The organism is Salmonella bongori NCTC 12419, from assembly GCF_000252995.1.
Classification (GTDB): domain Bacteria; phylum Pseudomonadota; class Gammaproteobacteria; order Enterobacterales; family Enterobacteriaceae; genus Salmonella; species Salmonella bongori.
On the sequence record NC_015761.1, the window covers coordinates 3,286,722 to 3,340,593 of the forward strand.

Annotated in this window: 69 protein-coding genes, 2 tRNA genes, 4 rRNA genes and 1 pseudogene (1 of these 76 running past the window's edge); 16 read left to right on the forward strand and 60 right to left on the reverse strand. The window is 50.5% G+C overall.

Annotated features, from left to right (window positions below; translation table 11 throughout):
- The first annotated feature begins 26 nt into the window (after positions 1-26).
- The 5 genes from dusB (at position 27) to SBG_RS15575 (ending at position 4,769) form a co-directional block, all read left to right on the forward strand.
- Positions 27-992: a tRNA dihydrouridine synthase DusB gene (gene dusB, locus SBG_RS15555; protein WP_001219659.1), complete on the forward strand. Its 966-nt coding sequence runs from the start codon at positions 27-29 to the stop codon at positions 990-992.
- A gap of 25 nt (positions 993-1,017) precedes the next feature.
- Positions 1,018-1,314, forward strand: coding sequence for a DNA-binding transcriptional regulator Fis (gene fis / locus SBG_RS15560; RefSeq protein WP_000462905.1), 297 nt, complete (start codon positions 1,018-1,020; stop codon positions 1,312-1,314).
- Between the two features lie 85 nt (positions 1,315-1,399).
- A complete protein-coding gene (gene yhdJ / locus SBG_RS15565; RefSeq protein ID WP_000642606.1) occupies positions 1,400-2,284 on the forward strand; it encodes an adenine-specific DNA-methyltransferase in 885 nt (294 codons plus the stop codon).
- A gap of 82 nt (positions 2,285-2,366) precedes the next feature.
- Complete coding sequence (locus tag SBG_RS15570) at positions 2,367-2,531, forward strand: DUF2556 family protein (protein ID WP_000620012.1); 165 nt, start codon at positions 2,367-2,369, stop codon at positions 2,529-2,531.
- A gap of 147 nt (positions 2,532-2,678) precedes the next feature.
- Entirely contained in the window at positions 2,679-4,769 is a 2,091-nt protein-coding gene (locus tag SBG_RS15575) for a putative bifunctional diguanylate cyclase/phosphodiesterase (RefSeq protein WP_001145347.1), read from the forward strand.
- A 2-nt stretch (positions 4,770-4,771) separates the two neighbouring features.
- Here the strand turns inward: SBG_RS15575 and envR are convergent, their stop codons facing one another.
- Positions 4,772-5,434 carry an acrEF/envCD operon transcriptional regulator gene (envR, locus tag SBG_RS15580; protein ID WP_001085731.1) on the reverse strand — a complete coding sequence of 221 codons (663 nt, stop codon included), beginning with the start codon at positions 5,432-5,434 and terminating at the stop codon, positions 4,772-4,774.
- A gap of 404 nt (positions 5,435-5,838) precedes the next feature.
- Between envR and SBG_RS15585 the strand changes: the two genes are divergently transcribed.
- The 3 genes from SBG_RS15585 to SBG_RS15595 all read left to right on the forward strand — a co-directional run bounded on the left by SBG_RS15585 (position 5,839) and on the right by SBG_RS15595 (position 10,602).
- Entirely contained in the window at positions 5,839-6,996 is a 1,158-nt protein-coding gene (locus tag SBG_RS15585) for an efflux RND transporter periplasmic adaptor subunit (RefSeq protein WP_000160387.1), read from the forward strand.
- An 11-nt stretch (positions 6,997-7,007) separates the two neighbouring features.
- Complete coding sequence (locus tag SBG_RS15590; RefSeq protein ID WP_001273294.1) at positions 7,008-10,121, forward strand: efflux RND transporter permease subunit; 3,114 nt, start codon at positions 7,008-7,010, stop codon at positions 10,119-10,121.
- A 259-nt stretch (positions 10,122-10,380) separates the two neighbouring features.
- Positions 10,381-10,602, forward strand: coding sequence for a putative periplasmic lipoprotein (locus SBG_RS15595; protein ID WP_000825633.1), 222 nt, complete (start codon positions 10,381-10,383; stop codon positions 10,600-10,602).
- A 592-nt stretch (positions 10,603-11,194) separates the two neighbouring features.
- On the opposite strand, the gene rrf (SBG_RS15600) is transcribed toward SBG_RS15595, so the two are convergent.
- The 7 genes from rrf (SBG_RS15600) to SBG_RS15630 form a co-directional block, all read right to left on the reverse strand.
- Positions 11,195-11,310: ribosomal RNA gene (gene rrf / locus SBG_RS15600) — 5S ribosomal RNA — on the reverse strand.
- Between the two features lie 38 nt (positions 11,311-11,348).
- Positions 11,349-11,424: transfer RNA gene (locus SBG_RS15605), tRNA-Thr, on the reverse strand.
- 14 nt (positions 11,425-11,438) lie between these two features.
- Positions 11,439-11,554 (reverse strand): 5S ribosomal RNA (gene rrf, locus SBG_RS15610).
- Positions 11,555-11,756: 202 nt separating this feature from the next.
- Positions 11,757-14,661 (reverse strand): 23S ribosomal RNA (locus SBG_RS15615).
- 182 nt (positions 14,662-14,843) lie between these two features.
- A tRNA-Glu gene (locus SBG_RS15620) sits at positions 14,844-14,919 on the reverse strand.
- A 170-nt stretch (positions 14,920-15,089) separates the two neighbouring features.
- Positions 15,090-16,631, reverse strand: a 16S ribosomal RNA gene (locus tag SBG_RS15625).
- The 16S, 23S and 5S rRNA genes sit together here with 2 tRNA genes alongside, the layout of an rRNA operon.
- Before the next feature lie 207 nt (positions 16,632-16,838).
- The gene (locus SBG_RS15630) at positions 16,839-17,078 is read right to left on the reverse strand and encodes a hypothetical protein (RefSeq protein ID WP_000855184.1); all 240 of its coding nucleotides are present in this window, start codon (positions 17,076-17,078) and stop codon (positions 16,839-16,841) included.
- A 26-nt stretch (positions 17,079-17,104) separates the two neighbouring features.
- On the opposite strand from SBG_RS15630, the gene SBG_RS15635 reads away from it, so the two are divergent.
- The gene (locus tag SBG_RS15635; protein ID WP_001285625.1) at positions 17,105-17,659 is read left to right on the forward strand and encodes a gamma carbonic anhydrase family protein; all 555 of its coding nucleotides are present in this window, start codon (positions 17,105-17,107) and stop codon (positions 17,657-17,659) included.
- Here SBG_RS15635 and SBG_RS15640 read toward each other — a convergent pair.
- From SBG_RS15640 to dprA, 6 genes are read right to left on the reverse strand one after another with little or no spacing between them, the layout of a single operon-like run.
- Complete coding sequence (locus tag SBG_RS15640; protein ID WP_001070588.1) at positions 17,635-17,892, reverse strand: DUF1488 family protein; 258 nt, start codon at positions 17,890-17,892, stop codon at positions 17,635-17,637. The genes SBG_RS15635 and SBG_RS15640 overlap by 25 nt on opposite strands.
- Complete coding sequence (gene aroE / locus SBG_RS15645) at positions 17,889-18,707, reverse strand: shikimate dehydrogenase (RefSeq protein ID WP_000451257.1); 819 nt, start codon at positions 18,705-18,707, stop codon at positions 17,889-17,891. The genes SBG_RS15640 and aroE overlap by 4 nt, the downstream gene beginning before the upstream one ends.
- 4 nt (positions 18,708-18,711) lie before the next feature.
- The gene (gene tsaC, locus SBG_RS15650; protein ID WP_001063611.1) at positions 18,712-19,284 is read right to left on the reverse strand and encodes an L-threonylcarbamoyladenylate synthase type 1 TsaC; all 573 of its coding nucleotides are present in this window, start codon (positions 19,282-19,284) and stop codon (positions 18,712-18,714) included.
- On the reverse strand, positions 19,277-19,831 hold the full coding sequence (locus SBG_RS15655; protein ID WP_001129706.1) for a DNA topoisomerase family protein: 555 nt from the start codon (positions 19,829-19,831) through the stop codon (positions 19,277-19,279). The genes tsaC and SBG_RS15655 overlap by 8 nt, the downstream gene beginning before the upstream one ends.
- 26 nt (positions 19,832-19,857) lie before the next feature.
- Complete coding sequence (smg, locus tag SBG_RS15660; protein ID WP_000460661.1) at positions 19,858-20,331, reverse strand: DUF494 family protein Smg; 474 nt, start codon at positions 20,329-20,331, stop codon at positions 19,858-19,860.
- Positions 20,303-21,427: a DNA-protecting protein DprA gene (gene dprA / locus SBG_RS15665; protein WP_000198663.1), complete on the reverse strand. Its 1,125-nt coding sequence runs from the start codon at positions 21,425-21,427 to the stop codon at positions 20,303-20,305. Before dprA ends, smg begins: the two co-directional genes overlap by 29 nt.
- Positions 21,428-21,558: 131 nt before the next feature.
- Between dprA and def the strand changes: the two genes are divergently transcribed.
- From def to mscL, 5 genes are all read left to right on the forward strand, one after another.
- Entirely contained in the window at positions 21,559-22,068 is a 510-nt protein-coding gene (def, locus tag SBG_RS15670) for a peptide deformylase (RefSeq protein ID WP_000114989.1), read from the forward strand.
- Between the two features lie 15 nt (positions 22,069-22,083).
- Positions 22,084-23,031, forward strand: a complete 948-nt coding sequence (gene fmt, locus SBG_RS15675) for a methionyl-tRNA formyltransferase (RefSeq protein WP_001285162.1) — start codon at positions 22,084-22,086, stop codon at positions 23,029-23,031.
- A 51-nt stretch (positions 23,032-23,082) separates the two neighbouring features.
- Positions 23,083-24,372, forward strand: a complete 1,290-nt coding sequence (gene rsmB, locus SBG_RS15680; protein WP_000744437.1) for a 16S rRNA (cytosine(967)-C(5))-methyltransferase RsmB — start codon at positions 23,083-23,085, stop codon at positions 24,370-24,372.
- Between the two features lie 21 nt (positions 24,373-24,393).
- Positions 24,394-25,770, forward strand: coding sequence for a Trk system potassium transporter TrkA (gene trkA / locus SBG_RS15685; RefSeq protein WP_000691374.1), 1,377 nt, complete (start codon positions 24,394-24,396; stop codon positions 25,768-25,770).
- A 142-nt stretch (positions 25,771-25,912) separates the two neighbouring features.
- The gene (mscL, locus tag SBG_RS15690) at positions 25,913-26,326 is read left to right on the forward strand and encodes a large-conductance mechanosensitive channel protein MscL (RefSeq protein WP_000008118.1); all 414 of its coding nucleotides are present in this window, start codon (positions 25,913-25,915) and stop codon (positions 26,324-26,326) included.
- A 4-nt stretch (positions 26,327-26,330) separates the two neighbouring features.
- Here mscL and SBG_RS15695 read toward each other — a convergent pair.
- The 31 genes and pseudogenes from SBG_RS15695 to rpsJ all read right to left on the reverse strand — a co-directional run.
- Positions 26,331-26,531 (reverse strand): annotated as a pseudogene (locus SBG_RS15695) (alternative ribosome-rescue factor A); the annotation flags it as partial.
- Between the two features lie 57 nt (positions 26,532-26,588).
- Positions 26,589-27,014: a Zn(2+)-responsive transcriptional regulator gene (gene zntR / locus SBG_RS15700; protein ID WP_000285596.1), complete on the reverse strand. Its 426-nt coding sequence runs from the start codon at positions 27,012-27,014 to the stop codon at positions 26,589-26,591.
- Positions 27,015-27,024: 10 nt separating this feature from the next.
- Positions 27,025-27,393 (reverse strand): DnaJ family domain-containing protein, encoded by a 369-nt coding sequence (locus SBG_RS15705; protein WP_000266507.1) that lies wholly within the window; start codon positions 27,391-27,393, stop codon positions 27,025-27,027.
- 108 nt (positions 27,394-27,501) lie between these two features.
- Positions 27,502-27,888 (reverse strand): 50S ribosomal protein L17, encoded by a 387-nt coding sequence (gene rplQ, locus SBG_RS15710; protein WP_001216372.1) that lies wholly within the window; start codon positions 27,886-27,888, stop codon positions 27,502-27,504.
- Between the two features lie 40 nt (positions 27,889-27,928).
- Complete coding sequence (locus SBG_RS15715; protein ID WP_001162094.1) at positions 27,929-28,918, reverse strand: DNA-directed RNA polymerase subunit alpha; 990 nt, start codon at positions 28,916-28,918, stop codon at positions 27,929-27,931.
- Positions 28,919-28,943: 25 nt separating this feature from the next.
- Complete coding sequence (gene rpsD / locus SBG_RS15720) at positions 28,944-29,564, reverse strand: 30S ribosomal protein S4 (RefSeq protein ID WP_000135226.1); 621 nt, start codon at positions 29,562-29,564, stop codon at positions 28,944-28,946.
- Positions 29,565-29,597: 33 nt separating this feature from the next.
- Positions 29,598-29,987, reverse strand: coding sequence for a 30S ribosomal protein S11 (rpsK, locus tag SBG_RS15725; protein ID WP_001029758.1), 390 nt, complete (start codon positions 29,985-29,987; stop codon positions 29,598-29,600).
- Positions 29,988-30,003: 16 nt separating this feature from the next.
- Positions 30,004-30,360 (reverse strand): 30S ribosomal protein S13, encoded by a 357-nt coding sequence (gene rpsM / locus SBG_RS15730; RefSeq protein ID WP_000090780.1) that lies wholly within the window; start codon positions 30,358-30,360, stop codon positions 30,004-30,006.
- 146 nt (positions 30,361-30,506) lie between these two features.
- Positions 30,507-30,623 (reverse strand): 50S ribosomal protein L36, encoded by a 117-nt coding sequence (rpmJ, locus tag SBG_RS15735; protein WP_000868187.1) that lies wholly within the window; start codon positions 30,621-30,623, stop codon positions 30,507-30,509.
- A 31-nt stretch (positions 30,624-30,654) separates the two neighbouring features.
- On the reverse strand, positions 30,655-31,986 hold the full coding sequence (gene secY, locus SBG_RS15740) for a preprotein translocase subunit SecY (RefSeq protein WP_001118864.1): 1,332 nt from the start codon (positions 31,984-31,986) through the stop codon (positions 30,655-30,657).
- Positions 31,987-31,993: 7 nt separating this feature from the next.
- Positions 31,994-32,428: a 50S ribosomal protein L15 gene (gene rplO / locus SBG_RS15745; protein WP_001238917.1), complete on the reverse strand. Its 435-nt coding sequence runs from the start codon at positions 32,426-32,428 to the stop codon at positions 31,994-31,996.
- Positions 32,429-32,431: 3 nt separating this feature from the next.
- Positions 32,432-32,611 (reverse strand): 50S ribosomal protein L30, encoded by a 180-nt coding sequence (rpmD, locus tag SBG_RS15750; protein WP_001140434.1) that lies wholly within the window; start codon positions 32,609-32,611, stop codon positions 32,432-32,434.
- 3 nt (positions 32,612-32,614) lie between these two features.
- The gene (rpsE, locus tag SBG_RS15755; protein WP_000940121.1) at positions 32,615-33,118 is read right to left on the reverse strand and encodes a 30S ribosomal protein S5; all 504 of its coding nucleotides are present in this window, start codon (positions 33,116-33,118) and stop codon (positions 32,615-32,617) included.
- Positions 33,119-33,132: 14 nt separating this feature from the next.
- On the reverse strand, positions 33,133-33,486 hold the full coding sequence (gene rplR, locus SBG_RS15760; RefSeq protein WP_000358956.1) for a 50S ribosomal protein L18: 354 nt from the start codon (positions 33,484-33,486) through the stop codon (positions 33,133-33,135).
- A gap of 9 nt (positions 33,487-33,495) precedes the next feature.
- On the reverse strand, positions 33,496-34,029 hold the full coding sequence (rplF, locus tag SBG_RS15765; RefSeq protein ID WP_000091937.1) for a 50S ribosomal protein L6: 534 nt from the start codon (positions 34,027-34,029) through the stop codon (positions 33,496-33,498).
- A 12-nt stretch (positions 34,030-34,041) separates the two neighbouring features.
- Entirely contained in the window at positions 34,042-34,434 is a 393-nt protein-coding gene (gene rpsH / locus SBG_RS15770; RefSeq protein ID WP_000062611.1) for a 30S ribosomal protein S8, read from the reverse strand.
- Between the two features lie 33 nt (positions 34,435-34,467).
- Positions 34,468-34,773, reverse strand: a complete 306-nt coding sequence (rpsN, locus tag SBG_RS15775) for a 30S ribosomal protein S14 (RefSeq protein ID WP_001118932.1) — start codon at positions 34,771-34,773, stop codon at positions 34,468-34,470.
- A 14-nt stretch (positions 34,774-34,787) separates the two neighbouring features.
- Positions 34,788-35,327: a 50S ribosomal protein L5 gene (gene rplE, locus SBG_RS15780; protein WP_001096202.1), complete on the reverse strand. Its 540-nt coding sequence runs from the start codon at positions 35,325-35,327 to the stop codon at positions 34,788-34,790.
- Positions 35,328-35,341: 14 nt separating this feature from the next.
- On the reverse strand, positions 35,342-35,656 hold the full coding sequence (gene rplX / locus SBG_RS15785) for a 50S ribosomal protein L24 (protein WP_000729185.1): 315 nt from the start codon (positions 35,654-35,656) through the stop codon (positions 35,342-35,344).
- Between the two features lie 10 nt (positions 35,657-35,666).
- Positions 35,667-36,038, reverse strand: coding sequence for a 50S ribosomal protein L14 (gene rplN / locus SBG_RS15790; RefSeq protein WP_000613954.1), 372 nt, complete (start codon positions 36,036-36,038; stop codon positions 35,667-35,669).
- Positions 36,039-36,201: 163 nt separating this feature from the next.
- Positions 36,202-36,456 carry a 30S ribosomal protein S17 gene (gene rpsQ, locus SBG_RS15795; RefSeq protein ID WP_000130101.1) on the reverse strand — a complete coding sequence of 85 codons (255 nt, stop codon included), beginning with the start codon at positions 36,454-36,456 and terminating at the stop codon, positions 36,202-36,204.
- Positions 36,456-36,647: a 50S ribosomal protein L29 gene (gene rpmC, locus SBG_RS15800; RefSeq protein WP_000644742.1), complete on the reverse strand. Its 192-nt coding sequence runs from the start codon at positions 36,645-36,647 to the stop codon at positions 36,456-36,458. Before rpmC ends, rpsQ begins: the two co-directional genes overlap by 1 nt.
- On the reverse strand, positions 36,647-37,057 hold the full coding sequence (gene rplP / locus SBG_RS15805) for a 50S ribosomal protein L16 (protein ID WP_000941208.1): 411 nt from the start codon (positions 37,055-37,057) through the stop codon (positions 36,647-36,649). Before rplP ends, rpmC begins: the two co-directional genes overlap by 1 nt.
- 12 nt (positions 37,058-37,069) lie before the next feature.
- Positions 37,070-37,771, reverse strand: a complete 702-nt coding sequence (rpsC, locus tag SBG_RS15810; RefSeq protein ID WP_000529945.1) for a 30S ribosomal protein S3 — start codon at positions 37,769-37,771, stop codon at positions 37,070-37,072.
- Positions 37,772-37,788: 17 nt separating this feature from the next.
- A complete protein-coding gene (gene rplV, locus SBG_RS15815) occupies positions 37,789-38,121 on the reverse strand; it encodes a 50S ribosomal protein L22 (protein ID WP_000447529.1) in 333 nt (110 codons plus the stop codon).
- A 14-nt stretch (positions 38,122-38,135) separates the two neighbouring features.
- Entirely contained in the window at positions 38,136-38,414 is a 279-nt protein-coding gene (gene rpsS / locus SBG_RS15820; protein ID WP_001138115.1) for a 30S ribosomal protein S19, read from the reverse strand.
- A 16-nt stretch (positions 38,415-38,430) separates the two neighbouring features.
- Positions 38,431-39,252: a 50S ribosomal protein L2 gene (gene rplB, locus SBG_RS15825; RefSeq protein WP_000301859.1), complete on the reverse strand. Its 822-nt coding sequence runs from the start codon at positions 39,250-39,252 to the stop codon at positions 38,431-38,433.
- 17 nt (positions 39,253-39,269) lie between these two features.
- Positions 39,270-39,572 (reverse strand): 50S ribosomal protein L23, encoded by a 303-nt coding sequence (gene rplW, locus SBG_RS15830; protein ID WP_000617546.1) that lies wholly within the window; start codon positions 39,570-39,572, stop codon positions 39,270-39,272.
- Entirely contained in the window at positions 39,569-40,174 is a 606-nt protein-coding gene (gene rplD, locus SBG_RS15835; protein WP_000424395.1) for a 50S ribosomal protein L4, read from the reverse strand. Before rplD ends, rplW begins: the two co-directional genes overlap by 4 nt.
- Positions 40,175-40,184: 10 nt before the next feature.
- Positions 40,185-40,814: a 50S ribosomal protein L3 gene (gene rplC / locus SBG_RS15840; RefSeq protein WP_000579837.1), complete on the reverse strand. Its 630-nt coding sequence runs from the start codon at positions 40,812-40,814 to the stop codon at positions 40,185-40,187.
- A 32-nt stretch (positions 40,815-40,846) separates the two neighbouring features.
- Positions 40,847-41,158, reverse strand: coding sequence for a 30S ribosomal protein S10 (rpsJ, locus tag SBG_RS15845; protein WP_001181005.1), 312 nt, complete (start codon positions 41,156-41,158; stop codon positions 40,847-40,849).
- Between the two features lie 379 nt (positions 41,159-41,537).
- Between rpsJ and SBG_RS15850 the strand changes: the two genes are divergently transcribed.
- On the forward strand, positions 41,538-42,005 hold the full coding sequence (locus tag SBG_RS15850) for a prepilin peptidase (protein WP_000495853.1): 468 nt from the start codon (positions 41,538-41,540) through the stop codon (positions 42,003-42,005).
- Here SBG_RS15850 and bfr read toward each other — a convergent pair.
- The 11 genes from bfr to fkpA form a co-directional block, all read right to left on the reverse strand.
- Entirely contained in the window at positions 42,002-42,478 is a 477-nt protein-coding gene (gene bfr, locus SBG_RS15855; RefSeq protein WP_000675529.1) for a bacterioferritin, read from the reverse strand. The two genes, SBG_RS15850 and bfr, sit on opposite strands and share 4 nt — an antisense overlap.
- A 72-nt stretch (positions 42,479-42,550) precedes the next feature.
- A complete protein-coding gene (gene bfd, locus SBG_RS15860; protein WP_000289080.1) occupies positions 42,551-42,745 on the reverse strand; it encodes a bacterioferritin-associated ferredoxin in 195 nt (64 codons plus the stop codon).
- Between the two features lie 183 nt (positions 42,746-42,928).
- On the reverse strand, positions 42,929-44,113 hold the full coding sequence (gene tuf / locus SBG_RS15865; protein WP_000031748.1) for an elongation factor Tu: 1,185 nt from the start codon (positions 44,111-44,113) through the stop codon (positions 42,929-42,931).
- Between the two features lie 71 nt (positions 44,114-44,184).
- On the reverse strand, positions 44,185-46,293 hold the full coding sequence (gene fusA / locus SBG_RS15870; RefSeq protein ID WP_000124707.1) for an elongation factor G: 2,109 nt from the start codon (positions 46,291-46,293) through the stop codon (positions 44,185-44,187).
- A gap of 97 nt (positions 46,294-46,390) precedes the next feature.
- Positions 46,391-46,861 (reverse strand): 30S ribosomal protein S7, encoded by a 471-nt coding sequence (rpsG, locus tag SBG_RS15875; protein WP_001138042.1) that lies wholly within the window; start codon positions 46,859-46,861, stop codon positions 46,391-46,393.
- Between the two features lie 95 nt (positions 46,862-46,956).
- Positions 46,957-47,331, reverse strand: a complete 375-nt coding sequence (rpsL, locus tag SBG_RS15880) for a 30S ribosomal protein S12 (protein ID WP_000246815.1) — start codon at positions 47,329-47,331, stop codon at positions 46,957-46,959.
- A gap of 125 nt (positions 47,332-47,456) precedes the next feature.
- Positions 47,457-47,744: a sulfurtransferase complex subunit TusB gene (tusB, locus tag SBG_RS15885; protein WP_000903365.1), complete on the reverse strand. Its 288-nt coding sequence runs from the start codon at positions 47,742-47,744 to the stop codon at positions 47,457-47,459.
- 7 nt (positions 47,745-47,751) lie between these two features.
- Complete coding sequence (gene tusC, locus SBG_RS15890) at positions 47,752-48,108, reverse strand: sulfurtransferase complex subunit TusC (RefSeq protein WP_000820705.1); 357 nt, start codon at positions 48,106-48,108, stop codon at positions 47,752-47,754.
- Positions 48,108-48,494: a sulfurtransferase complex subunit TusD gene (tusD, locus tag SBG_RS15895; RefSeq protein ID WP_001268008.1), complete on the reverse strand. Its 387-nt coding sequence runs from the start codon at positions 48,492-48,494 to the stop codon at positions 48,108-48,110. The genes tusC and tusD overlap by 1 nt, the downstream gene beginning before the upstream one ends.
- The gene (locus SBG_RS15900; protein WP_000091462.1) at positions 48,494-49,216 is read right to left on the reverse strand and encodes a helix-turn-helix transcriptional regulator; all 723 of its coding nucleotides are present in this window, start codon (positions 49,214-49,216) and stop codon (positions 48,494-48,496) included. The genes tusD and SBG_RS15900 overlap by 1 nt, the downstream gene beginning before the upstream one ends.
- Before the next feature lie 278 nt (positions 49,217-49,494).
- Positions 49,495-50,313, reverse strand: a complete 819-nt coding sequence (gene fkpA, locus SBG_RS15905) for an FKBP-type peptidyl-prolyl cis-trans isomerase (RefSeq protein ID WP_000838231.1) — start codon at positions 50,311-50,313, stop codon at positions 49,495-49,497.
- A 218-nt stretch (positions 50,314-50,531) separates the two neighbouring features.
- On the opposite strand from fkpA, the gene SBG_RS15910 reads away from it, so the two are divergent.
- Entirely contained in the window at positions 50,532-50,750 is a 219-nt protein-coding gene (locus tag SBG_RS15910; RefSeq protein WP_001152699.1) for a protein SlyX, read from the forward strand.
- Positions 50,751-50,938: 188 nt separating this feature from the next.
- Here the strand turns inward: SBG_RS15910 and slyD are convergent, their stop codons facing one another.
- From slyD to kefG, 4 genes are all read right to left on the reverse strand, one after another.
- Positions 50,939-51,532: a peptidylprolyl isomerase gene (slyD, locus tag SBG_RS15915; RefSeq protein WP_000861340.1), complete on the reverse strand. Its 594-nt coding sequence runs from the start codon at positions 51,530-51,532 to the stop codon at positions 50,939-50,941.
- 94 nt (positions 51,533-51,626) lie between these two features.
- Positions 51,627-51,827, reverse strand: a complete 201-nt coding sequence (locus SBG_RS15920; RefSeq protein ID WP_001007738.1) for a YheV family putative zinc ribbon protein — start codon at positions 51,825-51,827, stop codon at positions 51,627-51,629.
- A gap of 9 nt (positions 51,828-51,836) precedes the next feature.
- Positions 51,837-53,642: a glutathione-regulated potassium-efflux system protein KefB gene (gene kefB / locus SBG_RS15925; protein ID WP_000445920.1), complete on the reverse strand. Its 1,806-nt coding sequence runs from the start codon at positions 53,640-53,642 to the stop codon at positions 51,837-51,839.
- On the reverse strand, positions 53,642-53,872 hold the 3' end of the coding sequence (gene kefG, locus SBG_RS15930; RefSeq protein ID WP_015703037.1) for a glutathione-regulated potassium-efflux system ancillary protein KefG. Its footprint extends 321 nt past the window's final position; 231 of the gene's 552 nt are visible here — the last part of the coding sequence; the start codon falls outside the window, past its right edge; its stop codon occupies positions 53,642-53,644. Before kefG ends, kefB begins: the two co-directional genes overlap by 1 nt.

Sequence of the window (53,872 nt, forward strand, 5' to 3'; positions counted from 1 at the left end):
GTCACAGTATGGTCATTTCTTAACTCATGCGCATCGGACAATATCAGCTCAGAAATCGCCTGATCGCAGCGCCTATGGCTGGCATCACTGACAGACCTTTTCGGACGCTGTGCTACGAGATGGGAGCAGGATTGACGGTATCGGAGATGATGTCTTCTAACCCGCAGGTTTGGGAAAGCGACAAATCTCGTTTACGAATGGTGCACATTGATGAGCCAGGCGTTCGCACGGTGCAAATTGCCGGCGGTTCCCCGGTTGAGATGGCTGATGCTGCACGTATTAACGTGGAAAGCGGCGCCCAAATTATTGATATCAATATGGGGTGCCCGGCGAAAAAAGTGAATCGTAAGCTCGCAGGTTCAGCCCTCTTGCAGTACCCGGATTTAGTAAAGTCTATACTAACCGAGGTCGTAAACGCAGTGGACGTTCCCGTGACTCTCAAGATTCGCACCGGCTGGGCGCCGGAACACCGTAACTGCGTAGAAATTGCCCAACTGGCTGAAGATTGTGGTATTCAGGCTCTGACCATTCATGGCCGCACGCGCGCCTGTTTGTTCAACGGAGACGCTGAATACGACAGTATTCGGGCAGTTAAGCAGAAAGTTTCCATTCCGATTATCGCGAATGGCGACATTACTAACCCGCATAAAGCCAGAGCTGTTCTCGACTATACAGGGGCGGATGCCCTGATGATAGGCCGCGCAGCTCAGGGAAGACCCTGGATCTTTCGGGAAATCCAGCATTATCTGGACACTGGGGAGCTGCTCCCGCCGCTGCCGCTGGTAGAGGTGAAGCGCTTGCTTTGCGCGCATGTTCGGGAACTGCATGACTTTTATGGTCAGGCAAAAGGGTACCGAATTGCACGTAAACACGTCTCCTGGTATCTCCAGGAGCACGCTCCAAATGACCAGTTTCGGCGCACATTCAACGCTATTGAGGACGCCAGCGAACAGCTGGAGGCGTTGGAGGCATACTTCGAAAATTTTGCGTAAACAGAAATAAAGAGCTGACAGAACTATGTTCGAACAACGCGTAAATTCTGACGTACTGACCGTTTCTACCGTTAACTCTCAGGATCAGGTAACCCAAAAACCCCTGCGTGACTCGGTTAAACAGGCACTGAAGAACTATTTTGCTCAACTGAACGGTCAGGATGTTAATGACCTGTATGAGCTGGTACTGGCTGAAGTAGAACAGCCCCTGTTGGACATGGTGATGCAATACACCCGTGGTAACCAGACCCGTGCTGCCCTGATGATGGGCATCAACCGTGGTACGCTGCGTAAAAAATTAAAAAAATACGGCATGAACTAATTTCGATTAGCTAACTGCTTGTTTAAAAAGGCGCTACTCGGCATGGGGAAGCGCCTTTTTTATACGCACCACATGGAATTTGGTCATGAAAGCGGAATGTGAACCTCAGTACTTTGGCGATGAATCGAAGAAGATCATTCACGGTGACGCGCTAACAGAACTTAAAAAGCTGCCTTCTGAAAGCATTGACTTAATTTTTGCCGATCCGCCATACAATATCGGAAAAGATTTCGACGGTATGGTGGAAAAGTGGGACGAGGCGTCTTTTCTGGCCTGGCTGTATGAATGTATTGATGAGTGCCACCGCGTGCTGAAAAAACACGGCACTATGTACATCATGAACAGCACGGAAAATATGCCGTATATCGACCTCAAATGCCGCACGCTTTTTACCATCAAAAGCCGTATCGTCTGGGCCTATGATAGTTCAGGCGTCCAGGCGAAAAAATACTTTGGTTCCATGTATGAACCGATCCTGATGATGGTAAAAGATCCGAAAACATATACCTTTAACCGCGAAGAGATTCTGGTCGAGACCACTACAGGCGCCAAGCGCGCGTTAATTGATTATCGAAAGAATCCGCCTCAACCGTACAATCAGAAAAAAGTGCCGGGCAACGTATGGTCATTTCCACGCGTACGCTACCTGATGGATGAATATGAAAATCATCCTACACAAAAACCCAGCGCGCTGTTAAAACGGATCATTCTGGCCTCTTCGAACCCGGGTGATACGGTGCTGGATCCCTTTGCGGGTAGTTTTACCACGGGCGCTGTCGCAACGGCGTCAGGACGTAAATTTATGGGGATCGAAATCAACAGTGAGTACGTAAAGATCGGCCTCAGAAGATTGAGTGTCGCTTCGCATTATTCAGAAAACGAGCTTGCAAAAGTCAAAAAGAGAAAAACCAAAAACCTGTCAAAAAAGCAGCGAAATGCCCTGATAACCGGGCTATTTTCAGTGAAGTAAAAGCATTGTAAGTCCGCTTTTCAGTGCCCAAATTTCGTGTATATTCCCAGCACGCATGGGCATGGATACACAGGATTTAACGATGATTCGCAAGTATTGGTGGCTGGTTGTTTTTGCCGTATTCGTTTTTCTTTTCGATGCGCTTTTGATGCAGTGGATCGAGTTAATGGCGACGGAACAGGATAAATGTAGAAATATGGATTCTGTTAATCCCCTCAAATTGATCAATTGTACCGATCTTGAGTAGCTAACCGGACGATGTAATCGAGATTGCGCACTGCTACCCTTCTTTTCCCCCTCAAAAATCAGGATATTAAAAGACTTTGAGGATAAAAGAATGGGTGATACTGTCGTCCGTTTCTTTTCCCGCATAATTTGAATGAGCTAACGACACATGCCGGTTAGTGAGTACAACCACATCCTTGTGGCGGTTTCATTTGCTGTCGCTATTTTTGCGTCCTATACCGCATTAAATATGGCCGGACGCGTTGCCGGAAGCGCCAGATCAAGCGCCAGGGTATGGCTAGCAGGCGGCGGTTTTGCCATGGGCGTCGGTATTTGGGCTATGCATTTTGTCGGGATGCTGGCGATGGATCATGCCATGTATATGCGCTTCGATCCTTTCCTCACTGGCCTCTCTATGCTTATCGCGATCGGCTCTTCCCTTTTTGCGTTATGGCTGGTCAGCGCTGAACAATTACGCCTGCGCCGTTTACTGCCGGGCGCGCTGGTGATGGGACTGGGCATCAGTGCAATGCATTATACCGGAATGGCGGCACTGCAATTTGCTTCAATCATCGTCTGGGATAGCGTATGGGTTGCCCTTTCTATCCTCATAGCGCTACTGGCATCCTGCGCCGCGCTGTGGCTCACGTTCCATCTGCGCCATGAGGGGACCGATGTCGCACTGAGGCGGGCGGGCGCCGCGGTATTAATGGGCATAGCGATTGCCGGGATGCATTACGCTGGCATGAAGGCTGCACAATTCCCCCAAAGCTGGCCAATAGAGCATCGTGGCGTCGATGGCAACTGGCTGGCTATGCTTGTCAGCGTGGTAGCGCTGACTATCCTGGGTATTACTTTGCTGGTTTCTTTATTCGACGCCCGACTTCAGGCCCGTACTGCACTGCTCGCCTCTTCGCTGGCGCAGGCGAATCAGGAACTGGCACAGTTGGCGCTGCACGATACGCTAACCCGACTACCAAACCGGGTACTTCTTGAGGATCGGCTGGAACAAGCTATCAGTAAGGCGAATCGGGAAGGTACGCCCTTCGCGCTACTGTTTATGGATCTGGATGGTTTTAAAACCGTTAATGACGCTTATGGCCATGACATCGGCGATAAACTGCTGGTCGCCGTAACGCATCGTCTGAACCAACTGTTGAGCGGCCAATTTACCCTGGCGCGAATTGGCGGCGACGAATTTGTATTGCTTACAGAAGTCAGCGCACCTGATGAAGCGGCTTCCCTCGCCAGCGCGCTGGTACATTCGATCGATGCCCCCTTTACCATAGACCCGTATGAACTGACCGTGACCCTCAGCGTTGGAATAGCGCTCTATCCGCTGGACGGAAAAAACGAACGGGAGCTGATGTTCAATGCTGATGCCGCGATGTACCACACGAAACATACGGGGCGTAACGGATACCATTTCTTTCAGCCATCAATGAATATGCTGGCGCAAACCCAGCTTCAGCTGATGAACGATCTGTGGCTGGCGCTGGAAAGACGGGAACTCAGACTAGTGTATCAGCCTAAAGTTCAGGCCCTGGACGGTACCATTGTGGGCTTTGAGGCATTATTGCGCTGGCATCATCCAAAACAAGGCGTACTGAATCCTGACCAGTTTCTTTCGCTGGCGGAAAAAACGGGGTTGATCGTCTCTATCGGCAACTGGGTGATAGACGAAGCGTGCCGCCAGCTCCATGAGTGGCATTTACAGGGCCATACCTCATGGTCGGTCGCGGTAAACTTGTCCGCTTTACAATTTGAGCAGCCGGGACTTATAGACACGATTACACAAAGCCTGGCCCGACACTGTATCCGGCCCCATTTACTGACATTGGAGATCACTGAAACAACGGCGATGAATAAACCGGAGCAAAGTGTCGCTATACTCACCAGGTTAACAGAAATGGGAGTTAAAGCCTCTATTGATGACTTTGGTACTGGCTACTCCAGTCTGCTCTATCTGAAACGTCTTCCGGCGTGCGAGCTAAAAATTGATCGTGCGTTCGTGCATGAGCTTAGCGATGCGGGCGACGGCGCCACCATTGTCGCGGCTATTGTCGCGCTGGCAAAAGCGTTAAATCTGCACATTGTGGCTGAAGGCGTCGAAAATGAAACGCAGCAACAATTTCTGACACAGTTGGGATGTCATACGCTTCAGGGGTTCCTGCCAGGTAAACCGCGCACGGCAGAAGAAATCTCCCGCGATCCCACCAATTCATTTATCAGGCCAATACATCATGACACCCAGAAATAACATCAGGCTTCTTCTGCCTGATGTTCATTCGGCATTAATTGTGTCACACAGCCATCCGGACTTAGCATTTTTAATACATTATCGACTAATGCTGGCGCCTGCTGATAAAGATCATAACTTGTGGGATTCATTAACCAGTTCTTTACTATTCCACTAAAACTACCGTGCAGAATAATTAATATAACGTCTAAATCGAGATTGCCAGAGATCACCTTTTTATCCATGCACCGCTGTAACACCTCACGTAGCGATTGATGATGAAAGCCGATCTTCTCACGAATGGTCTGCTCTGATATCATCCCATTATGAAACTCACATTTATGATATAAAATCTGCATTAATGCCTGTTGGCGAGGAACTGCCGCAATATATTGCAAAGCAGCAATAAATTTCTCACGTAAATCCTGTAAAGGATTATCGTTCCCGCATCCCGTAAGCCTGTCCTGAATAAGTTCGCGTAAAGAAGGTTGCTGTAGCCACACTTCGTTAAATAGCTGAATCTTATTGTCAAAATGCCAGTAAATAGCTCCCCGTGTGACATTGGCGGCATCGGCGATATCGTTCAGCGTGGTGTTGGCAACGCCGTGCAAAGCAAACTGCACAATCGCGGTTTCAATCAAATGTTGTCGCGTTTTAAGCGCATCCGCCTTCGTTTTCTTCGCCATAATTAAGCTATCCGGGACTATAAAAATACGGGTAAAATGCTCAGCGTAAAAATAATTTTACCATGTCTTTTTAGCCAGACGAGAAACAGATATTTTTATTTAGCACAATATCGCCAAAATAATAAGCAAAACAAATAAGATGACAAAAATACATTCATAAAATATATATATTTCTGGTTGTGTTATTTAAATTCATAAGTTGAATAATTCTGAAATTATGAAACAGTAGAGGATGACTCTTTTTTTTTTGCTTTTATGTGCCGTGAACCCTATCCCAAAATAAGTATTGCTTACATCGCAAGCTAATAATTTGTAGGATACCCCACTGCTATTCTATTTTTCGCGCGTTAACGCCTTACCATTATCCGGTAAATAACGAGCTTTCGGTTTTTTAAGGAACAGTAATGACGAAACATGCCAGGTTTTCACTCCTGCCCTCATTCATCATATTCTCTGCTGCGCTGCTGGCCGGTTGTAACGACCAGGGAGATACCCAAGCTCATCCCGGCGAGCCGCAAGTTACCGTACACGTGGTCGAAACAGCCCCCTTAGCCGTAACGACCGAACTTCCCGGACGTACGTCTGCATTTCGCATTGCGGAAGTTCGCCCCCAGGTGAGCGGGATCGTGCTTAAAAGAAACTTCACCGAAGGTAGCGACGTAGAAGCCGGGCAGTCGCTTTATCAAATCGATCCTGCGACTTATCAGGCCGATTATGACAGCGCCAAAGGCGAACTCGCTAAAAGCGAAGCGGCTGCGGCTATCGCACACCTGACAGTGAAACGCTATGTTCCGCTGGTTGGCACAAAATATATCAGCCAGCAGGAATATGATCAGGCGATTGCTGATGCCCGCCAGGCCGATGCTGCCGTTGTAGCGGCGAAAGCCGCTGTAGAAAGCGCACGCATTAACCTTGCATATACCAAAGTCACCTCGCCCATCAGCGGACGTATAGGAAAATCTAACGTGACCGAAGGTGCCCTGGTGACTAACGGTCAATCAACTGAACTGGCGACTGTACAGCAACTCGACCCGATTTACGTCGATGTCACCCAGTCAAGCAATGACTTTATACGGCTCAAGCAATCCGTCGAGCAGGGGAGCCTGCATAAAGACAGCGCCAGTAGCGCTGTTGAACTGGTAATGGAAAATGGCCAGGTCTATCCGCTTAAAGGCACGCTGCAGTTCTCCGACGTTACCGTAGATGAAAGTACTGGCTCTATCACGCTCAGAGCGGTTTTCCCTAACCCACAACATACCCTGCTTCCCGGTATGTTTGTTCGTGCCCGCATTGATGAAGGTGTCCAGCCCAATGCCATCCTTGTGCCTCAGCAGGGCGTGACCCGCACACCACGCGGCGACGCTATGGTGATGGTCGTTAACGATAAGAGCCAGGTAGAAGCTCGCAACGTCGTAGCAACACAGGCCATCGGTGATAAATGGCTTATCAGCGAAGGGTTAAAACCGGGCGATAAAGTCATCGTCAGTGGCTTACAAAAAGCACGACCGGGCGTACAGGTAAAAGCCACTACCGATGCTTCTGCAGCGAAAACGGCGCAATAAGGTAAGCGGACATGGCAAACTTTTTTATTAGACGTCCTATTTTCGCCTGGGTCCTGGCTATCATTCTGATGATGGCGGGTGCTCTGGCGATAATGCAACTCCCCGTTGCGCAGTACCCCACGATCGCGCCACCAGCGGTTTCTATTTCTGCGACCTATCCAGGCGCGGATGCACAAACGGTCCAGGATACGGTCACTCAGGTTATCGAACAAAATATGAACGGTATCGATAACCTGATGTATATGTCCTCTACCAGTGACTCTGCCGGTAGCGTAACCATCACCCTGACCTTCCAGTCCGGAACCGATCCGGATATAGCACAGGTTCAGGTGCAAAATAAATTGCAGCTTGCGACGCCTTTACTGCCGCAAGAGGTCCAGCAACAGGGGATTAGCGTTGAAAAATCCAGCAGCAGCTTCTTGATGGTTGCCGGGTTTGTCTCAGATAATCCAACAACTACTCAGGATGATATCTCTGACTATGTCGCCTCTAACGTTAAGGATTCAATCAGCCGTCTGAATGGTGTGGGCGACGTTCAGCTATTTGGCGCGCAATACGCCATGCGTATCTGGCTGGATGCGAATCTGCTAAATAAATACCAACTCACACCGGTTGATGTCATCAATCAGTTAAAAGTACAGAACGATCAAATCGCCGCTGGTCAACTGGGCGGCACACCTGCCCTACCGGGCCAGCAACTTAATGCCTCCATCATTGCACAAACGCGTCTGAAAGATCCGCAAGAGTTTGGCAAGGTCACGCTACGCGTCAATACTGACGGCTCTGTCGTCCATCTCAAGGATGTAGCACGTATTGAGCTTGGCGGTGAAAACTATAACGTTGTGGCACGTATTAATGGTAAACCAGCCTCCGGTCTCGGTATTAAACTGGCGACCGGCGCCAACGCGCTGGATACCGCGACCGCAATTAAAGCAAAACTGGCGGAACTTCAACCTTATTTCCCTGCGGGAATGAAGGTTGTTTATCCTTATGACACGACTCCATTCGTAAAAATTTCTATTCACGAAGTGGTAAAAACGCTGTTTGAGGCGATTATTCTGGTGTTCCTGGTAATGTATCTGTTTTTACAGAACATCCGGGCCACCCTGATCCCTACAATCGCCGTTCCCGTCGTGTTGTTAGGTACGTTTGCGATACTTTCCGCCTTTGGCTATTCCATTAATACCCTGACGATGTTCGGCATGGTGCTGGCGATAGGCCTGTTGGTTGACGATGCGATAGTGGTCGTAGAAAACGTTGAACGCGTGATGGTGGAGGATAATCTTCCGCCCCGGGAGGCGACGGAGAAATCCATGTCGCAGATTCAGGGAGCGTTGGTCGGTATCGCTATGGTACTGTCTGCGGTATTCATCCCGATGGCCTTTTTTGGCGGCTCTACCGGGGCGATTTACCGTCAGTTCTCTATTACTATTGTTTCAGCAATGGCGCTGTCTGTTCTGGTTGCGCTGATTCTGACACCAGCACTGTGCGCTACACTCCTTAAACCCGTCTCTGCTGAACATCACGAGAAAAAAAGTGGCTTCTTTGGCTGGTTCAATGCCAAATTTGACCACAGCGTTAACCACTATACTCACAGCGTTAGCGGCATCGTACGCAATACAGGCCGCTATCTCATTATCTACCTTCTCATTGTCGTGGGAATGGCGGTGTTGTTTTTACGCCTCCCTACTTCCTTCCTGCCGGAAGAAGATCAGGGGGTATTCCTGACCATGATTCAACTCCCTTCTGGCGCTACGCAAGAGCGTACGCAGAAAGTGCTGGATCAAGTCACACACTATTACCTGAATAATGAAAAAGCGAACGTCGAAAGTGTCTTTACTGTAAACGGCTTTAGCTTTAGCGGTCAGGGACAAAACTCGGGGATGGCATTTGTCAGTCTTAAACCGTGGGAAGAGCGTAGCGGTGAAAAAAATAGCGCCGAAGCTGTTATCGCGCGAGCGACACGTGCCTTTAGCCAGATTCGCGACGGACTGGTATTCCCCTTCAACATGCCAGCAATCGTTGAGTTAGGTACGGCGACAGGTTTCGACTTTGAACTGATCGATCAGGGGGGGCTGGGTCACGATGCGTTAACAAAAGCGCGTAACCAGCTCCTGGGTATGGTAGCACAGCATCCTGACCTGCTAGTGCGTGTTCGCCCGAACGGGCTGGAAGACACACCACAGTTTAAGTTGGATGTCGATCAGGAAAAAGCGCAAGCGCTCGGTGTCTCTCTGTCTGATATCAACGAAACCATCTCTGCCGCGTTGGGCGGCTATTATGTCAACGACTTTATCGATCGTGGCAGGGTGAAAAAAGTATACGTTCAGGCTGACGCCCAGTTCCGTATGCTACCAGAAGATATCAATAATCTTTATGTCCGTAGCGCCAATGGTGAGATGGTTCCCTTCTCTACCTTTAGCTCAGCACGATGGATATACGGTTCTCCACGCCTGGAACGTTATAACGGAATGCCATCAATGGAACTGCTCGGTGAAGCAGCGCCAGGACGAAGCACTGGTGAAGCTATGACGTTAATGGAAAATCTGGCCTCCCGGCTACCAAGCGGTATTGGCTATGACTGGACGGGGATGTCGTATCAGGAACGGTTGTCAGGTAACCAGGCACCAGCACTGTATGCTATCTCACTTATCGTCGTGTTCCTCTGCCTTGCCGCACTGTATGAAAGTTGGTCAATTCCGTTCTCGGTAATGCTTGTCGTACCGCTCGGTGTGGTTGGTGCTCTACTTGCAGCATCATTACGCGGCCTGAATAATGACGTTTATTTTCAGGTTGGCTTGTTAACCACTATTGGTCTTTCCGCTAAAAATGCGATCCTGATCGTCGAGTTCGCCAAAGATCTTATGGAAAAAGAAGGCCGCGGATTGATCGAGGCGACGCTGGAGGCATCACGTATGCGTTTACGTCCTATTCTGATGACATCACTGGCCTTTATTCTCGGCGTAATGCCGCTGGTTATCAGCAGGGGCGCAGGTAGCGGGGCACAAAACGCTGTAGGCACAGGGGTTATGGGAGGAATGCTAACCGCAACATTATTAGCTATTTTCTTTGTTCCTGTATTTTTTGTTGTAGTAAAACGCCGATTTAACCGCCATCATGACTAACAAGTAAACCCAGTAAATAGAGGCGTCTTCGGACGCCTTTTTTAAAGGCACGTCTTCAGTACCAGATAACCATCCATTATTCTCCTCTCACCACCTATATCTGTATTCTTCATAATTTTTACAATCCACATGAATTGAGATTATTCCTCATGTCGGTGATTTTTTATGTGGTGGTAAAATACCTTTCGTTTTCGCAGCGCTGAGAACCCGCATTTAACGTTGCGGTGCTTCGCGAAACGCTTATTGATGAGGTAACACCATGAAAAGACTAATTCCAGTTGCATTGCTTGCTACCCTGCTGGCAGGCTGTGCACATGACTCTCCCTGCGTACCGGTTTATGACGATCAGGGACGACTGGTTCATACCAATACATGTATGAAAGGTACAACACAGGATAACTGGGAAACAGCAGGCGCTATTGCTGGCGGCGCTGCGGCGGTGGCAGGGCTGACAATGGGTATCATTGCACTTTCTAAGTGATACATGCAGGCGCGGCAATGCCGCGCTATAACCCTACAAATCGGATGTCTTATAATAACACCGTTAATTTTATTCTCTTTTATATCCAGCTAATAATACGTCCTGCTACCCTCCTGTCATTTTATAATCCGCAGAATTTTCTTTTGCTATATCTATCCCATCTTATAAAGAATAATAATTACTGTGCAAATGCGAATATGTCGTTCAGGCAAAGGCGAACTACACCAGGCGATTTGAAAAAATCGTGGAATATAAAAGACTATAAACGCGCAAGTGATAACCAGAGCACAATGCTTATCCGTCTTTAAACAAGGTGTTTTTTGCACTGGGCCCACAGGCCTGATGACGCTGCGCTTATCAGGCCTGCACATTTCCGGTCACCACAGATCCCCATTCTGACGAACGTTTTTTCACTTGTCTGATGTCAGGCAGTTTATTGACGCACGTCCTGCCCGCCACAACATGGCCATTGCTGCACAACATTCAAATCCTGTTCCCGCCTGAGTTGTCCTCTTCAGGAGAACCTTCATTGACAGACCAGAGGCAAAACAAAAGGCCCTGTCGGAAGACAGGGCCTTTTGTTTTGTTTGATGTCTGGCAGTTCCCTACTCTCGCATGGGGAGACCCCACACTACCATCGGCGCTACGGCGTTTCACTTCTGAGTTCGGCATGGGGTCAGGTGGGACCACCGCGCTACGGCCGCCAGACAAATTCTTTTTAAATGCCAAACTTTAACCATATTAACTGGTGCTGATACCCAGAGTCGAACTGGGGACCTCACCCTTACCAAGGGTGCGCTCTACCAACTGAGCCATATCAGCACACTAAATTTGATGCCTGGCAGTTCCCTACTCTCGCATGGGGAGACCCCACACTACCATCGGCGCTACGGCGTTTCACTTCTGAGTTCGGCATGGGGTCAGGTGGGACCACCGCGCTAGTGCCGCCAGGCAAATTCTTGTGCTCGGTACGCAATACTTTATCGCATCAGCGGCGTTGGCTGCACTCGTAAAGTCAGTCACATACTTCAGTATGCTCCTTCCTTTCCTTCGCTTGCCGCCTTGCTGCTGCGCAAATTATTGCGTACTACAATCCGGAATCTGAGCTGAAAATTGTTCGTCTTCTCAATCCGCCAAAACATCTTCGGCGTTGTAAGGTTAAGCCTCACGGTTCATTAGTACCGGTTAGCTCAACGCATCGCTGCGCTTACACACCCGGCCTATCAACGTCGTCGTCTTCAACGTTCCTTCAGGAGACTTAAAGTCTCAGGGAAGATTCATCTCGGGGCAAGTTTCGTGCTTAGATGCTTTCAGCACTTATCTCTTCCGCATTTAGCTACCGGGCAGTGCCATTGGCATGACAACCCGAACACCAGTGATGCGTCCACTCCGGTCCTCTCGTACTAGGAGCAGCCCCCCTCAATCTTCCAGCGCCCACGGCAGATAGGGACCGAACTGTCTCACGACGTTCTAAACCCAGCTCGCGTACCACTTTAAATGGCGAACAGCCATACCCTTGGGACCTACTTCAGCCCCAGGATGTGATGAGCCGACATCGAGGTGCCAAACACCGCCGTCGATATGAACTCTTGGGCGGTATCAGCCTGTTATCCCCGGAGTACCTTTTATCCGTTGAGCGATGGCCCTTCCATTCAGAACCACCGGATCACTATGACCTGCTTTCGCACCTGCTCGCGCCGTCACGCTCGCAGTCAAGCTGGCTTATGCCATTGCACTAACCTCCTGATGTCCGACCAGGATTAGCCAACCTTCGTGCTCCTCCGTTACTCTTTGGGAGGAGACCGCCCCAGTCAAACTACCCACCAGACACTGTCTGCAACCCCGGTCAGGGGCCCACGTTAGAACACCAGCCATTAAAGGGTGGTATTTCAAGGACGGCTCCACGCAGACTGGCGTCCACGCTTCAAAGCCTCCCACCTATCCTGCACATCAAGGACCAGTGTTCAGTGTCAAGCTATAGTAAAGGTTCACGGGGTCTTTCCGTCTTGCCGCGGGTACACTGCATCTTCACAGCGAGTTCAATTTCACTGAGTCTCGGGTGGAGACAGCCTGGCCATCATTACGCCATTCGTGCAGGTCGGAACTTACCCGACAAGGAATTTCGCTACCTTAGGACCGTTATAGTTACGGCCGCCGTTTACCGGGGCTTCGATCAGGAGCTTCGCTTGCGCTGACCCCATCAATTAACCTTCCGGCACCGGGCAGGCGTCACACCGTATACGTCCACTTTCGTGTTTGCACAGTGCTGTGTTTTTAATAAACAGTTGCAGCCAGCTGGTATCTTCGACTGACTTCAGCTCCACGGGTAAACCGCTTCACCTACATGTCAGCGTGCCTTCTCCCGAAGTTACGGCACCATTTTGCCTAGTTCCTTCACCCGAGTTCTCTCAAGCGCCTTGGTATTCTCTACCTGACCACCTGTGTCGGTTTGGGGTACGATTTGATGTTACCTGACGCTTAGAGGCTTTTCCTGGAAGCAGGGCATTTGTTGCTTCAGCACCGTGGTGCCTCGTCGTCACGCCTCAGCCTTGATTTTCCGGATTTGCCTGGAAAACCAGCCTACACGCTTAAACCGGGACAACCGTCGCCCGGCCAACATAGCCTTCTCCGTCCCCCCTTCGCAGTAACACCAAGTACGGGAATATTAACCCGTTTCCCATCGACTACGCCTTTCGGCCTCGCCTTAGGGGTCGACTCACCCTGCCCCGATTAACGTTGGACAGGAACCCTTGGTCTTCCGGCGAGCGGGCTTTTCACCCGCTTTATCGTTACTTATGTCAGCATTCGCACTTCTGATACCTCCAGCAACCCTCACAGGCCACCTTCAACGGCTTACAGAACGCTCCCCTACCCAACAACACTTGCGTGCCGCTGCCGCAGCTTCGGTGCATGGTTTAGCCCCGTTACATCTTCCGCGCAGGCCGACTCGACCAGTGAGCTATTACGCTTTCTTTAAATGATGGCTGCTTCTAAGCCAACATCCTGGCTGTCTGGGCCTTCCCACATCGTTTCCCACTTAACCATGACTTTGGGACCTTAGCTGGCGGTCTGGGTTGTTTCCCTCTTCACGACGGACGTTAGCACCCGCCGTGTGTCTCCCGTGATAACATTCTCCGGTATTCGCAGTTTGCATCGGGTTGGTAAGCCGGGATGGCCCCCTAGCCGAAACAGTGCTCTACCCCCGGAGATGAGTTCACGAGGCGCTACCTAAATAGCTTTCGGGGAGAACCAGCTATCTCCCGGTTTGATTGGCCTTTCACCCCCAGCCACAGGTCATCCGCTAATTTTTCAACATTAGTCGGTTCGGTCCTCCAGTTAGTGTTACCCAACCTTCAACCTGCCCATGGCTAGATCACCGGGTTTCGGGTCTATACCCTGCAACTTAACGCCCAATTAAGACTCGGTTTCCCTCCGGCTCCCCTATTCGGTTAACCTTGCTACAGAATATAAGTCGCTGACCCATTATACAAAAGGTACGCAGTCACACAGGTAAACCTGTGCTCCCACTGCTTGTACGTACACGGTTTCAGGTTCTTTTTCACTCCCCTCGCCGGGGTTCTTTTCGCCTTTCCCTCACGGTACTGGTTCACTATCGGTCAGTCAGGAGTATTTAGCCTTGGAGGATGGTCCCCCCATATTCAGACAGGATACCACGTGTCCCGCCCTACTCATCGAGCTCACACCAGGTGCATTTTCGTGTACGGGGCTCTCACCCTGTATCGCGTGCCTTTCCAGACACTTCCACTAACACACCTGCTGATTCAGGCTCTGGGCTCCTCCCCGTTCGCTCGCCGCTACTGGGGGAATCTCGGTTGATTTCTTTTCCTCGGGGTACTTAGATGTTTCAGTTCCCCCGGTTCGCCTCATTAACCTATGGATTCAGTTAATGATAGTGTGACGAGTCACACTGGGTTTCCCCATTCGGACATCGCCGGGTCAAGGGTTCATATCACCTCGCCGGCGCTTTTCGCAGATTAGCACGTCCTTCATCGCCTCTGACTGCCAGGGCATCCACCGTGTACGCTTGGTCGCTTAACCTCACAACCCGAAGATGTTTCTCTTCGTGTTGCGATAATTGAGAGACTCACGAACAACTTTCGTTGTTCTGTGTTTCAATTTTCAGCTTGATCCAGATTTTTAAAGAGCAAATATCTCAAACGTGACTCGTAAGTCAGTTTTGAGATATTAAGGCCGGTGACTTTCACTCACAAACCAGCAAGTGGCGTCCCCTAGGGGATTCGAACCCCTGTTACCGCCGTGAAAGGGCGGTGTCCTGGGCCTCTAGACGAAGGGGACACGAAAATTGCTTATCACGCGCTGCGTGATATTTTCGTGTAGGGTGAGCTTTCATTAATAGAAAGCGAACGGCCTTATTTCTTCAGCCTCACTCCCAACGCGTAAACGCCTTGCTTTTTACTTTTCATCAGACAATCTGTGTGAGCACTGCAAAGACCGTTTCTTTCAGGTAAGGAGGTGATCCAACCGCAGGTTCCCCTACGGTTACCTTGTTACGACTTCACCCCAGTCATGAATCACAAAGTGGTAAGCGCCCTCCCGGAGGTTAAGCTACCTACTTCTTTTGCAACCCACTCCCATGGTGTGACGGGCGGTGTGTACAAGGCCCGGGAACGTATTCACCGTGGCATTCTGATCCACGATTACTAGCGATTCCGACTTCATGGAGTCGAGTTGCAGACTCCAATCCGGACTACGACGCACTTTATGAGGTCCGCTTGCTCTCGCGAGGTCGCTTCTCTTTGTATGCGCCATTGTAGCACGTGTGTAGCCCTGGTCGTAAGGGCCATGATGACTTGACGTCATCCCCACCTTCCTCCAGTTTATCACTGGCAGTCTCCTTTGAGTTCCCGACCTAATCGCTGGCAACAAAGGATAAGGGTTGCGCTCGTTGCGGGACTTAACCCAACATTTCACAACACGAGCTGACGACAGCCATGCAGCACCTGTCTCACAGTTCCCGAAGGCACCCTCGTATCTCTACAAGGTTCTGTGGATGTCAAGACCAGGTAAGGTTCTTCGCGTTGCATCGAATTAAACCACATGCTCCACCGCTTGTGCGGGCCCCCGTCAATTCATTTGAGTTTTAACCTTGCGGCCGTACTCCCCAGGCGGTCGACTTAACGCGTTAGCTCCGGAAGCCACGCCTCAAGGGCACAACCTCCAAGTCGACATCGTTTACGGCGTGGACTACCAGGGTATCTAATCCTGTTTGCTCCCCACGCTTTCGCACCTGAGCGTCAGTCTTCGTCCAGGGGGCCGCCTTCGCCACCGGTATTCCTCCAGATCTCTACGCATTTCACCGCTACACCTGGAATTCTACCCCCCTCTACGAGACTCAAGCCTGCCAGTTTCGGATGCAGTTCCCAGGTTGAGCCCGGGGATTTCACATCCGACTTGACAGACCGCCTGCGTGCGCTTTACGCCCAGTAATTCCGATTAACGCTTGCACCCTCCGTATTACCGCGGCTGCTGGCACGGAGTTAGCCGGTGCTTCTTCTGCGGGTAACGTCAATCAACAAGGTTATTAACCTTGTCGCCTTCCTCCCCGCTGAAAGTACTTTACAACCCGAAGGCCTTCTTCATACACGCGGCATGGCTGCATCAGGCTTGCGCCCATTGTGCAATATTCCCCACTGCTGCCTCCCGTAGGAGTCTGGACCGTGTCTCAGTTCCAGTGTGGCTGGTCATCCTCTCAGACCAGCTAGGGATCGTCGCCTTGGTGGGCCGTTACCCCACCAACAAGCTAATCCCATCTGGGCACATCTGATGGCAAGAGGCCCGAAGGTCCCCCTCTTTGGTCTTGCGACGTTATGCGGTATTAGCCACCGTTTCCAGTAGTTATCCCCCTCCACCAGGCAGTTTCCCAGACATTACTCACCCGTCCGCCACTCGTCAGCAAAGCAGCAAGCTGCTTCCTGTTACCGTTCGACTTGCATGTGTTAGGCCTGCCGCCAGCGTTCAATCTGAGCCATGATCAAACTCTTCAATTTAAAAGTTTGATGCTCGTGAATTAAACTTCGTAATGAATTACGTGTTCACTCTTGAGACTTGGTATTCATTTTTCGTCCGAGGACGTCAAGAATCCGTATCTTCGAGTGCCCACACAGATTGTCTGATAAATTGTTAAAGAGCAGTTGCGACGCGGCTTTCAGCTCACCGTCGCGAGGTGGCGTATATTACGCTTTCCTCTTTCAGAGTCAACCCTGAATTTCAGGATTTTTCTCTTCAACCGGCCGGCTGTTTGTGTGAAGTGATTCACATCCGCCGTGTCGATGGAGGCGCATTATAGGGATCCCATTTTTTTGCACAAGCGTTTTTTGGATCTTTTTTTCTGTTTGTTGATTTTTCACCCCTTTCGCTCCATTCCTGCGCAAACTGACGCTTTTTTGATAGCTTTCCCTCTTGCACAACGCCGACAAAGCAACCAAAGTCTTCATGACTGTTCATTTATAATGAGGTAGACATGTCTGACACATTACGTCCTTATAAAGATCTTTTTCCTGACATCGGCCAGCGCGTGATGATCGATGCCAGCAGCGTGGTTATTGGCGATGTCCGTCTGGCAGATGATGTTGGGATCTGGCCTCTTGTTGTTATTCGTGGTGATGTAAATTACGTCGCGATAGGCGCTCGTACAAATATTCAGGATGGTAGTGTTCTTCACGTAACTCATAAGTCCGCATCGAATCCACAAGGCAATCCATTAATCGTCGGAGAAGATGTTACCGTGGGTCATAAAGTCATGTTGCATGGCTGTACTATCGGTAACCGTGTACTGGTAGGTATGGGTTCCATTGTGCTGGATGATGCAGTAATAGAAGATGAGGTAATGATCGGCGCGGGGAGTCTGGTGCCACAGCACAAACGGCTGGAAAGCGGATATTTATACCTTGGGAGCCCCGTAAAACAGATCCGTCCCCTGAGCGAGACTGAGAGAGCAGGTCTGCGTTACTCTGCCAATAACTATGTAAAATGGAAGGATGAATATCTTTCTCAGGATAACCAGACCCAACCGTGATCGTCCTCTTGCTGGGCCAGGATTAACGCTTCAGCTTCTTCTTCCAGGTCCCAGCGATATATACGAAAAACGGCTAACCACTGTTCCGGCGTTTCTCCGCCAAAGCGATGCGCCAGTACGTCTCCTTTTACGGCGCACGTTAACTGGGCGCCATTGACCAGGACGGGAAAGACGATAGCGCTGACGTCAGTGTTCCACTCTTCACGGTCAGGGAACTGTATGGCCTGGTTCACGCTGATAATTCCTGTTGCAGCAACGTAATCACTGGATCGACCTCCGGTAATACTCCGTGCCAAAGTAAAACAGCATGTGCCGCCTGCCCCACCAGCATTCCCAGCCCATCTGCATATCGCTTTGCTCCCTGTTGTACACACCAGGAGAGAAATGGCGTATTCCCTTTTTGATAGAACATATCATAGCAACAGAGGGAAGAATGAATAAGAGACGCCGGGATTGCCGGGATTTCGCCCTGTATACCACTGGAGGTTGCATTAACAATCAGATCAAACTCACAACCATCCAACTTATCCATATCTGTGGCATGAACACTGCCGGTATGAGCAAAGAGTTGCGCCAATTCTTCGGCACGTGAAGCTGTTCGGTTAGTGATAGTGACCGCGCAATCCAGAGAAAGCAGAGGTAACAATACGCCCCGTGATGCGCCGCCCGCGCCAATCAGCAAAACACGCCATCCTGGCTGGATAAAATTTAAACGTTCTAGATCGCTTAACAAACCTATGCCGTCGGTATTATCGCCAAGCAAACGACCATCTTCCAGCCGTTTTAGCGTATTGACAGCTCCCGCAAGCGATGCTCTCTCCGTTAATTCATCCGCTCGTGCAAACGCCTCCTCTTTAAAAGGTACCGTCACGTTAGCTCCTTTCCCGCCGGCGGCAAAAAAGCCATTAAGCGTATTAATAAAATCATTAATGGGAGCCAGTACGCGGCCATAGGGATGAATAATATTCAGTTGCTGAGCAAACTGCTGATGAATAAACGGCGATTTACTGTGCGCAATCGGGTTTCCAAAAACAGCATAGGTTTCCATCTTGTTATCCTTGTCGAAACAGTTCGCCCGTCAGGGCATCACGAATTTCCGAAGGATTCACACGTCCACCCGTTTCGCCTTCGACCACCGGGAAATCATTGCCAAATTGCGCACGCACTTCTTCAACGGTACGGCATGGCGGTAATCCGCTCAGGTTAGCGCTGGTAGAAACCAACGGTTTACCATACGCATTGCATAGTGCTATTACCAACGGATGGTCGGTAACTCGGACGGCCAGAGAATTAAAACGTCCCGTCAGCCAACGCGGTGTTGTGGCTGGCGCAGGGAAAACAAACGTTACCGGCCCAGGCCAGCAGTCAAATACCACTTTACGCTGTACCGCGGTAAGTATGCTGTCATCAATATACGGTTTTAACTGCGCAAAACTGGCAGCAATTAAAATTAACCCCTTATCAACAGGACGCTGTTTTAGTTCCAGCAGACGCGTAACGGCCACTTCGCTATCAGGATCGCATCCGACGCCGAAAACAGCTTCTGTTGGATACGCGATGACATTTTCTTTATTCAGAACCTCTATCGCCGCAGCGATGGATTCCGTTGGCAGGTTATTATTCACTTTTTTGTTCCGCCGGAACCGGCTTTCCACATTGTTTACTGGCGCAAAAGCGCTTTACGCTCTGTGCGGTTTTCTTTTCTATGAGTAGCGGATAATGACACTCCGGGCACTCTCCGGCTACGGGTTTATAGTTAATGGCAAATTGACACTCTGGATAGCGATCGCAGGAATGAAAAGTTTTGCCATAACGAGAGCGGCGTTGGACCAGATGACCTTTTTGACATTGTGGACAAACGATTGCAGTTTCATCGGGTTTATCAATGAGTTCAGTATGCTCACAAATGGGATACTCGCTACATCCGATAAACATGCCAAAACGTCCCTGCCGCAACACCAACACGGCGCCGCAATTAGGGCAAAGTTTACCCTCCAGAACTTTGACAATATGTCCGTCAGCAGACGACTTTAGCGGACGAACATAATCACATTCCGGATAGTGAGAACAGCCGAGAAACGGACCATGCTTCCCGGATCGAATTACCAGTTCAGCCCCACACTGCGGGCAGGGCTCATTTTTACGCACCGAAAACAGTGCTGATTTAGCCATATTTACTCATGCTGCATTAACACCTATTAATGCAGCATACCTTCATTTACCTCAAAGAGTAATTCTTCCATTTGCTGGTATGCATTTTCACAGCCCGGAATATTGAATAACACCATCAAAATAACCCATTTCAGGTCTTCCAGGTCGAACTCTGCGGTATCCAGCGCCAGTACGCGCTCAATCACCATTTCTCGTGTTTCGAGGCTTAGCACCTGAATTTGCTCAAGGAATAGCAGGAATCCACGGCAACTGGCATCAAGTCTGTCACACTCTTCAACCGTATAAATACGCATTGATAGAGGGTCGGAAGCAAGTTGCATGGGCTCCGCAAGGCCATCCTGATAGTCAGCGAGTTTTTCCAGCCACAGCAGCGCATTGTAGATGTCTTCGCGATCGAATCCAGCATCGGTAAGATCCCGCTCCAGTCTGTCCTGATCTACGCGCAGCTCGGCTTCATTATGGATGTATGTTTCAAACAAATACATTAGTACGTCGAACATGGCTTGCCCTCCTTAATCGGACATAGCCGCCGGGTACAGCTGCGATCCATCCTGCTAACTCCAGTTCGAGTAGCTGAGCCACTACCGCTGGCACAGGTTGGCCGGCACGTTCAGCGACGACGTCAACAGGTGTTACCTCATCTCCTACGTTAGCCAGGAGCTCAGGAAATGGCAATGCCACCTCATTCTGATTTAGTGAATAAAGTGAATTTTCCGGCGTAACTGGCAACCACCGTAAGCCGCATTGCAAGTTTTCCAGAATATCCTCCGGCGTCGTCACAAGCGTAGCCCCCTGTTTAATTAACCAGTGCGTGCCTTCACTTCCCGGGCTACCCATGGGACCGGGTATCGCAAAGACGTCTCGTCCCTGCTCAAGCGCACAACGTGCCGTCACCAACGAACCACTGCGTGACGCCGCCTCAATCACCAGAACACCTTTGCTCAGCCCACTGATGATTCGATTTCTACGTGGAAAGTTTTGCGGCAATGGCGGTGTAGAAAGTGGAAATTCTGAGACCACAGCGCCACCGGCGGCAATCAAATTTTCCGCCAGCATAGCATGCCGACGCGGGTAAATCTTTGCCAGGCCATTCCCCAACACCGCTACACTTTTGCCACCAACGCTTAACGCAGCATTGTGTGCAATGCCATCAATCCCCCGGGCCAAACCGCTGGTTATCGTCAATCCACTTTTTGCAAGGCTTTCGCAGAACAGACGTCCCCAACGTTCGCCATACCAGGAGAATGTCCGGCTCCCTACAACAGCAAGCTGACAGGTATGCAAGCTGGTGGGATCGCCGTCAATAAAAATAGCGCCGGGATAATCGTCAATAGCACGCAGTTGGGGAGGATAAATCTCACTATCCGCACACAGAAAATGGTGCTGCGGTAGTTCAAGCCAGCGTAACGTCTCTTCAAGCGCACCTGCTGGAAGCTGTAAAAAACGTTCAGCTTGCCGCGCGGTAAGACCAACGTGCTGGAGATGCGCGTGATTCATTTGAGGCTGGTGAATAAGCAAATTTGCAATCTTTAACATCGCCTCGCCATAAAGGTCGCCGACGTACATTAAACGTAACCAAATTTCGGTGCGGGTCATCCCTCCCCTCCCCTGCCACAAGCAGTTTGAACAATCTTTGCGATTGGTCACTGATGCTGTCAATCAGGTGGGGATTTGTCTAGAATAGAGGTAATAATCTTTTCAACTCCTGAACACGACTCTGGATAATTATGTCAGTTTTGCAAGTGTTACATATTCCGGACGAGCGCCTTCGCAAAGTCGCAAAGCCGGTTGAAGAAGTGAATGCAGAAATTCAGCGTATCGTTGATGATATGTTCGAGACGATGTACGCGGAAGAAGGTATTGGTCTGGCAGCAACGCAGGTCGATATCCACCAGCGGATCATCGTGATTGACGTTTCGGAAAACCGCGATGAGCGGCTGGTACTCATTAACCCGGAGTTGCTGGAGAAAAGTGGCGAAACGGGTATCGAAGAAGGCTGTCTGTCAATTCCGGAACAGCGCGCTTTAGTACCGCGCGCCGAGAAAGTGAAAATTCGCGCGCTGGATCGCGAAGGCAAACCGTTTGAGCTTGAGGCTGATGGTTTGCTGGCAATCTGTATCCAGCATGAGATGGATCACCTTGTCGGTAAGTTGTTTATCGATTATCTGTCGCCGCTGAAGCAACAACGTATTCGTCAGAAAGTAGAAAAACTCGACCGCCTGAATGCCCGGGCTTAAAGGACAAGAACCAACGTGTCAGACTCACTACGTATTATTTTTGCGGGTACACCTGACTTTGCAGCGCGTCATCTTGACGCGCTGCTAACTTCTGGACATAACGTTGTCGGCGTATTTACCCAACCCGACCGTCCAGCAGGCCGCGGCAAAAAGTTGATGCCCAGCCCGGTAAAAGTGCTGGCAGAAGAGAAAGGCCTGGCCATTTTCCAGCCCGCGTCGCTTCGTCCTCAGGAAAACCAACATCTGGTTGCTGATTTACATGCGGATGTAATGGTAGTGGTTGCGTATGGCCTGATTCTTCCCAAATCGGTATTAGATATGCCGAGACTCGGGTGTATCAACGTGCATGGCTCCTTGCTTCCACGCTGGCGCGGTGCCGCCCCGATTCAACGCTCTCTGTGGGCAGGTGATGCCGAGACGGGTGTGACTATCATGCAAATGGACGTTGGGTTGGACACTGGTGATATGTTGCACAAGCTGGCCTGCCCCATTACGCCGGAAGATACCAGTGGTTCGCTCTATAATAAACTGGCCGAGCTTGGCCCGCAGGGGCTTATCGAAACGCTTAAGCAACTGGCTGACGGTACGGTAAAACCAGAAGTGCAGGATGAAGCGCTTGTCACGTATGCCGAAAAACTCAGCAAAGAAGAAGCCCGTATAGACTGGTCGATGTCTGCCGCTCAACTGGAGCGCTGTATTCGTGCTTTCAATCCCTGGCCTATGAGCTGGATTGAAATTGACGGGCAGCCAGTTAAAGTCTGGGGTGCCTCGGTGATTGACTCTGCGTGTCAGGCGGAGCCAGGAACTATCCTGGACGCAACTAAGCAGGGAATTCAGGTAGCAACAGGCAACGGTATTCTCAATCTGCTCTCGCTACAACCTGCAGGGAAAAAGGCGATGAGTGCCCAGGATCTTTTAAATTCACGTCGGGAATGGTTTGTTCCTGGCAACCGTCTGGCCTGACGGTCACCTCCTCTTACGCCCGGTATTTCCGGGCATTTTTATTTTGTGGTTATGAAAAAACAACTCAATATACGTAGCCTGGCAGCACAAGCCGTTGAAAAAGTGGTCGAGCAAGGGCAATCATTAAGTAATGTCCTGCCGGCGCTACAACAAAAAGTGTCCGATAAAGATAAGGCGCTGCTTCAGGAGCTATGCTTTGGCGTCCTGCGTACCCTTTCACAACTGGAATGGCTGATCAACAAGCTGATGTCTCGTCCAATGACCGGCAAACAGCGCACCATACATTACTTAATTATGGTCGGCTTTTATCAGCTGTTGTACACACGCATTCCTCCACATGCGGCGCTGGCAGAAACCGTTGAAGGTGCAATAGCTATCAAGCGTCCACAGTTCAAGGGGCTGATTAATGGTGTGCTCCGCCAGTTTCAGCGTCAGCAAGAGGGGTTGTTGGCTGAATTTGCGAACAGCGAAGGGCGTTTTCTACATCCGTCCTGGCTGTTGAAACGCCTGCAGAAAGCGTACCCCACCCAGTGGGAAGCTATTGTCGGGGCCAATAATCAGCGTCCGCCGATGTGGCTGCGTGTTAATCGTAATCACCATTCGCGAGATAGCTGGTTGGCTTTGCTTGAAGAAGCTGGAATGAAAGGCTTTACACACCCGGCCTATCCGGACGCTATTCGCCTTGAATTTCCGGCAGCGGTACATAGCTTACCCGGTTTCGATCAAGGGTGGGTGACGGTACAGGATGCCTCCGCTCAGGGCTGTGTGGCATTACTCGCACCGCAGAACGGTGAGCACATTCTGGATCTGTGCGCCGCGCCTGGCGGCAAAACCACGCATATTCTCGAAGCCGCCCCAGAAGCACACGTCATGGCTGTTGATGTCGATGAGCAACGTCTTTCCCGCGTTTATGACAATCTCAAACGCCTGGGAATGAAGGCTACGGTTAAGCAGGGCGATGGACGTTACCCTTTGCAGTGGTGCGGCGAGCAACAGTTCGACCGTATTTTGCTGGATGCGCCCTGTTCTGCAACCGGCGTCATCCGCCGGCATCCGGATATCAAATGGCTACGTCGCGATCGCGATATCGCGGAACTGGCGCAATTACAGGCGGAAATTCTTGACGCTGTTTGGCCACGCCTGAAGCCCGGCGGGACATTGGTTTACGCTACCTGTTCCGTACTACCGGAAGAAAATAGCGATCAGATCCACGCTTTTTTGCAACGTACTCCGAATGCCATGCTTAGCCAAACGGGAATACCAGACCAGCCGGGACAACAAAATCTACCGGGGGCAGAAGAAGGTGATGGATTCTTTTACGCTAAGCTAATCAAAAAGTGATGAGATAACGGGCCACGACTGATGAAAATTATCATACTGGGTGCAGGGCAGGTTGGCGGGACCCTGGCGGAAAACCTGGTCGGCGAAAACAATGACATCACAGTAGTTGACACTAACGGCGAACGGCTACGTAGTTTGCAGGATAAGTTCGATCTGCGCGTAGTACAAGGGCATGGTTCTCATCCCCGCGTGCTACGCGAAGCTGGCGCTGACGACGCGGATATGCTGGTCGCTGTCACCAGTTCAGATGAAACCAATATGGTTGCCTGTCAGGTAGCCTATTCGCTATTTAACACGCCAAACCGTATCGCACGTATTCGTTCCCCGGACTATGTTCGCGATGCGGATAAGCTCTTTCATTCCGAAGCCGTCCCGATTGATCATCTAATCGCCCCGGAACAGCTGGTAATTGATAATATTTACCGCCTGATCGAGTATCCCGGGGCATTGCAGGTGGTAAATTTTGCCGAAGGCAAAGTCAGCCTGGCGGTGGTAAAAGCGTATTATGGCGGTCCGTTGATTGGTAATGCGCTATCAACGATGCGGGAACATATGCCGCACATTGATACCCGCGTAGCGGCAATTTTCCGCCATGACCGGCCTATCCGTCCGCAAGGGTCGACGATTGTGGAAGCGGGGGACGAAGTCTTCTTTATTGCTGCCTCACAGCATATTCGTGCGGTAATGAGCGAATTACAGCGTCTGGAAAAACCTTACAAACGTATCATGCTGGTTGGCGGCGGCAATATCGGGGCAGGGTTGGCAAGACGCCTGGAAAAAGATTATAGCGTCAAATTGATCGAACGCGATCAGCAACGCGCCGCCGAGTTGGCCGAGAAGCTGCAAAACACAATTGTCTTTTTTGGCGACGCGTCCGATCAGGAGTTGCTGGCGGAAGAGCATATTGATCAGGTCGATCTGTTTATTGCTGTCACCAACGACGATGAAGCCAACATTATGTCAGCGATGCTCGCCAAACGAATGGGTGCCAAAAAAGTCATGGTGCTGATTCAGCGTCGGGCCTATGTCGATCTTGTACAGGGCAGCGTTATTGATATTGCAATTTCGCCACAGCAGGCCACCATCTCAGCATTACTGAGTCATGTACGTAAAGCGGATATCGTGGGCGTTTCCTCATTGCGTCGCGGTGTCGCGGAAGCCATCGAGGCCGTAGCGCATGGCGATGAAAGCACCTCCCGCGTGGTAGGCCGCGTCATTGACGAAATTAAACTCCCGCCAGGTACCATTATTGGGGCAGTTGTTCGTGGTAACGATGTCATGATTGCCAATGATAATTTACGTATTGAGCAAGGCGATCACGTGATTATGTTCCTGACGGATAAAAAATTCATCACTGACGTCGAGCGCTTATTCCAGCCAAGTCCTTTCTTCCTGTAATTTAAGGGGCGCTTCTTCTGCGCCCTTTTTAATTCCCTTTATTTATCAAGGTTTAATTAATTTAGCTAAACAGAAGCCGTAAATGGAAAATGCCTTAGCATTTGTTAAACTTATAAACGTCAGCTGCATAGGGAGAATAAAAATGAGTTTTATTAAAGAATTTCGCGAGTTCGCGATGCGCGGGAATGTTGTGGATTTGGCAGTAGGTGTCATTATTGGCGCGGCATTCGGGAAGATTGTTTCTTCACTGGTTGCCGATATCATTATGCCACCATTGGGATTGTTAATTGGCGGGATCGACTTTAAACAATTTGCTTTTACGCTACGCGAAGCGCAGGGAGATATCCCGGCGGTCGTCATGCATTACGGCGTGTTTATTCAGAACGTATTTGATTTTGTGATTGTGGCATTTGCTATTTTTGTTGCCATTAAGCTTATCAATAAACTCAACCGTAAAAAAGCAGAAGAGCCGGCAGCCCCGGCTGCGCCTTCTAAAGAAGAAGTGCTATTGGGCGAAATCCGCGACCTACTGAAAGAGCAAAATAACCGTTCTTAATACCCAGAAGGCCAGTGGTAAAAAAGCACCTTACTTTCTTGCCACTGGCCTCCCAGTTCCCTCGATTACCGTGTTTACCTTTACGCAGATAGCTTCCTTTACCTTTCTTATTTTTTTCGACACGCTGCCTGAAAAGGGGATCGTGTAACAATGCCTCTATGGCATTATCCTTTATCTGCCCTTTCTTATGCTGATAACGGCTCATAATATCTCCAGATTGGGTGATCTAACGGCGCGAGTGTATTCCTGTCAGTTTAAAAAATCAACAGCCCGACGTCGTACCACTGGCCCCCTGCTCCAGCGCCTCCAGAATAGAACAATAGACACTGCTATGTGCCGTTCCGCAGCAAGCATCATTAAGTCTTTGTAACGAACGCTGCATTGCCTGTAGCTCCATAATTCTGGCTTCAACTTCCTGTAGTCGCTCCTGCACAATGCTTTTAGACTCCTGGCATGTGTGATGTTCCGGATCAATTCGGATCGATAAAAGTTCACGGATCGACTCAAGCGTAAAACCCAACTGTCGCGCATGCCGAATAAACTTAAGCCGCTGAAGATCGTTTTCCGTATACAGCCGAAACCCGCCTTCAGTACGTACCTCATGCTCCATCATCTGCTGCTTTTCATAGTAGCGAATGGTATCAGGCGTGACTTCTGCCAGCTTTGCCAGCTCACCAATGCGATACATACATTCTCCGTTAATGGTCGTTAATTTTATGCAGCAATTTGTCTGCATATGTGCCGCGCATAAAATCTGTACTCAGTCCAGCCTGACGCAATTTAAGTTCAAGCAAAGACAAACGTCGACTGACCTCATGATATTGAGGCTCATCCTGCCGAATACCTTTCAGTATATCAAGCAACTGGATAGCTTCTTTGCGCTGCTCCAACGCCGGCGGCAGACAACCCGCATTTTTTAACAGACGATAGCCAGCCCGCAGTTCGGGCGGAACGTGTGAATCATCATCAAGCGTCAGCGGTTCACCGCGACCCGCAAGGTTGTCAAACTCCCCATTCGCTTGTGCTTCAGCTATATGACGCTCTGCCCACTGGTCAAGTAACCACATAATAAGCTCCAGGGAATGAACAAAAAGAGTACAGACATTGTAGATAATGTCTGAATATTACGGATATAAAAAAACCCGCCGAAGCGGGTTTTTTTACGTTACTGCAGATTACTCTGCAGCAGCTTCTGCTTTCGATTCAGAGCGATCAACCAGCTCGATGTATGCCATCGGCGCGTTGTCACCTGCACGGAAGCCACACTTCAGAATACGAGTGTAACCACCGGCGCGGCTCGCGAAACGCGGGCCCAGCTCGTTAAACAGTTTTGCCACGATCTCGTTATCACGAGTACGGGCGAATGCCAGACGACGATTAGCAACGCTATCAGTCTTGGCAAGAGTAATCAGCGGCTCAACTACGCGACGCAGCTCTTTCGCTTTAGGCAGGGTCGTCTTGATGATTTCATGACGAACCAGTGAACCTGCCATATTGCGGAACATAGCCTGGCGATGGCTGCTGTTGCGGTTCAGTTGACGACCACTCTTACGATGGCGCATGACCTTATCCTTCTCAGTAAAACCTTAACCTGTGATCCGGTTACTCGTCAGCGATGCTTGCCGGTGGCCAGTTTTCCAGGCGCATACCCAGAGACAGTCCACGGGAAGCCAGCACGTCTTTAATCTCAGTAAGAGATTTTTTACCCAGGTTAGGCGTCTTAAGTAGCTCAACCTCGGTACGCTGTACCAGATCACCGATATAGTGGATAGCTTCTGCTTTAAGGCAGTTAGCAGAGCGGACAGTCAATTCCAGATCGTCAACAGGGCGCAGCAGGATCGGATCGAATTCTGGTTTCTCTTCTTTCACTTCCGGCTGACGTACATCACGTAAATCAACGAAAGCTTCCAGTTGTTCAGCCAGAATGGTTGCCGCACGACGAATCGCCTCTTCAGGATCGATTGTGCCGTTGGTTTCCATTTCGATGACCAGCTTGTCCAGGTCGGTACGCTGTTCTACACGCGCTGCTTCAACATTGTAGGCAATACGCTCTACAGGGCTGTAGCATGCGTCGACCAGCAAACGGCCAATTGGGCGCTCATCTTCTTCCGAATGAATTCGGGTAGAAGCCGGCACATAACCACGTCCGCGCTGAACTTTGATACGCATGCTAATAGACGCGTTCTCATCGGTCAGGTGGCAGATCACGTGCTGCGGCTTGACGATTTCGACATCACCATCATGGGTGATATCGGCTGCAGTCACAGGGCCAATGCCAGATTTATTCAAGGTAAGAATAACTTCATCTTTACCCTGAACTCTCACCGCCAGCCCTTTCAGGTTGAGCAGGATTTCCAGGATGTCTTCCTGAACGCCTTCTTTGGTGCTGTACTCATGTAGTACACCATCAATCTCAACCTCGGTCACCGCGCAACCCGGCATCGATGAGAGCAGAATACGGCGCAGTGCGTTACCCAGAGTATGGCCGAAGCCACGCTCTAAAGGCTCAAGGGTCACCTTGGCGTGCGTCGAACTCACTTGCTCGATATCTACCAGGCGCGGTTTTAGAAACTCTGTCACAGAACCCTGCATTGTGTCCTCTCTTTGGTACTAAGCTTTACTTGGAGTAAAGCTCGACGATCAGGTGTTCGTTAATGTCCGCAGACAGATCAGAACGCTCAGGCTTACGCTTGTACGTACCTTCCATCTTGCCAGCATCAACTTCCAGCCAGGTTGGCTTTTCACGCTGCTCAGCCAGCTCCAGAGCGGCTTTCACGCGAGACTGCTTCTTCGCTTTCTCACGAATGCTAACAACGTCATTCGGACTAACCTGATAAGAAGCGATGTTAACAACACGACCGTTTACCATAATTGCTTTATGGCTAACCAGCTGGCGTGCTTCTGCACGAGTGGCGCCGAAGCCCATACGGTATACAACGTTGTCCAGACGACCTTCCAGCAGAGCCAACAGGTTTTCACCGGTGTTGCCTTTCAGACGTGCTGCTTCTTTGTAGTAGTTACGGAACTGACGCTCCAGCACACCGTAGATACGGCGAACTTTTTGCTTTTCACGCAACTGCACACCATAGTCAGACAGACGCGGTTTACGCGCACCGTGCTGGCCAGGAGCTTGTTCAATTTTACACTTGGTATCGATCGCGCGAACGCCAGACTTAAGGAATAAGTCGGTGCCCTCACGACGGCTCAGCTTGAGCTTAGGACCCAAATATCTTGCCATTTTCTTTCTCCAACAAACCTGGAAAACGAAGCGTTATACGCGACGTTTTTTCGGCGGACGACAACCGTTATGAGGGATCGGAGTCACATCAGTAATATTAGTGATGCGGAAACCAGCGGCGTTCAGTGCACGAATAGTAGATTCGCGGCCTGGACCCGGACCTTTAACCATAACTTCCAGATTCTTGATACCGTATTCTTTCACGGCGTCAGCGCAACGCTCTGCTGCAACCTGAGCTGCAAACGGAGTGGATTTGCGAGAACCACGGAAACCGGAACCACCGGCTGTTGCCCAACCCAGCGCGTTACCCTGACGATCGGTAATAGTCACGATGGTGTTGTTGAAAGAAGCATGGATATGAGCCACGCCGTCAGAGACTTGTTTTCTTACACGTTTACGTGCGCGAACTGGTGCCTTTGCCATTATTCAATCACCCCGATTATTTCTTGATCGGTTTGCGCGGACCCTTACGGGTACGAGCGTTGGTCTTGGTACGCTGACCGCGAACCGGGAGACCACGACGATGACGCAAACCGCGATAGCAACCAAGATCCATCAGGCGCTTGATGCTCATGCTGATTTCACGGCGCAGATCACCTTCAACGACAAATTTGGCAACTTCGTCACGCAGCGTGTCGATTTGTTCTTCAGACAGCTCACTGATCTTAACATTTTCAGCGATACCCGCGGCAGCCAGAATAGCTTTAGAACGGGTCTTGCCGACACCGTAGATCGAAGTTAACGCGATCACGGCGTGTTTCTGATCAGGAATGTTAATGCCTGCTATACGGGCCACTATGCACTCCTACTATTTAATATGTACGTACCATGCTGAAAAGCCCGTTTTCAGGATACTCAAATGGAAACGTACAGACATACAAAAGATTGGCTGGCTAATCTAGCCAGCTCAACCCAACTTTGCAAGAAAAATATGCGAAAAAATCAGCCTTGGCGCTGTTTATGCTTCGGCTCGGCACTGCAAATCACACGGATGACGCCATCACGCTTAACGATTTTGCAGTTACGGCATAATTTCTTGACGGAAGCACGAACTTTCATTTTTACTCTCCGTAACTTCTCAGGCGACCAATTAACGGCCGTAGCCTTTCAGGTTCGCCTTCTTCAATGCAGACTCATACTGACTGGACATCATCAGAGTTTGCACTTGAGCCATAAAGTCCATAATCACGACAACAACGATAAGCAGTGAGGTCCCACCGAAGTAGAACGGTACTTTCATTGCATCACGCATGAACTCCGGGATCAGGCAGATAAAAGTAATGTAAAGCGCACCAACCAAAGTCAGGCGGGTCATTACTTTATCGATATACTTCGCCGTTTGCTCTCCCGGACGAATTCCTGGTACAAATGCACCGGACTTCTTCAGGTTATCTGCTGTTTCACGCGGGTTGAAAACCAACGCCGTGTAGAAGAAACAGAAGAAGATGATTGCAGACGCATAGAGTAACACATAAAGCGGTTGCCCAGGCTGCAAATACAGCGAAATTGTTGTCAGCCAGTTCCAACCAGTACCGCCCCCGAACCATGACGCGATGGTCGCCGGGAACAGAATAATACTGGAAGCGAAGATTGCCGGGATTACCCCCGCCATATTCACTTTCAGCGGTAAATGTGTGCTCTGTGCAGCATAGACACGACGACCTTGCTGACGTTTGGCGTAGTTTACCACAATACGGCGTTGACCACGTTCAACGAAGACTACAAAGAACGTCACTGCAAATACTAATACTGCAACCAACAGCAACACGAGGAAGTGCAGGTCGCCTTGACGCGCTTGCTCGATAGTATGGGCAATGGCTGGCGGGAGTCCCGCAACGATACCAGCGAAGATGATGATTGAGATACCGTTGCCGATACCACGCTCAGTAATCTGTTCGCCGAGCCACATCAGGAACATGGTTCCTGTAACCAGACTTACAACAGCGGTGAAATAGAACGCAAAGCCTGGGTTCATCACCAGGCCCTGCATACCAGGCATATTCGGCAGACCGGTAGCAATACCGATCGACTGGAATATCGCCAACACCAAAGTACCGTAACGGGTGTACTGGCTGATCTTACGACGACCAGACTCCCCTTCTTTCTTAATTTCCGCCAGCGTTGGGTGGACCACCGTCAGCAGCTGGATAATGATCGACGCCGAAATATACGGCATGATCCCCAGGGCAAAGATAGAAGCACGGCTGAGAGCACCACCAGAGAACATGTTAAACATTTCAATGATGGTGCCTCGCTGTTGCTCAAGCAGTTTGGCAAGTACAGCGGCATCAATACCAGGGATCGGAATAAAAGAGCCAATACGGAACACAATCAGCGCGCCGATAACAAACAGCAGTCTGCGTTTCAGCTCGCCTAAGCCACCTTTGGCACTTTGAAAATCTAATCCCGGTTGTTTAGCCATCTGCTACTTATTCCTCGATTTTACCGCCAGCAGCTTCGATAGCAGCACGAGCGCCTTTAGTAACACGCAGGCCACGAACAGTTACCGGAGTAGTGACTTCGCCAGCCAGGATCACTTTCGCGAACTCGATCTGGATACCGATAATGTTTGCTGCTTTCAGCGTGTTCAGGTCTACAACGCCGCCTTCTACTTTAGCCAGGTCAGACAGACGAACTTCGGCTGTAATCGCTGCTTTACGAGAAGTGAAGCCGAATTTCGGCAGACGACGGTACAGAGGCATCTGACCACCCTCGAAACCGCGACGTACGCCACCGCCAGAACGAGACTTCTGACCTTTGTGACCACGACCACCGGTTTTACCGAGGCCAGAACCGATACCACGACCCAGGCGTTTACCCGCCTTTTTGGAGCCTTCGGCCGGAGACAGAGTATTTAAACGCATCTCTTACTCCTCAACTTTAACCATGAAGGAAACCGCGTTGACCATACCACGAACAGCAGGAGTATCCTCGCGTTCTACGGTGTGACCAATACGACGCAGACCCAGGCCAAGCAGCGTTGCCTTGTGTTTCGGCAGACGACCGATTGCACTGCGGGTTTGAGTAATTTTAATAGTCTTTGCCATGGCTTATTTCCCCAGAATTTCTTCAACGGATTTACCACGCTTGGCAGCGACCATTTCTGGAGAATTCATATTTTCCAGGCCATCAATAGTTGCACGAACCACGTTGATCGGGTTGGTGGAACCATATGCTTTAGCCAGAACGTTATGAACCCCAGCAACTTCCAGAACGGCGCGCATTGCACCACCGGCGATGATACCGGTACCTTCGGAAGCTGGCTGCATGAATACACGAGAACCCGTGTGAACACCTTTAACCGGGTGTTGCAGGGTGCCGTTGTTCAGCGCGACGTTAATCATATTGCGACGGGCTTTTTCCATCGCTTTCTGGATCGCTGCTGGAACTTCACGCGCTTTACCGTAACCAAAACCTACGCGGCCATTACCATCACCAACAACAGTCAGAGCTGTGAAGGAGAAAATACGACCACCTTTAACGGTTTTAGATACGCGGTTTACCGCGATCAGCTTTTCCTGCAGTTCGCCAGCTTGTTTTTCGATGTGAGCCATCTTACACCTCTACCTTAGAACTGAAGGCCAGCTTCACGGGCAGCATCTGCCAGTGCCTGGACACGACCATGATATTGGAACCCGGAACGGTCAAAGGACACATCTTTGATGCCTTTTTCCAGAGCGCGTTCAGCGACAGCTTTACCCACAGCTGCTGCAGCGTCTTTGTTACCGGTGTACTTCAGTTGTTCAGCAATAGCTTTTTCTACAGTAGAAGCAGCTACCAGAACTTCAGAACCGTTCGGTGCAATTACCTGTGCGTAAATATGACGCGGGGTACGATGTACCACCAGGCGAGTTGCGCCCAGCTCTTTGAGCTTGCGGCGTGCGCGGGTCGCACGACGGATACGAGCAGATTTCTTATCCATAGTGTTACCTTACTTCTTCTTAGCCTCTTTGGTACGCACGACTTCGTCGGCGTAACGAACACCCTTGCCTTTATAAGGCTCAGGACGACGGTAGGCGCGCAGATCTGCTGCAACCTGGCCGATCACCTGCTTATCAGCGCCTTTCAGCACGATTTCAGTCTGTGATGGACATTCAGCAGTAATACCTGCCGGCAGCTCGTGGTCTACAGGATGAGAGAAACCCAGGGACAGGTTTACTACGTTCCCTTTAACCGCTGCACGATAACCTACACCAACCAGCTGCAGCTTCTTAGTGAAGCCTTCGGTAACACCGATAACCATTGAGTTCAGCAGGGCACGCGCGGTACCAGCCTGTGCCCAACCGTCAGCGTAACCATCACGCGGACCGAAGGTCAGTGCATTATCTGCATGTTTAACTTCAACAGCATCGTTGAGAGTACGAGTCAGCTCGCCGTTTTTACCTTTGATCGTAATAACCTGACCGTTGATTTTGACATCAACGCCGGCAGGAACAACGACCGGTGCTTTAGCAACACGAGACATTTTTTCCTCCGATTAGGCTACGTAGCAGATAATTTCGCCACCAAGACCAGCCTGGCGCGCTGCACGATCAGTCATAACACCTTTAGAGGTAGAAACAACCGCGATACCCAGACCGGCCATAACTTTCGGCAGCTCATCTTTACGTTTGTAGATGCGCAGACCTGGGCGGCTGACACGCTGAATGCTTTCTACAACAGCTTTACCCTGGAAATACTTAAGAGTCAGTTCCAGTTCCGGCTTGGTGTCGCCTTCAACTTTAAAATCTTCAATAAAACCTTCTTCCTTCAGCACGTTGGCAATTGCCACTTTCAGCTTGGAGGAAGGCATGGTGACCGCAGCTTTGTTCGCGGCCTGACCGTTACGGATACGGGTCAGCATATCCGCGATCGGATCTTGCATGCTCATCTGTCTTTACTCCCGTGATTCAATTGGTGACAATTACCAGCTAGCCTTTTTCAGACCCGGAATTTCACCGCGCATAGCGGCTTCACGGACCTTAATACGGCTCAACCCGAACTTCCGCAGGAAAGCGTGCGGACGACCAGTTTGACGGCAGCGGTTACGCTGACGTGACGGGCTGGAATCACGCGGCAGAGTCTGCAGCTTAAGAACCGCATTCCAACGATCTTCGTCGGTTGCGTTCACATCAGAGATGATCGCTTTCAGTTCAGCGCGTTTCGCGAAGTATTTATCAGCTAAAGCTACGCGTTTTACTTCGCGTGCTTTCATTGATTGCTTAGCCATTTAGTAACCCTACCTTACTTGCGGAACGGGAAGTCAAAGGCAGCCAGCAGAGCACGGCCTTCTTCGTCAGATTTCGCAGTAGTGGTAATGGTAATATCCAAACCACGAACGCGGTCGACTTTATCGTAGTCGATTTCTGGGAAGATGATCTGCTCACGGACACCCATGCTGTAGTTACCACGACCGTCGAATGACTTAGCGGACAAGCCACGGAAGTCACGGATACGAGGAACAGCAATAGTGATCAGGCGCTCAAAGAACTCCCACATGCGTTCGCCACGCAGAGTTACTTTACAGCCGATCGGATAGCCCTGACGGATTTTGAAGCCTGCAACAGATTTGCGTGCTTTGGTGATCAACGGTTTTTGACCGGAGATTGCTGTCAGGTCTGCTGCTGCGTTATCCAGCAGTTTCTTGTCAGCGATCGCTTCACCAACACCCATGTTCAGGGTGATCTTCTCGACCCGAGGGACTTGCATGACAGAATTGTAGTTAAACTCGGTCATGAGTTTTTTAACTACTTCGTCTTTGTAGTAATCATGCAGTTTCGCCATCGTACTACTCCAAATTACTTGATAGTTTCGCTGTTAGACTTGAAGAAACGGACTTTTTTACCGTCTTCGAATCTAAAGCCTACACGGTCAGCCTTACCGGTTGCCGCATTGAAGATAGCAACGTTAGAAACCTGAATTGCAGCTTCTTTTTCAACGATGCCGCCTGGTTGGTTCAGAGCCGGAACCGGCTTCTGGTGTTTCTTAACCAGGTTGATACCTTCAACAATGACCTTGCCGGAAGACAGGACATTCTTAACTTTACCGCGCTTACCTTTATCTTTACCGGTTAACACGATAACTTCGTCATCACGACGGATTTTCGCTGCCATGATTCGCTCCTTAGAGTACTTCTGGTGCCAGAGAGATAATTTTCATGAACTTCTCGTTACGAAGTTCACGAGTTACCGGCCCAAAAATACGCGTACCGATAGGCTGCTCGCTGTTATTGTTCAGAATAACGCATGCATTACCATCGAAGCGAATGACAGAACCGTCCGGGCGACGAACACCCTTCTTGGTGCGCACCACTACCGCCTTCAGCACATCACCTTTTTTGACCTTACCACGCGGAATTGCTTCTTTGATGGTGATCTTAATGATGTCGCCTACGCCTGCGTAGCGACGGTGCGAGCCACCCAGAACCTTGATACACATTACGCGACGTGCACCGGAGTTGTCGGCGACGTTCAGCATAGTCTGTTCTTGGATCATTTTAGTGCTCCGCTAATGTCAACTACTACTGAGACCCGAAAATCAGGTCGTTAAAAAAACCCCATATCGAGGGCGCGGCATTATAACACCGCAAATCAGATATGGGTAGAAAAAATAAACGGCCCATCGCTGAGCCGTTTATTCGTTGAGAATGCGTACTGTATTACAGAACCGCTTTCTCTACAACGCGAACCAGAGTCCAGGATTTAGTCTTGGACAGCGGACGGCATTCGCGGATTTCTACCACGTCGCCGATACCGCATTCGTTGTTCTCGTCATGTACGTGCATTTTGGTCGTACGCTTGATGAATTTACCGTAGATCGGGTGTTTCACAAAACGTTCGATAGCAACAACAATGGATTTCTCCATTTTGTCGCTAACCACGCGACCTTGCAGAGTACGGATTTTATCGGTCATTACGCACCCGCCTTCTCAGTCAGTAAAGTCTTAACGCGTGCGACATCACGACGCACTTGCTTCAACAGGTGAGACTGTTGCAGCTGGCCACTTGCAGCCTGCATACGCAGGTTGAACTGCTCACGCAGCAAGTTCAGCAGCTCGGTGTTCAGCTCTTCAACGCTCTTCTCACGCAGCTCTTTTGCTTTCATTACATCACCGTCTTAGTTACAAAGGTGGTTTTAATCGGCAGTTTCGCTGCTGCCAGCTTGAATGCTTCACGGGCCAGCTCTTCCGGTACGCCGTCCATTTCATACAGGACTTTACCCGGCTGAATCAAGGCAACCCAATACTCCACGTTACCTTTACCTTTACCCATACGCACTGCCAGCGGCTTTTCAGTGATCGGTTTGTCCGGGAATACACGGATCCAGATCTTACCTTGACGCTTAACTGCACGGGTCATAGCACGACGTGCTGCTTCGATCTGACGGGCAGTCAGACGACCACGGCCAACAGCTTTCAGGCCGAAGCTGCCGAAGCTAACATCCGCGCCAGCAGCCAGACCGCGGTTACGGCCTTTGTGCATTTTACGGAATTTTGTACGCTTTGGTTGTAACATCAGCGACGCTCCTTATTTACGGCCTTTACGCTGCTGCTTTTTCGGTTGAGCAGCCGGTTTTTCCGGTTGTTCAACAGCAGCCATACCACCCAGGATCTCGCCTTTGAAGATCCACACTTTAACGCCGATTACACCGTAAGTGGTGTGCGCTTCAGAGGTGTTGTAGTCGATGTCAGCACGCAGAGTGTGCAGCGGTACGCGACCTTCACGGTACCATTCGGTACGTGCGATTTCCGCGCCGCCCAGACGACCGCTAACTTCAACTTTGATACCTTTAGCGCCCAGACGCATTGCGTTCTGTACAGCACGCTTCATCGCACGACGGAACATAACACGACGTTCCAGCTGAGAAGTGATGCTGTCAGCAACCAGTTTAGCGTCCAGTTCAGGTTTACGAACTTCGGCGATATTGATCTGTGCAGGAACGCCAGCGATATCCGCTACGACCTTACGCAGTTTTTCTACGTCTTCACCTTTTTTACCGATAACGATACCCGGGCGAGCAGTGTGAATGGTCACACGGATGCTCTTAGCCGGACGCTCGATAACGATACGAGATACAGACGCTTTAGCCAGTTCCTTCGTCAGGTACTGACGTACTTTAAAATCGCTGTCCAGGTTGTCAGCGAATTCTTTGGTGTTCGCAAACCAGGTAGAGTTCCATGGTTTTACAATACCCAGGCGAATACCATTAGGATGTACTTTCTGACCCATTGCTAGTCTCCAGAGTCTCAGCGATCGGACACAACCACAGTAATGTGGCTGGTGCGCTTCAGGATGCGATCTGCACGACCTTTTGCACGCGGCATAATGCGCTTCATGCTCGGGCCTTCGTCTACGAAAATTTTCGTAACTTTCAGATCGTCAATGTCAGCGCCATCGTTGTGTTCAGCGTTAGCAATGGCAGATTCCAGAACTTTCTTGACCAGTACAGCCGCTTTCTTGTTGGTGTAGGTCAGAATATCCAGAGCCTGCGACACTTTCTTACCGCGAATCAGGTCAGCAACAAGGCGAACCTTCTGAGCAGAAGAACGAGCATGGCGATGTTTAGCGATAGTTTCCATCTCTTCCTCCTACCTTATTTCTTCTTCGCTTTTTTATCAGCAGCGTGGCCGCGATAAGTACGAGTCGGTGCGAATTCACCCAGTTTGTGACCGACCATTTCGTCGGAAACAAATACCGGAACGTGCTGACGACCATTATGGACAGCGATGGTCAAACCGATCATGTTAGGAAAGATCGTTGAACGACGGGACCAGGTGCGCAGGGGCTTCTTGTCTCCGCTTTCCACCGCTTTCTCTACCTTCTTCAGCAAGTGCAGGTCAATAAAAGGACCTTTCTTGAGAGAACGTGGCATGGCTTATCCTCTAAAATTATTTGCTACGGCGACGTACGATGAATTTATCAGTACGCTTGTTGCTGCGGGTCTTCTTACCTTTGGTCTGAACGCCCCACGGAGTTACCGGGTGCTTACCAAAGTTACGACCTTCACCACCACCATGTGGGTGGTCTACTGGGTTCATCGCAGTACCGCGAACGGTAGGACGAACACCACGCCAGCGTGCAGCACCTGCTTTACCCAGAACGCGCAGCATATGCTCAGCATTGCCAACTTCGCCCAGGGTTGCACGGCAGTCTGCTTCGACTTTACGCATTTCACCAGAACGCAGACGCAGAGTGACATAAGCGCCATCGCGAGCAACGATCTGAACGTAAGTACCAGCGGAACGCGCCAGCTGACCGCCTTTACCTGGTTTCATTTCTACGTTATGAACGGTAGAACCAACCGGGATATTGCGCATCGGCAGGGTGTTGCCTGCTTTGATTGCAGCATCAACGCCAGACTGAATCTGGTCGCCAGCTTTCAGGCCTTTCGGGGCCAGGATGTAACGGCGTTCGCCGTCTTTGTACAGAACCAGCGCGATGTTCGCGGAACGGTTCGGATCGTACTCAAGACGCTCAACAACTGCCGGGATACCGTCTTTGTTGCGTTTGAAGTCAACAATACGATAAGCCTGCTTGTGGCCACCACCGATGTGACGAGTGGTGATACGGCCATTGTTGTTACGACCACCGGATTTGCTGTTTTTTTCCAGCAACGGAGCAAAAGGTTTGCCCTTGTGCAGCTCAGGGTTAACCACTTTAACGACGTGGCGACGACCCGGAGATGTCGGTTTACATTTAACAACTGCCATTGTATTACTCCTCCGACTTACTCAGCGCCGCCGACGAAGTCCAGATTCTGGCCTTCTTTCAGGGTGACGTAAGCTTTTTTCCAGTCGCTACGACGACCGATACGCTGTCCGTGACGTTTAACTTTCCCTTTAACAACCAGGGTGTTAACGACTTCGACTTCGACTTCAAACAGTTTCTGCACAGCAGCTTTGATTTCTGCTTTGGTCGCGTCTTTAGCAACTTTGAGAACGATGGTGTTGGTTTTTTCCATCGCAGTAGACGCTTTTTCAGAAACGTGCGGTGCGCGCAGCACCTTCAGCAGACGTTCTTCACGAATCATGCCAGCATCTCCTCAACTTGCTTAACAGCATCAGCAGTCATTACGACTTTGTCGAAGGCGATCAGGCTAACCGGGTCGATACCAGTCGCATCGCGTACGTCAACCTTATGCAGGTTACGTGCGGCCAGGAACAGGTTCTCGTCCAGCTCACCGGTGATGATCAGCACATCTTCCAGAGCCATGTCTTTCAGTTTCTGTGCCAGCAGCTTAGTTTTCGGCGCTTCGACAGAGAACTTCTCGACAACGATCAGACGATCCTGACGTACCAGTTCGGACAGAATGCTTTTCAGCGCGCCGCGGTACATCTTTTTGTTTACTTTTTGACTGTGGTCCTGCGGACGTGCAGCGAAGGTCACGCCACCAGAACGCCAGATCGGGCTCTTGATAGAACCAGAACGCGCACGGCCGGTACCTTTCTGGCGCCACGGTTTTTTACCGGAACCAGTTACTTCAGCACGAGTCTTCTGAGCACGAGTACCCTGACGAGCACCAGCTGCATAAGCAACAACAACCTGGTGAACCAGCGCTTCGTTGAAATCACGACCGAAGGTAGTTTCGGAAACAGTCAGCGCGCTCTGCGCGTCTTTCAATACTAATTCCATTGCTATCCCCTTACGCCTTCACAGCTGGTTTAACAATCAGGTCGCAACCGGTCGCACCCGGAACACCACCTTTAACCAGCAGCAGGTTGCGCTCAGCGTCAACGCGTACTACGTCCAGGCTCTGAACGGTGACACGTTCGTTACCCAGCTGACCTGCCATTTTCTTGCCTTTAAACACTTTGCCCGGAGTCTGGTTCTGACCGATAGAACCCGGAACGCGGTGAGACAAGGAGTTACCGTGAGTAGCGTCCTGGGTACGGAAGTTCCAGCGCTTAACGGTACCAGCGAAACCTTTACCTTTAGAGGTACCGGTTACGTCAACTTTTTTAACGTCAGCAAACAGTTCAACGCTAATGCTCTGACCTACGGTGTATTCTTCGCCTTCAGCCAGACGGAATTCCCACAGACCACGGCCAGCTTCTACGCCAGCTTTAGCAAAGTGACCCGCTTCCGGCTTGGTGACACGGTTAGCTTTTTTAGCACCCGTAGTGACCTGAACAGCGCGGTAGCCATCGTTAGCCAGGTCTTTAACCTGAGTAACACGGTTTGCTTCAACTTCGATTACGGTTACCGGGATAGAGACACCATCTTCAGTGAAGATGCGGGTCATACCCACTTTTTTACCGACTAAACCAATCATTGTATCAACCTCTCAATCGCTCGATGACCTGATTAACCCAGGCTGATCTGCACGTCTACACCGGCAGCCAGGTCCAGACGCATCAGAGCATCAACGGTTTTCTCGGTTGGCTCAACGATGTCAACCAGACGCTTGTGAGTGCGAATTTCATACTGATCGCGCGCATCTTTGTTAACGTGCGGAGAGATCAGAACGGTAAAGCGCTCTTTGCGGGTCGGCAGCGGGATCGGACCGCGAACCTGCGCACCAGTGCGCTTGGCAGTCTCGACGATTTCCGCGGTTGATTGATCGATCAGACGATGATCAAACGCTTTCAGGCGGATACGGATTCTTTGGTTCTGCATGAGACCAGAGCTCCAATTATTTTATAAACGAAAATGATTACTCCTCACACCCATTACGATTGATGGGAGAGTGTAACCGTTCTTACGTAGCTCCCCGATTGGAAGCATTGTTAAATAGCCAAATCGGCTATTCGAGGTTCAAATCGAACCTGCCGTCAATTACGACAAGCCCGCGCATTATACGTAAATCTCGGCCTGACGCAAGTGTCGGATATAAATTAAGCACTTTATTCTTATGCGAGCATGATTCCAGATGGTACGCATGGGATGGCAACGCTCATCTTTTCTTTGGAAGGTATCAGGCAAATCTGGCAATACGTCGTTGTCTCTGTCGCATAAATCTATAAAGGTGAGCACAAGCCTTGACGAGGATTTGCTTATGTTTGTTGCCCTCCCCTTTCTCATTTTTTATGCATCGTTCTCTTTATTACTTGGCATATACGACGCGCGTACCGGTCTGCTGCCTGACCGGTTTACCTGTCCATTACTGTGGAGCGGTCTGATTTATCACCAGATTTGCCTGCCGGAGCGTTTACCGGATGCGCTTTGGGGCGCTATTGCCGGTTATGGCGGATTCGCATTGATTTACTGGGGCTATCGCCTGTGTTATCAGAAAGAGGGACTCGGGTATGGCGATGTCAAATTCCTGGCAGCGTTAGGAGCGTGGCATTGCTGGGAAGGTTTGCCGTTACTGGTTTTCCTTGCCGCCATGTTAGCCTGTGGCGGGTTTGCCGTCGCACTGTGGGTAAGAGGTAAGTCGGCATTAATAAACCCGCTACCTTTTGGACCATGGCTGGCGGTGGCGGGTTTAGTGACAAGCTGGAAAAATTTCATTCCGGATGGTTAATCGGTAACCTTAATTTGTGATTGCAGATAATTTTGCATACCAAGTTTGGCAATCAAATCCAGCTCAGTTTCAATCCAGTCGATGTGGCCTTCCTCATCGGCGAGGATTTCAATCATCATATCCCGGCTGACATAATCATGGACGCTATCGGCATAAGCTATTGCTTCACGCAGATCTTTTGCGCCTTCAAGCTCAAGCCGGAGATCCGATCGCAACATCTCTTCGACATCTTCACCGATACCCAGCTTACCCAGATCCTGCAGGTTCGGTATACCTTCCAGGAATAAGATACGCTCGATGTATTTATCGGCATGTTTCATCTCATCAATGGATTCATGATACTCAACGTCATTAAGCCGGGTTAGCCCCCAGTTTTTGAACATACGGGCATGAAGAAAATACTGGTTAATTGCGACAAGCTCATTTCCCAATAGTTTATTGAGATAATTTATGATTTTAACATCACCTTTCATTTTATAGTCCCTCCGCTTCCACTCTCTAGAGCGTAGATGGGGCTACAGGGATGTCAAAAAAAAGAGTGTGACTCAGGCGATCTCTTTAAATTCCGGTAATTGTGTTAGCTCATCCTGCATCACTTCCCGCGCAGCGCGAATACACTTACCGCATTGATTTCCTACAGGAATAAATTTACGGAGCTGTTGAAATGACTGTGGATGAAATTGCCGCACAGCCTCGCGAATTTTTTTATCGCTTATACCATTACATAAACAAACGTACATGATCGCTCCCGTTCAATTTCCGTGCAAATTGTAAATGAGAATGGTTATGATTACAATAGCACCAGGCGATTTACACTACGAGAGAAACGTTAAAAAGAGCGAGTAACTATTACAACAGGTAAATGACAATAACAAAAAGGGCGCCTAAGCGCCCTTTTCAATTCAAAACTAATTAATGACTAATTAGCCCAGAACTTTAGCTACAACGCCCGCGCCAACGGTACGGCCGCCTTCACGGATTGCAAAACGCAGACCGTCGTCCATCGCGATCGGGTGGATCAGGGTAACAACCATTTTGATGTTGTCGCCCGGCATTACCATCTCTACGCCTTCCGGCAGTTCGATGGTGCCAGTCACGTCAGTCGTACGGAAGTAGAACTGCGGACGGTAGCCTTTGAAGAACGGAGTGTGACGGCCGCCTTCATCTTTGGACAGAATGTACACTTCAGATTCGAACTTGGTGTGCGGCTTGATGGTGCCCGGCTTAGCCAGTACCTGGCCACGTTCGATTTCTTCACGTTTGATACCACGCAGCAGAACACCAACGTTCTCACCAGCACGGCCTTCGTCCAGCAGTTTGCGGAACATTTCAACGCCAGTACAGGTAGACTTCTGCGTCTCTTTGATACCAACGATTTCAACTTCTTCGCCCACTTTGATGATACCGCGCTCTACACGACCGGTAACAACGGTACCACGACCGGAGATGGAGAATACGTCTTCGATCGGCAGCAGGAACGGCTTATCAATCGCACGCTCTGGTTCCGGAATGTAAGAATCCAGGAAGCCAGCCAGTTCGATGATTTTCGCTTCCCACTCTGCGTCGCCTTCCAGCGCTTTCAGAGCAGAACCACGAACGATCGGCGTGTCGTCGCCCGGGAAGTCGTACTGAGACAGAAGTTCACGAACTTCCATTTCTACCAGCTCCAGCAGCTCTTCGTCATCAACCATGTCGCATTTGTTCAGGAACACGATGATGTACGGAACGCCTACCTGACGACCCAGCAGGATGTGCTCACGGGTCTGCGGCATCGGGCCGTCAGTCGCAGCAACAACCAGGATCGCGCCGTCCATCTGCGCAGCACCGGTGATCATGTTTTTAACATAGTCGGCGTGCCCCGGGCAGTCTACGTGTGCGTAGTGGCGAGTCGGGGTGTCATATTCAACGTGAGAAGTGTTGATGGTGATACCACGCGCTTTTTCTTCCGGCGCGTTATCGATCTGGTCGAATGCGCGGGCAGCACCGCCGTAGGTTTTAGCCAGTACGGTAGTGATGGCAGCGGTCAGGGTAGTTTTACCATGGTCAACGTGGCCGATAGTACCGACGTTAACGTGCGGTTTTGTACGTTCAAATTTTTCTTTAGACACGGCTATATTCCTTACTATAGCGCTCTCCCCTTCTGGAGAGAGCACGGGATTTTGGTTTTTAACCCTGCGGCTTATTTACCACGGGCTTCGATTACGGCCTGAGCAACGTTGTTCGGCGCTTCAGCATACTTCAGGAACTCCATGGAGTAAGAAGCACGGCCCTGAGTCTGGGAACGCAGGTCAGTTGCATAACCAAACATTTCAGACAGCGGAACCTGCGCACGAACGGTTTTACCCGTTGCAGTATCATCCATACCTTCGATCATACCACGACGACGGTTCAGGTCACCGATCACGTCACCCATGTAGTCTTCCGGCGTTTCTACTTCAACCTTCATGATTGGCTCAAGCAGAACTGGTTTTGCTTTCTTAAAGCCATCTTTAAAGGCGATAGAAGCAGCCAGTTTAAACGCCAGTTCAGAGGAGTCAACGTCATGGTAAGAACCGAAGTGCAGACGCACACCGAGATCAACTACCGGATAACCAGCCAGCGGACCAGATTTCAGCTGTTCCTGGATACCTTTATCAACAGCCGGGATGTATTCGCCAGGAATCACACCACCTTTGATGTCGTTGATAAATTCGTAACCCACACCACCTGGCTCCAGCGGATACATGTCGATAACAACATGACCATACTGACCACGACCACCGGACTGTTTCGCGTGTTTACCTTCAATACCGGTAACTTTTTCGCGAATCGTTTCACGGTAAGCAACCTGCGGTTTACCTACGTTAGCTTCAACGTTGAATTCACGCTTCATACGGTCAACGATGATTTCGAGGTGCAGTTCGCCCATACCCGCGATGATGGTCTGGTTAGATTCTTCGTCAGTCCATACACGGAAAGACGGGTCTTCCTTCGCCAGACGGCCCAGAGCCAGACCCATTTTTTCCTGGTCAGCTTTGGTTTTCGGTTCAACCGCGATAGAGATAACCGGCTCAGGGAATTCCATACGCTCCAGAATGATCGGCGCGCTTGGATCACACAGGGTATCACCCGTGGTCACGTCTTTCAGGCCGATTGCAGCAGCGATGTCGCCCGCACGAACTTCTTTGATCTCTTCACGTTTGTTCGCGTGCATCTGTACGATACGACCGAAACGCTCACGTGCGGATTTCACGGAGTTCAGGATGGTGTCACCGGAGTTAACCACGCCAGAGTACACACGGAAGAACGTCAGGTTACCCACAAACGGGTCAGTAGCGATTTTGAACGCCAGAGCAGCAAACGGCTCTTTATCGTCAGAATGACGCTCAGCCGGCGTATCTTTACCGTCGTCCAGAATACCTTTGATCGCTGGTACGTCAGTCGGCGCTGGCAGGTAATCAATTACCGCATCCAGCATCGCCTGAACACCTTTGTTCTTGAATGCAGAACCACAGGTTACCAGGATAATTTCGTTGTTCAGAACGCGCTGACGCAGAGCCTGTTTAATCTCTTCTTCAGTCAGTTCTTCACCGCCCAGGTATTTCTCCATCAGCTCTTCAGATGCTTCCGCAGCGGACTCGATCAGGTTCTGGTGCCATTCTTCAGCCAGTTCCTGCATGTCAGCCGGGATATCTTCGTAAGTGAAGGTTACACCACGGTCTTCTTCATTCCAGTTGATGGCTTTCATTTTCACCAGGTCAACAACACCAGTGAACGCTTCTTCAGCGCCAATCGCCAACTGCAGCGGAACCGGGTTCGCGCCCAGACGGGTTTTGATCTGACCAACAACTTTCAGGAAGTTCGCGCCCATACGGTCCATTTTGTTAACGAACGCGATGCGCGGAACTTTATATTTGTTCGCCTGACGCCATACGGTTTCAGACTGCGGCTGAACACCACCAACTGCACAGTAAACCATTACCGCACCGTCAAGAACACGCATGGAACGTTCTACTTCGATAGTGAAGTCAACGTGCCCCGGGGTGTCGATGATGTTGATGCGGTGCGGTTCATACTGCTTAGCCATACCAGACCAGAATGCAGTAGTTGCTGCGGAGGTAATGGTAATACCACGCTCCTGCTCCTGCTCCATCCAGTCCATGGTTGCGGCGCCTTCATGAACTTCACCGATTTTGTGGTTTACACCGGTGTAGAACAGAATACGTTCGGTAGTAGTGGTTTTACCGGCGTCGATGTGCGCACTGATACCGATGTTACGGTAGCGTGCGATGGGTGTTGTACGAGCCATTTGATTCCTCGTTTATATCTTTAGGCGTTCAGATTAAGTAACCCAGATCGGGCGGCTTACCTGAAGCGCCCGCCTGGTGACTATGACTCCGAAGGGATTACCAACGGTAGTGAGCGAACGCCTTGTTGGCTTCTGCCATACGGTGAACGTCTTCACGTTTCTTAACTGCAGTACCTTTGTTGTCTGCAGCATCAGAAAGTTCGTTCGCCAGGCGCAGAGCCATGGATTTATCACCGCGTTTACGAGCAGCTTCAACGATCCAACGCATTGCCAGAGCATTACGACGAACCGGACGGACTTCAACTGGTACCTGATAAGTAGAACCACCAACGCGGCGAGACTTAACTTCGACAGTCGGGCGCACGTTTTCGAGAGCTACTTCGAAAGCTTCCAGTTCAGATTTACCAGAACGCTGAGCCAGGGTCTCCAGCGCGCTGTATACGATTGATTCTGCAGTAGATTTTTTACCATCTACCATCAGGATATTGACAAATTTAGCCAGCAGTTCTGATCCGAACTTCGGATCCGGCAGAATTTTACGCTGACCAATGACGCGACGACGTGGCATGGAAATACTCCGTTGTTAATTCAGGATTGTCCAAAACTCTACGAGTTTAGTTTGACATTAATTTAAAACGTTTGGCCTTACTTAACGGAGAACCATTAAGCCTTAGGACGCTTCACGCCGTACTTAGAACGAGCTTGCTTACGGTCTTTAACACCGGAGCAGTCAAGCGCGCCACGAACGGTGTGGTAACGAACACCCGGGAGGTCTTTAACACGACCGCCACGGATCAGGATCACGGAGTGCTCCTGCAGGTTGTGACCTTCACCACCGATGTAGGAAGTCACTTCGAAACCGTTAGTCAGACGAACACGGCAAACTTTACGCAGTGCGGAGTTCGGTTTTTTAGGGGTGGTAGTATATACACGAGTACATACGCCACGTTTTTGCGGGCATGCTTCCAGCGCAGGCACGTTGCTTTTCGCAACTTTGCGAGCACGTGGTTTGCGTACCAGCTGGTTAACTGTTGCCATTAAATAGCTCCTGGTTTTAGCTTTTGCTTCGTAAACACGTAATAAAACGCCCTCACACAATATGAGGACGCCGAATTTTAGGGCGGTGTCGAAAAGGTGTCAAGAAATATACAACGATCCCGCCATCACCAGGCCATCTGGCTGGCATACTTAACCGTGAGTCTGACGAAGTCAGTATAGTCAACCCTGACGACGCTGTCTGAAATTTGACCACTTAAGCCGCGGGCGTCAATATCTTCTTTTAAGGCATAAAGCGTTATGGGGGCGTTACGCAGGCTTTCAAGGAAGCGATTGCCTTCAATAGCGACAGTAACGCCATCCTGAAGTAACAAAAGTGCATCCCCCTCTTTTAGCAGGCGTAGCAAAGCGGGAAAATCAACGCCCGAGGCGGAATGGTGTAAAGTATGCAGCATAAACGCCTCAGAATCTCAGAATGACATCATAGTTGCCAAGCTCCCGGCGTAACGCCACGGGTTCAAGGGGCGTGGCGTCTACCACAAAATTAACGTTCTCCAGACCACGCTCGCGCAGCGATGCCGCGCAGATCCAGCATTGATCAATATCGTACAAATCAAAGAGCTTGAAAGTAGCAATATAGTCACGCGCCAGCACAGCGTCTGGTTTTTGTCCTGGTAATAACTGAAAGACGCCGTCGCTGATAAAAAAGACGCCTAGCGCTTCCGTTAGCGCTGACGTCGCCAGCAGCGCATCCAGCCCTTCACGACCAGAGGCGCTACCGTGCGGCGCGGTGGAAAAGACAAATGCAATACGTTTCATTAAAACTGCACCACCCGATCGCAGGTGAGAGATGCCTCCGCCAACGCGCCCAGTCCGCTTAGCGTAAAGCCCGGCTGAAGATTAGCGGACGGCAGACCCAACCTGAGCGCTTCGGTTTCATCAACAATACCGCGACGAAGCGCCGCCGCCACGCAGATGTTCAGCACCACGCCATATTGCGTGTTTAGTTGCTGCCAGGCGCGTACCAAATCGTATTCATCGCTGGCCGGCGAGGTCAGGAGATTAGCGTTATAAACGCCTTCACGATAAAAAAATACGCTGGCCAACTCATGCCCCTCATTGAGCAGCGCGTGGGCGAACTGCAATGCGCTGCTGGCCAGCTGGGTACCATATGCCGGCCCGGTGACCATAATGGCATAACGCATTACTTATCCTGCCCCTGAAAATCGCCACTTTTGAACTGGCGAATATAGAGGTAAACCGTATGCTTTGAAATATTGAGACGATCGGCCACCTGATTAATCGCGTCTTTAATATCAAAAATACCTTTTTCATAGAGGTTAAGGACAATCTGACGATTTTTCGCATTGTTAGAGACATTACGATCGGCATTCACCTCTTCAATAGTGAACTCCAGCGTCTGCGTGACTAAATCTTCTACCGAGGAGGCAAAATTAACCGCCGAGCCAACTTCCGGCGTTTCCGGTGGAATAAAAGTGTTCATGATTTGCGAAAATGGCACATCAAGATTCATGTTAATACACAGTAGACCAATGACGCGATGCTCGCGATTGCGAATGGCAATTGTCAACGACTTCATCAAGACACCGCTTTTCGCGCGTGTGAAATAGCATTTCGACACGCTGCTGTCCGCCCCCGTCATATCGTGCAACATGCGCAACGCGAGGTCGGTAATCGGCGAGCCAATCTTACGGCCCGTATGTTCACCATTGGCGATACGAATGGCCGAACATTTTAGATCCTGCAAAGAGTGCAATACGATTTCACAATGGGAACCTATAAGCATCGCTAACCCGTCCACTACCGCTTCGTAGGATTTCAGAATATCGAAGTCGGTTTGATCGAAGGGACGCTGATCCAGTAAATCAAGTTCACTGGTTTCGTTGGTTAAAAGCGACCTGGACATGAAAAAAAACACTCCTTTTCAGGAGCCTGTCGTTATGTTTTCAGGGCAGGCTCATTATTTACGCGGATGATTAAATTAATACAGTGAGGGTTCCTCTTTCCAGTACTAATTTACTCGTCATATTTCAGGCTACGTGCGTATTGGCGGTCTTTCAGCCTACAGTCTCGCCCTTAACGACCAGCGCAAACGCCGTTATCCTGAAAATCAAATTACGCTGAGTAATATATCCGGCCTGCATAAAAAAAACCGCCGCTATAACAAGCGGCGGTTCTCAATTTTTATTTTTTAGCAGCATCTGCGGCTTTAGCGTCAGCCGCGTCAGCAGGTTTGGCATCCGCTTTCGGCGCTGGTTTGATATCCAGCAGTTCTACGTCGAAGACCAGAGTGGAATTCGCCGGGATACCCGGAACACCGGTTTTACCGTAGGCCAGCGCTGGCGGAATAACCAGCTTAATTTTGCCGCCTTTCTTGATGTTTTTCAGACCTTCTGTCCAACCAGGGATAACGCCATCCAGACGGAAGGAGAGCGGCTCGCCGCGGGTGTAAGAGTTATCGAACTCTTTACCGTCGATCAGCGTACCTTTGTAGTTCACTACAACAGTATCGCTATCTTTCGGCGCTTCGCCAGTCCCTTCTTTTTCTACCTTGTAGAGTAGACCGGTTTTAGAGGTCTTCACGCCTTTCTCTTTAGCAAAAGCGTCGCGGAAAGTTTTGCCTTTTGCTTCGTTATCAGCAGCGTCTTTTTCCATTTTCGCCTGAGCGGCGGTCTTCACGCGTGCTTCAAAAGCCTGCAAAGTCTGTTCGATTTCCTGATCAGACAGTTTGCTCTTATCGGCGAATGCATCCTGAACGCCAGCAATTAGCTGATCTTTGTCCAGTTTGATTCCCAGTTTTTCCTGCTCTTTAAGCGAATTTTCCATATAACGACCCAGCGAAGCGCCCAGCGCATAAGCCGCTTTTTGATCGTCATTTTTAAATGCTGCTTTGCTATCAGCGGTAGCTGCCGGTTTTGCTGCCTCGGCAGCAAAAGTGATCGGAGCGTGCATAGCAACGGCCATCGTAGTCGCCAGCAGCGTGGCTTTAAACAGTGATTTCATCCATATCTCCAGGGCCGGGGCATCTCGCCCCATGTTAACTTACCTAAGAAGCGTACTATAAATCGTTGTAGAACAAATCAACATACGAACACGCCCTATTATCACTTCTTTTCAGACTCTTTTTGTTTAAATTAGTTTCGTCGGGTGCGTAATGGTTGCTGTGCAACCCGACAAAGTTAAGTAGAATCCGCCGACGGAGACAACAAAAGAGGTACATCATGCAGGATATCACGATGGAAGCTCGTCTGGCTGAGCTGGAAAGCCGTCTGGCGTTCCAGGAGATTACCATAGAAGAACTAAACCTGACGGTAACCGCACATGAAATGGAGATGGCGAAGCTACGCGATCATCTGCGTTTGCTCACCGAAAAGCTAAAAGCCAGCCAGCCGTCAAACATCGCCTCTCCGGCGGAAGAAACACCGCCGCCGCATTATTGAGACGAAAAAAAAGCGGGATTAACCCGCTTTTTTTGTACCCGATGATTTATCGAACCGATGATAATACCCCAAGGATTTCGAGTCACAGCAAGGCGGCAAGCTTGAAAATTCCCCGGGAGCATAGATAACTATGTGACCGGGGTTTGAAAGCGTAGCCAACACCGCTGTGGCTTGAAAGACGTCGGGGATTAGTGGCAACCGCAGCCACCGTGGCCTTTACCGCCGCCGCAGCAGCCTTCACCGCCGTGCTCGTGACCGTGGTCATGACCGTGACCGCCGCAGCAACCGTCGTGGTCATGATCGTGGTGATGGTCATGCGCGCCGTGAACGTGGCCATGAGCCAGCTCTTCTTCGGTCGCTTCACGAATCGCCACTACTTCAACATTGAATTTCAGATTCTGGCCAGCCAGCATGTGGTTACCGTCAACCACTACGTGGTCATCTTCCACTTCGGTAATCTCTACCGGTACCGGGCCCTGATCGGTTTCCGCCAGGAAACGCATACCTACTTGCAGTTCATCAACGCCCATGAAGACGTCTTTAGGCACGCGCTGCACCAGGTTTTCGTCATACTGACCGTAAGCGTCGTTTGCGCCAACAGCAACATCGAATTTATCGCCAACTTCATGGCCTTCCAGCGCGGTTTCCAGGCCAGAGATCAGGGAGCCGTGGCCGTGCAGGTAGTCCAGCGGCGCACTCACCGGAGACTCATCAACCAACACACCGTCTTCTGTACGTACCTGATAGGCCAGGCTGACCACCAGGTCTTTTGCTACTTTCATGATATCTCCTGAGCATGGGAAGAATAGTGGCGCAGATTGTAGCGGAATTCTGCAGCCGTGTACCCTTTAGCTTAAAAAAACCTGCGGTATATCGCTAGTCCGGATGAAAAATCCCGATCACTTGCTCTTCTTTACGAACATGCTCGCGAACCTCTTTATCCGCCTCCCGCATTTGATGTCCGCACTTAACGCATTCAACAATATCGACATTATTTTCACGCCACATCGCCATGGTATCCTGACCCTGACAGGCCGGGCATTTCGCACCTGCAATAAAACGTTTACGGATTGCCATTGTTATCCTCTACTCAAATTCATCCCAGCCATCCAACTGGCGCCGTTCCTGCTGCATTTCGCGCTGGAAAATCTCTTCCAGCTCGCGCCGGGCCTCTCTGGCACGCGAAATTTGCACCGTGTCGGTGTGAACCGGGATAAGTTCCCGCAGCATGCGCATATCCAGACGACGGAAATGTAACTGCGCCCGCAGGGCCTGATGAGGATGCATCCCCAGCGACACCAGCGTTTTTCGCCCCAGCTCCAGCGCGCTGGAAAAGGTCTCGCGGGAAAACTGCGTCACCCCAGCCTGTAATAACTCATGCGCCTCTACTCGACCGCGCGCTCGCGCAAGAATATGCAGATGCGGAAAATGCTGCTGGCACAACTCCACCAGAGTCATCGTGTCTTCCGGTTCATTACAGGTGATCACTATCGACTCTGCCGCCTCCGCGCCTGCCGAGCGCAGGAGTTCGACCTGTGTGGCATCGCCGTAATACACTTTATAGCCGTATTTTCGCATCAGATTAACGGCGCCGATATCGCGTTCCAACACGGTGATACGCATCTTATTCGCCATTAGCAACCGGCCAATCACCTGTCCAAAACGACCAAATCCCACGATGATCACCTGCGGTTTATCATCTTCAACCCACGGTTTTTCAGCATCGTCTTCCGGGCCATTAATTCGGCGCGATAACCATTTATCAATGCCTTTCATCAGTAACGGTGTGGTCATCATTGATAAGGTCACGGTCACCAATAATAACGCCATCTGATCGCCCTGAAACAGGCGTTGGGAAGAGGCAGTAGAAAAGAGCACAAAGGCGAACTCTCCTCCCTGACTGAGCACGCCGGCAAACTGCATCCGCTCAGAGCTTCTTATGCCATAGAGCCGCGCCAGCAAATATAACACCGCAATCTTTATCGCCACCAGAATGATGACGCTCGCCGCCACCCACAGCAAATGGGTATAAAGTACGCCAAGATTCAACGCCATGCCGACAGAGATAAAGAACAGCCCCAGCAGTAACCCTTTAAACGGATCGATAGCATTTTCCAGCTCATGCCGATATTCGCTTTCTGCCAACAAAACCCCTGCAATAAATGTTCCCAGCGCCATTGACAGCCCTAGCGCGTCCATAAATAAGGCGGCGCCCAATACCAGTAGCAGCGTGGCGGCGGTAAACACCTCGCGCACGCCTGACGAGGCGATAAAACGAAACACCGGACGCAACAGGTAACGACCGCCAACTAACATCCCGGAAAAGGCTAATACCTTCATTCCCACTTTGAACCAGTCAAAATACTCGTCGGCAGATCCCGCTAATAATGGCACCAACGCCAGCGCGGGAATCACCGCGAGATCCTGAAATAGCAAGACTGAAAAACCCAGTTGCCCGGCTTCGCTGCGATTCATCCCCTTTTCGCGCATTAACTGCAGAGCCATCGCCGTCGACGACATCGCGAGGCCGATCCCACCAACCACCGCCGCCTGCCATAAGAAATCAGCAAGCATCAGTAGCCCCGCCAACACCGCCGCGCTTAGCAGCACCTGCGCGACGCCGACACCGAAGATAGAACGCCGTAGTTGCCAAAGTCGGGAGGGATTCAGTTCCAGGCCAATGATAAACATCAGAAACACGACGCCCAGTTCAGAAAAATGCAGGATCTCGTCGACATCGCTGATAAATCCCAACCCCCACGGACCAATGGCGATCCCCGCCAGCAAATATCCCAGCACCGCGCCGATGCCAAGCCGGGCCGCCAGCGGCACTACCGCGACCGCCGCGAAGAGAAATAACACGCCCGCCATCAACAAATCAGAGCTTTCCATCAATGGCCTCCCGCAGTGACAGGATTGGCCAGCCACTCGCCATAGGCTTTCGCATGACTGGCCAGCGCCTGCGGTGACTGCCGACGCGCCCAATACACAATAATAGGCGTCATCCAGTGCATCCGACACATGGCCGAGGTCAGTTCAAAGGGACGCAGTACATCACTCATCGGATAGCGGTTCAGCGCATCATACCGATAAGCGCTCTCCGGCTCACCGGTGGTGATTAC

What these genes read in the sequence shown, in the direction of transcription:
- dusB (WP_001219659.1), top strand. Translation starts at nt 27, where the DNA reads ATGCGCATCGGACAATATCAGCTCAGAAATCGCCTGATCGCAGCGCCT.
- fis (WP_000462905.1), top strand. Translation starts at nt 1,018, where the DNA reads ATGTTCGAACAACGCGTAAATTCTGACGTACTGACCGTTTCTACCGTT.
- yhdJ (WP_000642606.1), top strand. Translation starts at nt 1,400, where the DNA reads ATGAAAGCGGAATGTGAACCTCAGTACTTTGGCGATGAATCGAAGAAG.
- SBG_RS15570 (WP_000620012.1), top strand. Translation starts at nt 2,367, where the DNA reads ATGATTCGCAAGTATTGGTGGCTGGTTGTTTTTGCCGTATTCGTTTTT.
- SBG_RS15575 (WP_001145347.1), top strand. Translation starts at nt 2,679, where the DNA reads ATGCCGGTTAGTGAGTACAACCACATCCTTGTGGCGGTTTCATTTGCT.
- envR (WP_001085731.1), bottom strand. Translation starts at nt 5,434, where the DNA reads ATGGCGAAGAAAACGAAGGCGGATGCGCTTAAAACGCGACAACATTTG.
- SBG_RS15585 (WP_000160387.1), top strand. Translation starts at nt 5,839, where the DNA reads ATGACGAAACATGCCAGGTTTTCACTCCTGCCCTCATTCATCATATTC.
- SBG_RS15590 (WP_001273294.1), top strand. Translation starts at nt 7,008, where the DNA reads ATGGCAAACTTTTTTATTAGACGTCCTATTTTCGCCTGGGTCCTGGCT.
- SBG_RS15595 (WP_000825633.1), top strand. Translation starts at nt 10,381, where the DNA reads ATGAAAAGACTAATTCCAGTTGCATTGCTTGCTACCCTGCTGGCAGGC.
- SBG_RS15630 (WP_000855184.1), bottom strand. Translation starts at nt 17,078, where the DNA reads ATGAAGACTTTGGTTGCTTTGTCGGCGTTGTGCAAGAGGGAAAGCTAT.
- SBG_RS15635 (WP_001285625.1), top strand. Translation starts at nt 17,105, where the DNA reads ATGTCTGACACATTACGTCCTTATAAAGATCTTTTTCCTGACATCGGC.
- aroE (WP_000451257.1), bottom strand. Translation starts at nt 18,707, where the DNA reads ATGGAAACCTATGCTGTTTTTGGAAACCCGATTGCGCACAGTAAATCG.
- SBG_RS15655 (WP_001129706.1), bottom strand. Translation starts at nt 19,831, where the DNA reads ATGGCTAAATCAGCACTGTTTTCGGTGCGTAAAAATGAGCCCTGCCCG.
- smg (WP_000460661.1), bottom strand. Translation starts at nt 20,331, where the DNA reads ATGTTCGACGTACTAATGTATTTGTTTGAAACATACATCCATAATGAA.
- dprA (WP_000198663.1), bottom strand. Translation starts at nt 21,427, where the DNA reads ATGACCCGCACCGAAATTTGGTTACGTTTAATGTACGTCGGCGACCTT.
- def (WP_000114989.1), top strand. Translation starts at nt 21,559, where the DNA reads ATGTCAGTTTTGCAAGTGTTACATATTCCGGACGAGCGCCTTCGCAAA.
- rsmB (WP_000744437.1), top strand. Translation starts at nt 23,083, where the DNA reads ATGAAAAAACAACTCAATATACGTAGCCTGGCAGCACAAGCCGTTGAA.
- trkA (WP_000691374.1), top strand. Translation starts at nt 24,394, where the DNA reads ATGAAAATTATCATACTGGGTGCAGGGCAGGTTGGCGGGACCCTGGCG.
- mscL (WP_000008118.1), top strand. Translation starts at nt 25,913, where the DNA reads ATGAGTTTTATTAAAGAATTTCGCGAGTTCGCGATGCGCGGGAATGTT.
- zntR (WP_000285596.1), bottom strand. Translation starts at nt 27,014, where the DNA reads ATGTATCGCATTGGTGAGCTGGCAAAGCTGGCAGAAGTCACGCCTGAT.
- SBG_RS15705 (WP_000266507.1), bottom strand. Translation starts at nt 27,393, where the DNA reads ATGTGGTTACTTGACCAGTGGGCAGAGCGTCATATAGCTGAAGCACAA.
- rplQ (WP_001216372.1), bottom strand. Translation starts at nt 27,888, where the DNA reads ATGCGCCATCGTAAGAGTGGTCGTCAACTGAACCGCAACAGCAGCCAT.
- SBG_RS15715 (WP_001162094.1), bottom strand. Translation starts at nt 28,918, where the DNA reads ATGCAGGGTTCTGTGACAGAGTTTCTAAAACCGCGCCTGGTAGATATC.
- rpsD (WP_000135226.1), bottom strand. Translation starts at nt 29,564, where the DNA reads ATGGCAAGATATTTGGGTCCTAAGCTCAAGCTGAGCCGTCGTGAGGGC.
- rpsK (WP_001029758.1), bottom strand. Translation starts at nt 29,987, where the DNA reads ATGGCAAAGGCACCAGTTCGCGCACGTAAACGTGTAAGAAAACAAGTC.
- rpmJ (WP_000868187.1), bottom strand. Translation starts at nt 30,623, where the DNA reads ATGAAAGTTCGTGCTTCCGTCAAGAAATTATGCCGTAACTGCAAAATC.
- secY (WP_001118864.1), bottom strand. Translation starts at nt 31,986, where the DNA reads ATGGCTAAACAACCGGGATTAGATTTTCAAAGTGCCAAAGGTGGCTTA.
- rplO (WP_001238917.1), bottom strand. Translation starts at nt 32,428, where the DNA reads ATGCGTTTAAATACTCTGTCTCCGGCCGAAGGCTCCAAAAAGGCGGGT.
- rpmD (WP_001140434.1), bottom strand. Translation starts at nt 32,611, where the DNA reads ATGGCAAAGACTATTAAAATTACTCAAACCCGCAGTGCAATCGGTCGT.
- rpsE (WP_000940121.1), bottom strand. Translation starts at nt 33,118, where the DNA reads ATGGCTCACATCGAAAAACAAGCTGGCGAACTGCAGGAAAAGCTGATC.
- rplR (WP_000358956.1), bottom strand. Translation starts at nt 33,486, where the DNA reads ATGGATAAGAAATCTGCTCGTATCCGTCGTGCGACCCGCGCACGCCGC.
- rplF (WP_000091937.1), bottom strand. Translation starts at nt 34,029, where the DNA reads ATGTCTCGTGTTGCTAAAGCACCGGTCGTTGTTCCTGCCGGCGTTGAT.
- rpsH (WP_000062611.1), bottom strand. Translation starts at nt 34,434, where the DNA reads ATGAGCATGCAAGATCCGATCGCGGATATGCTGACCCGTATCCGTAAC.
- rpsN (WP_001118932.1), bottom strand. Translation starts at nt 34,773, where the DNA reads ATGGCTAAGCAATCAATGAAAGCACGCGAAGTAAAACGCGTAGCTTTA.
- rplE (WP_001096202.1), bottom strand. Translation starts at nt 35,327, where the DNA reads ATGGCGAAACTGCATGATTACTACAAAGACGAAGTAGTTAAAAAACTC.
- rplX (WP_000729185.1), bottom strand. Translation starts at nt 35,656, where the DNA reads ATGGCAGCGAAAATCCGTCGTGATGACGAAGTTATCGTGTTAACCGGT.
- rplN (WP_000613954.1), bottom strand. Translation starts at nt 36,038, where the DNA reads ATGATCCAAGAACAGACTATGCTGAACGTCGCCGACAACTCCGGTGCA.
- rpsQ (WP_000130101.1), bottom strand. Translation starts at nt 36,456, where the DNA reads ATGACCGATAAAATCCGTACTCTGCAAGGTCGCGTGGTTAGCGACAAA.
- rpmC (WP_000644742.1), bottom strand. Translation starts at nt 36,647, where the DNA reads ATGAAAGCAAAAGAGCTGCGTGAGAAGAGCGTTGAAGAGCTGAACACC.
- rplP (WP_000941208.1), bottom strand. Translation starts at nt 37,057, where the DNA reads ATGTTACAACCAAAGCGTACAAAATTCCGTAAAATGCACAAAGGCCGT.
- rpsC (WP_000529945.1), bottom strand. Translation starts at nt 37,771, where the DNA reads ATGGGTCAGAAAGTACATCCTAATGGTATTCGCCTGGGTATTGTAAAA.
- rplV (WP_000447529.1), bottom strand. Translation starts at nt 38,121, where the DNA reads ATGGAAACTATCGCTAAACATCGCCATGCTCGTTCTTCTGCTCAGAAG.
- rpsS (WP_001138115.1), bottom strand. Translation starts at nt 38,414, where the DNA reads ATGCCACGTTCTCTCAAGAAAGGTCCTTTTATTGACCTGCACTTGCTG.
- rplB (WP_000301859.1), bottom strand. Translation starts at nt 39,252, where the DNA reads ATGGCAGTTGTTAAATGTAAACCGACATCTCCGGGTCGTCGCCACGTC.
- rplW (WP_000617546.1), bottom strand. Translation starts at nt 39,572, where the DNA reads ATGATTCGTGAAGAACGTCTGCTGAAGGTGCTGCGCGCACCGCACGTT.
- rplD (WP_000424395.1), bottom strand. Translation starts at nt 40,174, where the DNA reads ATGGAATTAGTATTGAAAGACGCGCAGAGCGCGCTGACTGTTTCCGAA.
- rplC (WP_000579837.1), bottom strand. Translation starts at nt 40,814, where the DNA reads ATGATTGGTTTAGTCGGTAAAAAAGTGGGTATGACCCGCATCTTCACT.
- rpsJ (WP_001181005.1), bottom strand. Translation starts at nt 41,158, where the DNA reads ATGCAGAACCAAAGAATCCGTATCCGCCTGAAAGCGTTTGATCATCGT.
- SBG_RS15850 (WP_000495853.1), top strand. Translation starts at nt 41,538, where the DNA reads ATGTTTGTTGCCCTCCCCTTTCTCATTTTTTATGCATCGTTCTCTTTA.
- bfr (WP_000675529.1), bottom strand. Translation starts at nt 42,478, where the DNA reads ATGAAAGGTGATGTTAAAATCATAAATTATCTCAATAAACTATTGGGA.
- bfd (WP_000289080.1), bottom strand. Translation starts at nt 42,745, where the DNA reads ATGTACGTTTGTTTATGTAATGGTATAAGCGATAAAAAAATTCGCGAG.
- fusA (WP_000124707.1), bottom strand. Translation starts at nt 46,293, where the DNA reads ATGGCTCGTACAACACCCATCGCACGCTACCGTAACATCGGTATCAGT.
- rpsG (WP_001138042.1), bottom strand. Translation starts at nt 46,861, where the DNA reads ATGCCACGTCGTCGCGTCATTGGTCAGCGTAAAATTCTGCCGGATCCG.
- rpsL (WP_000246815.1), bottom strand. Translation starts at nt 47,331, where the DNA reads ATGGCAACAGTTAACCAGCTGGTACGCAAACCACGTGCTCGCAAAGTT.
- tusB (WP_000903365.1), bottom strand. Translation starts at nt 47,744, where the DNA reads ATGCTGCATACTTTACACCATTCCGCCTCGGGCGTTGATTTTCCCGCT.
- tusC (WP_000820705.1), bottom strand. Translation starts at nt 48,108, where the DNA reads ATGAAACGTATTGCATTTGTCTTTTCCACCGCGCCGCACGGTAGCGCC.
- tusD (WP_001268008.1), bottom strand. Translation starts at nt 48,494, where the DNA reads ATGCGTTATGCCATTATGGTCACCGGGCCGGCATATGGTACCCAGCTG.
- SBG_RS15900 (WP_000091462.1), bottom strand. Translation starts at nt 49,216, where the DNA reads ATGTCCAGGTCGCTTTTAACCAACGAAACCAGTGAACTTGATTTACTG.
- fkpA (WP_000838231.1), bottom strand. Translation starts at nt 50,313, where the DNA reads ATGAAATCACTGTTTAAAGCCACGCTGCTGGCGACTACGATGGCCGTT.
- SBG_RS15910 (WP_001152699.1), top strand. Translation starts at nt 50,532, where the DNA reads ATGCAGGATATCACGATGGAAGCTCGTCTGGCTGAGCTGGAAAGCCGT.
- slyD (WP_000861340.1), bottom strand. Translation starts at nt 51,532, where the DNA reads ATGAAAGTAGCAAAAGACCTGGTGGTCAGCCTGGCCTATCAGGTACGT.
- SBG_RS15920 (WP_001007738.1), bottom strand. Translation starts at nt 51,827, where the DNA reads ATGGCAATCCGTAAACGTTTTATTGCAGGTGCGAAATGCCCGGCCTGT.
- kefB (WP_000445920.1), bottom strand. Translation starts at nt 53,642, where the DNA reads ATGGAAAGCTCTGATTTGTTGATGGCGGGCGTGTTATTTCTCTTCGCG.